Origin of the sequence: Streptomyces sp. NPDC056503 (genome assembly GCF_042794995.1) — a bacterium.
Lineage (GTDB): Bacteria > Actinomycetota > Actinomycetes > Streptomycetales > Streptomycetaceae > Streptomyces.
Genome location: NZ_JBHTST010000020.1, coordinates 1 through 55,030, shown reverse-complemented (window position 1 = coordinate 55,030; position 55,030 = coordinate 1). Strand labels below are relative to the sequence as shown.

General features: G+C 74.2%; 49 protein-coding genes and 1 pseudogene (1 of these 50 cut by a window edge). 19 read left to right on the top strand and 31 right to left on the bottom strand.

The annotated features are described in order from the left end of the window. The 6 genes in view from ACFQ8C_RS08760 to ACFQ8C_RS08735 are tightly spaced (each overlapping or abutting the next) and all read right to left on the bottom strand, a layout consistent with a single transcriptional unit that may run on beyond the window. Positions 1 to 1,698, bottom strand: partial view of an alpha/beta hydrolase family protein gene (locus ACFQ8C_RS08760; RefSeq protein WP_383453677.1) — the 5' portion only. It extends 195 nt beyond the left edge of the window; only the first 1,698 of its 1,893 coding nucleotides appear in the window; its start codon is at positions 1,696 to 1,698; its stop codon lies beyond the left edge, outside the window. After that, positions 1,695 to 2,933, bottom strand: a complete 1,239-nt coding sequence (locus tag ACFQ8C_RS08755) for a TfuA-like protein (protein ID WP_383453675.1) — start codon at positions 2,931 to 2,933, stop codon at positions 1,695 to 1,697. The genes ACFQ8C_RS08760 and ACFQ8C_RS08755 overlap by 4 nt, the downstream gene beginning before the upstream one ends. After that, complete coding sequence (locus ACFQ8C_RS08750) at positions 2,930 to 4,078, bottom strand: YcaO-like family protein (protein ID WP_383453673.1); 1,149 nt, start codon at positions 4,076 to 4,078, stop codon at positions 2,930 to 2,932. Before ACFQ8C_RS08750 ends, ACFQ8C_RS08755 begins: the two co-directional genes overlap by 4 nt. After that, on the bottom strand, positions 4,075 to 4,986 hold the full coding sequence (locus ACFQ8C_RS08745) for a JmjC domain-containing protein (RefSeq protein ID WP_383453671.1): 912 nt from the start codon (positions 4,984 to 4,986) through the stop codon (positions 4,075 to 4,077). Before ACFQ8C_RS08745 ends, ACFQ8C_RS08750 begins: the two co-directional genes overlap by 4 nt. After that, a complete protein-coding gene (locus ACFQ8C_RS08740; RefSeq protein ID WP_383453669.1) occupies positions 4,983 to 5,894 on the bottom strand; it encodes a JmjC domain-containing protein in 912 nt (303 codons plus the stop codon). Before ACFQ8C_RS08740 ends, ACFQ8C_RS08745 begins: the two co-directional genes overlap by 4 nt. Continuing rightward, positions 5,884 to 6,135 carry a hypothetical protein gene (locus ACFQ8C_RS08735; RefSeq protein WP_383453667.1) on the bottom strand — a complete coding sequence of 84 codons (252 nt, stop codon included), beginning with the start codon at positions 6,133 to 6,135 and terminating at the stop codon, positions 5,884 to 5,886. The genes ACFQ8C_RS08740 and ACFQ8C_RS08735 overlap by 11 nt, the downstream gene beginning before the upstream one ends. A gap of 371 nt (positions 6,136 to 6,506) precedes the next feature. On the opposite strand from ACFQ8C_RS08735, the gene ACFQ8C_RS08730 reads away from it, so the two are divergent. Next, positions 6,507 to 7,676, top strand: a complete 1,170-nt coding sequence (locus ACFQ8C_RS08730) for a polyprenyl synthetase family protein (RefSeq protein WP_383453665.1) — start codon at positions 6,507 to 6,509, stop codon at positions 7,674 to 7,676. Positions 7,677 to 7,945: 269 nt separating this feature from the next. Beyond that, positions 7,946 to 8,413, top strand: a complete 468-nt coding sequence (locus tag ACFQ8C_RS08725) for a MarR family winged helix-turn-helix transcriptional regulator (RefSeq protein WP_383453663.1) — start codon at positions 7,946 to 7,948, stop codon at positions 8,411 to 8,413. A 122-nt stretch (positions 8,414 to 8,535) separates the two neighbouring features. On the opposite strand, the gene ACFQ8C_RS08720 is transcribed toward ACFQ8C_RS08725, so the two are convergent. The 4 genes and pseudogenes from ACFQ8C_RS08720 to ACFQ8C_RS08705 all read right to left on the bottom strand — a co-directional run bounded on the left by ACFQ8C_RS08720 (position 8,536) and on the right by ACFQ8C_RS08705 (position 11,318). Next, a complete protein-coding gene (locus tag ACFQ8C_RS08720; protein ID WP_383453661.1) occupies positions 8,536 to 9,114 on the bottom strand; it encodes a fasciclin domain-containing protein in 579 nt (192 codons plus the stop codon). 97 nt (positions 9,115 to 9,211) lie between these two features. Further along, entirely contained in the window at positions 9,212 to 9,652 is a 441-nt protein-coding gene (locus tag ACFQ8C_RS08715; protein WP_383453659.1) for an SRPBCC family protein, read from the bottom strand. A gap of 346 nt (positions 9,653 to 9,998) precedes the next feature. After that, positions 9,999 to 10,304: pseudogene (locus ACFQ8C_RS08710) on the bottom strand (helix-turn-helix domain-containing protein); the annotation flags it as partial. Between the two features lie 105 nt (positions 10,305 to 10,409). Then, complete coding sequence (locus ACFQ8C_RS08705) at positions 10,410 to 11,318, bottom strand: aldo/keto reductase (protein ID WP_383453658.1); 909 nt, start codon at positions 11,316 to 11,318, stop codon at positions 10,410 to 10,412. A gap of 134 nt (positions 11,319 to 11,452) precedes the next feature. Here ACFQ8C_RS08705 and ACFQ8C_RS08700 point away from each other — a divergent pair, with 134 nt between their 5' ends. Next, complete coding sequence (locus ACFQ8C_RS08700; protein WP_383453740.1) at positions 11,453 to 12,382, top strand: DUF5937 family protein; 930 nt, start codon at positions 11,453 to 11,455, stop codon at positions 12,380 to 12,382. Positions 12,383 to 12,473: 91 nt separating this feature from the next. On the opposite strand, the gene ACFQ8C_RS08695 is transcribed toward ACFQ8C_RS08700, so the two are convergent. Next, complete coding sequence (locus ACFQ8C_RS08695; protein ID WP_383453656.1) at positions 12,474 to 13,748, bottom strand: NAD(P)/FAD-dependent oxidoreductase; 1,275 nt, start codon at positions 13,746 to 13,748, stop codon at positions 12,474 to 12,476. Positions 13,749 to 13,979: 231 nt separating this feature from the next. On the opposite strand from ACFQ8C_RS08695, the gene ACFQ8C_RS08690 reads away from it, so the two are divergent. Further along, positions 13,980 to 14,645 (top strand): SDR family NAD(P)-dependent oxidoreductase, encoded by a 666-nt coding sequence (locus ACFQ8C_RS08690; RefSeq protein WP_383453654.1) that lies wholly within the window; start codon positions 13,980 to 13,982, stop codon positions 14,643 to 14,645. A gap of 76 nt (positions 14,646 to 14,721) precedes the next feature. Here the strand turns inward: ACFQ8C_RS08690 and ACFQ8C_RS08685 are convergent, their stop codons facing one another. Continuing rightward, positions 14,722 to 15,960, bottom strand: coding sequence for an MFS transporter (locus ACFQ8C_RS08685; protein WP_383453652.1), 1,239 nt, complete (start codon positions 15,958 to 15,960; stop codon positions 14,722 to 14,724). After that, positions 15,957 to 17,357, bottom strand: coding sequence for an NAD(P)-binding domain-containing protein (locus tag ACFQ8C_RS08680; protein WP_383453650.1), 1,401 nt, complete (start codon positions 17,355 to 17,357; stop codon positions 15,957 to 15,959). Before ACFQ8C_RS08680 ends, ACFQ8C_RS08685 begins: the two co-directional genes overlap by 4 nt. Positions 17,358 to 17,921: 564 nt before the next feature. Between ACFQ8C_RS08680 and ACFQ8C_RS08675 the strand changes: the two genes are divergently transcribed. Further along, entirely contained in the window at positions 17,922 to 18,290 is a 369-nt protein-coding gene (locus tag ACFQ8C_RS08675) for an ArsR/SmtB family transcription factor (protein WP_383453648.1), read from the top strand. A 388-nt stretch (positions 18,291 to 18,678) separates the two neighbouring features. Here the strand turns inward: ACFQ8C_RS08675 and trxB are convergent, their stop codons facing one another. Both trxB and ACFQ8C_RS08665 read right to left on the bottom strand, forming a co-directional pair. Further along, the gene (gene trxB, locus ACFQ8C_RS08670; RefSeq protein WP_383453647.1) at positions 18,679 to 19,683 is read right to left on the bottom strand and encodes a thioredoxin-disulfide reductase; all 1,005 of its coding nucleotides are present in this window, start codon (positions 19,681 to 19,683) and stop codon (positions 18,679 to 18,681) included. 7 nt (positions 19,684 to 19,690) lie between these two features. Next, positions 19,691 to 20,122 (bottom strand): arsenate reductase ArsC, encoded by a 432-nt coding sequence (locus tag ACFQ8C_RS08665; protein WP_383453645.1) that lies wholly within the window; start codon positions 20,120 to 20,122, stop codon positions 19,691 to 19,693. Between the two features lie 74 nt (positions 20,123 to 20,196). On the opposite strand from ACFQ8C_RS08665, the gene ACFQ8C_RS08660 reads away from it, so the two are divergent. From ACFQ8C_RS08660 to ACFQ8C_RS08650, 3 genes are all read left to right on the top strand, one after another. After that, positions 20,197 to 20,505, top strand: coding sequence for an ArsR/SmtB family transcription factor (locus ACFQ8C_RS08660; RefSeq protein WP_383453643.1), 309 nt, complete (start codon positions 20,197 to 20,199; stop codon positions 20,503 to 20,505). Further along, a complete protein-coding gene (arsB, locus tag ACFQ8C_RS08655) occupies positions 20,502 to 21,587 on the top strand; it encodes an ACR3 family arsenite efflux transporter (RefSeq protein WP_383453641.1) in 1,086 nt (361 codons plus the stop codon). The genes ACFQ8C_RS08660 and arsB overlap by 4 nt, the downstream gene beginning before the upstream one ends. 75 nt (positions 21,588 to 21,662) lie before the next feature. After that, positions 21,663 to 22,739 carry an ArsO family NAD(P)H-dependent flavin-containing monooxygenase gene (locus ACFQ8C_RS08650; protein WP_383453738.1) on the top strand — a complete coding sequence of 359 codons (1,077 nt, stop codon included), beginning with the start codon at positions 21,663 to 21,665 and terminating at the stop codon, positions 22,737 to 22,739. A 217-nt stretch (positions 22,740 to 22,956) separates the two neighbouring features. On the opposite strand, the gene ACFQ8C_RS08645 is transcribed toward ACFQ8C_RS08650, so the two are convergent. Beyond that, positions 22,957 to 23,478 carry a GNAT family N-acetyltransferase gene (locus ACFQ8C_RS08645; protein WP_383453639.1) on the bottom strand — a complete coding sequence of 174 codons (522 nt, stop codon included), beginning with the start codon at positions 23,476 to 23,478 and terminating at the stop codon, positions 22,957 to 22,959. Continuing rightward, on the bottom strand, positions 23,468 to 23,791 hold the full coding sequence (locus tag ACFQ8C_RS08640; RefSeq protein WP_383453637.1) for an ArsR/SmtB family transcription factor: 324 nt from the start codon (positions 23,789 to 23,791) through the stop codon (positions 23,468 to 23,470). The genes ACFQ8C_RS08645 and ACFQ8C_RS08640 overlap by 11 nt, the downstream gene beginning before the upstream one ends. A 284-nt stretch (positions 23,792 to 24,075) precedes the next feature. Here ACFQ8C_RS08640 and ACFQ8C_RS08635 point away from each other — a divergent pair, with 284 nt between their 5' ends. From ACFQ8C_RS08635 to ACFQ8C_RS08625, 3 genes are read left to right on the top strand one after another with little or no spacing between them, the layout of a single operon-like run. Further along, entirely contained in the window at positions 24,076 to 25,278 is a 1,203-nt protein-coding gene (locus ACFQ8C_RS08635; RefSeq protein ID WP_383453635.1) for an MFS transporter, read from the top strand. Between the two features lie 19 nt (positions 25,279 to 25,297). Next, positions 25,298 to 25,678, top strand: coding sequence for a nuclear transport factor 2 family protein (locus ACFQ8C_RS08630; RefSeq protein WP_383453633.1), 381 nt, complete (start codon positions 25,298 to 25,300; stop codon positions 25,676 to 25,678). 17 nt (positions 25,679 to 25,695) lie between these two features. Continuing rightward, the gene (locus tag ACFQ8C_RS08625) at positions 25,696 to 26,547 is read left to right on the top strand and encodes an aldo/keto reductase (protein ID WP_383453631.1); all 852 of its coding nucleotides are present in this window, start codon (positions 25,696 to 25,698) and stop codon (positions 26,545 to 26,547) included. A gap of 140 nt (positions 26,548 to 26,687) precedes the next feature. Here ACFQ8C_RS08625 and fabG read toward each other — a convergent pair whose 3' ends face one another. Continuing rightward, positions 26,688 to 27,479, bottom strand: a complete 792-nt coding sequence (fabG, locus tag ACFQ8C_RS08620) for a 3-oxoacyl-ACP reductase FabG (RefSeq protein ID WP_383453629.1) — start codon at positions 27,477 to 27,479, stop codon at positions 26,688 to 26,690. Between the two features lie 394 nt (positions 27,480 to 27,873). Between fabG and ACFQ8C_RS08615 the strand changes: the two genes are divergently transcribed. Further along, positions 27,874 to 29,382: a DUF4246 domain-containing protein gene (locus ACFQ8C_RS08615; protein ID WP_383453627.1), complete on the top strand. Its 1,509-nt coding sequence runs from the start codon at positions 27,874 to 27,876 to the stop codon at positions 29,380 to 29,382. A gap of 76 nt (positions 29,383 to 29,458) precedes the next feature. Here the strand turns inward: ACFQ8C_RS08615 and ACFQ8C_RS08610 are convergent, their stop codons facing one another. After that, entirely contained in the window at positions 29,459 to 30,847 is a 1,389-nt protein-coding gene (locus tag ACFQ8C_RS08610; RefSeq protein ID WP_383453625.1) for a DUF5685 family protein, read from the bottom strand. A 175-nt stretch (positions 30,848 to 31,022) separates the two neighbouring features. On the opposite strand from ACFQ8C_RS08610, the gene ACFQ8C_RS08605 reads away from it, so the two are divergent. After that, on the top strand, positions 31,023 to 31,709 hold the full coding sequence (locus ACFQ8C_RS08605) for a maleylpyruvate isomerase family mycothiol-dependent enzyme (protein WP_383453623.1): 687 nt from the start codon (positions 31,023 to 31,025) through the stop codon (positions 31,707 to 31,709). A 110-nt stretch (positions 31,710 to 31,819) separates the two neighbouring features. Here the strand turns inward: ACFQ8C_RS08605 and ACFQ8C_RS08600 are convergent, their stop codons facing one another. Then, positions 31,820 to 33,034, bottom strand: a complete 1,215-nt coding sequence (locus tag ACFQ8C_RS08600; protein ID WP_383453621.1) for a glycoside hydrolase family 64 protein — start codon at positions 33,032 to 33,034, stop codon at positions 31,820 to 31,822. A 147-nt stretch (positions 33,035 to 33,181) separates the two neighbouring features. Beyond that, a complete protein-coding gene (locus ACFQ8C_RS08595) occupies positions 33,182 to 34,414 on the bottom strand; it encodes a glycosyltransferase (RefSeq protein ID WP_383453619.1) in 1,233 nt (410 codons plus the stop codon). Positions 34,415 to 34,557: 143 nt separating this feature from the next. On the opposite strand from ACFQ8C_RS08595, the gene ACFQ8C_RS08590 reads away from it, so the two are divergent. After that, on the top strand, positions 34,558 to 35,655 hold the full coding sequence (locus ACFQ8C_RS08590; RefSeq protein ID WP_383453617.1) for a MerR family transcriptional regulator: 1,098 nt from the start codon (positions 34,558 to 34,560) through the stop codon (positions 35,653 to 35,655). 12 nt (positions 35,656 to 35,667) lie between these two features. Here the strand turns inward: ACFQ8C_RS08590 and ACFQ8C_RS08585 are convergent, their stop codons facing one another. The 7 genes from ACFQ8C_RS08585 to ACFQ8C_RS08555 form a co-directional block, all read right to left on the bottom strand. Next, positions 35,668 to 36,492, bottom strand: coding sequence for a DUF1295 domain-containing protein (locus ACFQ8C_RS08585; protein WP_383453615.1), 825 nt, complete (start codon positions 36,490 to 36,492; stop codon positions 35,668 to 35,670). A 175-nt stretch (positions 36,493 to 36,667) separates the two neighbouring features. Next, complete coding sequence (locus ACFQ8C_RS08580; protein ID WP_383453613.1) at positions 36,668 to 37,978, bottom strand: class I SAM-dependent methyltransferase; 1,311 nt, start codon at positions 37,976 to 37,978, stop codon at positions 36,668 to 36,670. Continuing rightward, on the bottom strand, positions 37,975 to 38,733 hold the full coding sequence (locus tag ACFQ8C_RS08575; RefSeq protein WP_383453611.1) for a DUF1365 domain-containing protein: 759 nt from the start codon (positions 38,731 to 38,733) through the stop codon (positions 37,975 to 37,977). Before ACFQ8C_RS08575 ends, ACFQ8C_RS08580 begins: the two co-directional genes overlap by 4 nt. Then, entirely contained in the window at positions 38,733 to 39,986 is a 1,254-nt protein-coding gene (locus tag ACFQ8C_RS08570; protein WP_383453610.1) for an NAD(P)/FAD-dependent oxidoreductase, read from the bottom strand. Before ACFQ8C_RS08570 ends, ACFQ8C_RS08575 begins: the two co-directional genes overlap by 1 nt. A gap of 105 nt (positions 39,987 to 40,091) precedes the next feature. Then, entirely contained in the window at positions 40,092 to 40,754 is a 663-nt protein-coding gene (locus ACFQ8C_RS08565; RefSeq protein ID WP_383453608.1) for a sigma-70 family RNA polymerase sigma factor, read from the bottom strand. 274 nt (positions 40,755 to 41,028) lie between these two features. After that, positions 41,029 to 42,402, bottom strand: a complete 1,374-nt coding sequence (locus tag ACFQ8C_RS08560) for a cryptochrome/photolyase family protein (protein ID WP_383453607.1) — start codon at positions 42,400 to 42,402, stop codon at positions 41,029 to 41,031. Positions 42,403 to 42,589: 187 nt separating this feature from the next. Next, positions 42,590 to 44,176, bottom strand: a complete 1,587-nt coding sequence (locus tag ACFQ8C_RS08555) for an SDR family oxidoreductase (RefSeq protein WP_383453605.1) — start codon at positions 44,174 to 44,176, stop codon at positions 42,590 to 42,592. Positions 44,177 to 44,685: 509 nt separating this feature from the next. On the opposite strand from ACFQ8C_RS08555, the gene ACFQ8C_RS08550 reads away from it, so the two are divergent. After that, a complete protein-coding gene (locus ACFQ8C_RS08550; protein ID WP_383453603.1) occupies positions 44,686 to 46,179 on the top strand; it encodes a PP2C family protein-serine/threonine phosphatase in 1,494 nt (497 codons plus the stop codon). A gap of 44 nt (positions 46,180 to 46,223) precedes the next feature. Here ACFQ8C_RS08550 and ACFQ8C_RS08545 read toward each other — a convergent pair whose 3' ends face one another. Together ACFQ8C_RS08545 and ACFQ8C_RS08540 are read right to left on the bottom strand one after the other, a co-directional pair. Continuing rightward, positions 46,224 to 47,105 (bottom strand): diacylglycerol/lipid kinase family protein, encoded by an 882-nt coding sequence (locus tag ACFQ8C_RS08545; protein WP_383453601.1) that lies wholly within the window; start codon positions 47,103 to 47,105, stop codon positions 46,224 to 46,226. A gap of 62 nt (positions 47,106 to 47,167) precedes the next feature. Beyond that, on the bottom strand, positions 47,168 to 48,763 hold the full coding sequence (locus ACFQ8C_RS08540) for an FAD-binding oxidoreductase (protein ID WP_383453599.1): 1,596 nt from the start codon (positions 48,761 to 48,763) through the stop codon (positions 47,168 to 47,170). A 74-nt stretch (positions 48,764 to 48,837) separates the two neighbouring features. On the opposite strand from ACFQ8C_RS08540, the gene ACFQ8C_RS08535 reads away from it, so the two are divergent. Both ACFQ8C_RS08535 and ACFQ8C_RS08530 read left to right on the top strand, forming a co-directional pair. Beyond that, positions 48,838 to 49,437, top strand: coding sequence for a TetR/AcrR family transcriptional regulator (locus ACFQ8C_RS08535; protein WP_383453597.1), 600 nt, complete (start codon positions 48,838 to 48,840; stop codon positions 49,435 to 49,437). Then, positions 49,434 to 51,011, top strand: coding sequence for a glycerol-3-phosphate dehydrogenase/oxidase (locus ACFQ8C_RS08530; RefSeq protein WP_383453596.1), 1,578 nt, complete (start codon positions 49,434 to 49,436; stop codon positions 51,009 to 51,011). The genes ACFQ8C_RS08535 and ACFQ8C_RS08530 overlap by 4 nt, the downstream gene beginning before the upstream one ends. 143 nt (positions 51,012 to 51,154) lie before the next feature. On the opposite strand, the gene ACFQ8C_RS08525 is transcribed toward ACFQ8C_RS08530, so the two are convergent. Then, complete coding sequence (locus ACFQ8C_RS08525; RefSeq protein WP_383453594.1) at positions 51,155 to 52,276, bottom strand: PP2C family protein-serine/threonine phosphatase; 1,122 nt, start codon at positions 52,274 to 52,276, stop codon at positions 51,155 to 51,157. 323 nt (positions 52,277 to 52,599) lie between these two features. On the opposite strand from ACFQ8C_RS08525, the gene ACFQ8C_RS08520 reads away from it, so the two are divergent. Both ACFQ8C_RS08520 and ACFQ8C_RS08515 read left to right on the top strand, forming a co-directional pair. Beyond that, on the top strand, positions 52,600 to 53,736 hold the full coding sequence (locus ACFQ8C_RS08520) for a cellulose binding domain-containing protein (protein WP_383453592.1): 1,137 nt from the start codon (positions 52,600 to 52,602) through the stop codon (positions 53,734 to 53,736). A 139-nt stretch (positions 53,737 to 53,875) separates the two neighbouring features. Next, positions 53,876 to 54,991 (top strand): lytic polysaccharide monooxygenase, encoded by a 1,116-nt coding sequence (locus tag ACFQ8C_RS08515; RefSeq protein WP_383453591.1) that lies wholly within the window; start codon positions 53,876 to 53,878, stop codon positions 54,989 to 54,991. Positions 54,992 to 55,030 lie beyond the last annotated feature (39 nt).

The following is a 55,030-nucleotide window of genomic DNA, read 5'->3' as shown; positions in this document are numbered from 1 at the left end:
CTCGTCCTGGACGCCGTGCGAGAGCAGCACCCGCGTCCCCGGCGGAATGCCGGCGGCCGGCAGGCTCTGCTCGTCGTAGCGCTCCCGCTCGGTGTCCGGATCGCCGTACTCGCGGATCCACTGCCATCCGACGTCGCTCACGGACGCGACGTGGCGGAGGTCCGCCGGACTGCCGTGGGCGACGACCAGGTCGGGGCGGAGCCCCGCGGCCGTGACGAGCGCGAGGTAGCCGCCGAAGCTCCCGCCGAGCAGCACGAGGGGCGCGTCCCGGAGATCCGTCACGCGGCGGACCTCGCCCACCTGGCGCGCCGCGACCTCCGCGATGCCGGTGCGCCACCGGCGCCAACCGGCCGCCACGGCCGCGGAGCCGTAGCCCAGGGACATCGGAGGGTCGACGAGTGCCACCGTGAGTCCGGCGGCGACGAGCGGCCACGGGTTCCACCGCCAGGGCCAGTCCGTCCAGCTCTTGAGGGGCCCGCCGTGGAAGACCACCGCGAGCGCCCTCGGCGGCCCCGGTGGCTCGCACAGCCACGCGGAGAGGGACAGACCGGTCTCGGTGTCGGCGAGCGGGACGCGCCGCAGGCGTCCGGCGGCCTCGATCCCCGGCGTGCGCTGGACTTCCGCGAGCGCGCCGCCGGCATGACCGACGACGCCGAGCACGGGCGGTGCCCCCGGGGACGAGACGATGACGGCGGAGTCGGCGGCGGTGGGAACGGCGTCGACCACCGAGGCCGGCAGGTCCACCGCCGACCGGTCGCCGGTCGCGAGGTGGTGGACGACCAGGGTCCGCCGCGCTCCGTCCTCGGCGACGCAGCAGAGCCGTGCCGGGTCGGCCCAGCCGACGGGGCGGTGCCACCGGTCGTCCCCCGTGTCGAGGGGGGACACGGCACGGCCGTCGGTGAGGAGACAGGGCTTCTGCGCCATCGGCTCGTGCCCGGTGGGCACGGTCGTGCCGACACAGGCCAGTCGGCTGCCGTCCGGCGCGGCGACCGGCCCGGTCAGGTCGAGCGCGGGGTCGAAGACGAGCCGCGCTCCGTGGTCGGGTCCGGCCACGAGCAGCCCGAACCGTCGCCTCCCGTCGCGCAGATGGCGGGTGGCCCCGAGCACCAGTCCGCCGCCCGACCACGCGAGCTCGCCGGTCAGGGCGACGTCGTCGGAGACGGCGGCCGGGACGACCGACAGATCGGTCCGCACCACGCACGCGCGCCAGCCGCCGCCGTGCCGTGCCGTGCCGAGTGCCGCGCTCTGGTCGTCGAACCACGCCGCGTCCGAGCGCCTGAAGGCGGTCGGACGGCGCCCGCCGTTCCCGGCTCCCGCGGTCCGGACCGTGCAGGCCAGGCTCCCGGTGGCGGGGTCGAAGGCCATGGCTCCGAGCTGCCCGGGCAGCACCGCCCACGGGACGTCCTCGCCGGTGGCCTCCCGGCGGCGGATCTCGTGCCCGCCCGCGCGCACCGTGGCGTAGGCCACCGCGGAGTCCTCGGTGAGCGCCGCCGCGTACCCGCGGACCGACCACGCCACCGACCAGGTGCCGTCCTCCTCACGGCGGTAGCAGCGCAGCACGGGCAGGAGCCGGTCGCTGCGCCGGCTCGCCACGTCGGCGCGCATCACGATGGTCGCGCCGTCGTAGGCCTCGACGGTCGAGAACCTCGGCGCGCGGAGCAACCGCTCGACGACTCCCGACGCGGCGGGTGGCGTCACCGGGCGGCGCCCCGTGACAGATCGAGGGTCCGGCCGACGGCGACCGCCTCGCCGAGGTCCCGGAACCCCCGCTCCAGGGCGGACAGCAGGAGCTCTTCGTCGTTCGCCGCGCCCCAGAGCCCGGCCAGGGCCGCACCGGTGAGCCGCCGTCCGGCCGGGGGCGGGGGTCCGAGCTCCGCGGACCACGCCAGGACGTCGGCCAGTGGTCGTCCGCCGAGGGCCTCGGGAGGGAGGTCCTTGTAGACGCAGCGGCCCGGCGGGAGGCGGAACGTCCGGACCAGCGCCCGCTCCTCTCGCGGCCAGTGCCCGGTCGCCCGCGTCCTGCCCGCGTAGCGTCCGGCGGCCACGGCGGGCACGTCGAACCCCGCCGCGGCGAGGACGGGCGCGGCGCCGGGGCCCGTCGACGACGATGCCCGCGCCATCCGGTGGACGTAGGCCCGGTGGCGCTCGGGATAGTCGGGCGCGAACACCTGGAGACAGGCGAGCAGCCGCCGGCCCGTCACCCCGCCGGCCACGAGCGGCGTGTGCGCGAACGCCGTCTCGGCCCCGTAGGAGGAGTCCCAGCGGGTCGCCGGCGGGGGGTCGATGCCGCCGGTGTCCTCGCCGAGGCGTCGCAGCCCCTCCAGCGCGTCCTGTCGTTTGACGTCGCGCCCCGCCGCGAGCTCGGCCAGCACCAGGTCCGTCGCCGCGCCGACGCCGACGGCCGCGGCCCGGGCCCGTAGCGCCCCGGGCGCCCGCTCGGTGTAGTGGAGGGCGGCGCCGATCGCGATCACCTCGTCCGCCGCGGCGGGGTCGATCCGGCCGGCCTCCGCGAGGGCGCGGGCGGCCGTGCGGAGGGAGACCAGCGCGATCGTGACCGGGCGGCAGGCCTCGTCGTCGCTGTGGAGCACCGCGACATCCGCGTCCGAGGCGAGTTCGCCGCCGCGGTACGCGGCGGCGACACGGCCGACGCCCACCATGCCGTGGTCGGCGAGTTCCGCCGACCGCAGCGCCCCGTAGCTCGCCGCGCCGTAGACGCGGACGCCCTGGGCCAGGGCGGCGAGGATCTCCTTGTGCCGCAGGGGCGCGACGTGCTGGTAGAGACCGTCGACGACGAGCACGGAGTCGCCGCGCCGGAGGCCGAGGGCGTACAGGTCGCCATGGCGCGCCGGCGGCCGGTACGTCACGTCCGGCAGCGCGGGACGGTCGGCCGGCGCGAGCGAGGGGCCGATGAGGGCGAAACCGCGGCGTCTCATGGCCGGACCTTCTCGTCGGGGGGCGGGGAGGGCACCGAGGGCGAGCCGCGGAGGCCCGGCGCGAACGTCTGCACGACCACGGGGAAGGGCTCCTCGGGGGAGGTCAGGTCGACGCGCAGGACGGGGCGTTCCGTGTGCCGGGCGATCACGGCGGTCAACCGGTCGCACACGTCGCGGGCCGACGCCCCGGGGGCGCCCGTCCGCTGCGGACGCGTGTCGGTCACCGGCCGGGGCGAGCGCCGCGCGGTGGCGGAGAGGGAGGGGCGGTAGCCGGTCGCGTCGAGGTCGTCGCGGAGCCCGCTCACGTAGGACAGTCTGCTCTGCACCGCTTCGAGGATCGCGCGTTCGGCGGCGAGCGCCGCGTCGACGTGGCATCCCGTGCCGCCGAAGACCCGCGGCATCTCCTCCTGCGTGAGGTAGCAGACGAACGCGGTGGTGCCGTCGAGGCTGGTGAGGCGTTCGAGTTCGAGTACGCCGCCCGCCGCCGCGACCTGGCCGGCGAGTCGCGCGGCGCCCGGGCCGAGCGAGGCCGGCGCCACCGGCGTGCGGGGGGAACCGTCGGCGCGGGCGAGGGCGTCGCGCTCGATCAGCTCCAGCAGCGCGTGGGCGGTGGCCTCGTCGGCGTCGTTCCCGGCGGCGAGACCGTTGCTCGTCGTCACGAACCGCGGCGGGCACCACGCGTCCCCGGTCCAGCCGCGCAGGCCCACGGCGGCGGCCGGCACCAGGCCCGGCCGACCGCCGCGGAGGTCGAGGGCCGGGGTCCACTCCAGTGTCGTCGTCTCCTCGACGAGCGACAGCGGATGGAGGGCGAGGTCCCGGACGCCGTAACCGGCGCCGACGCGCCTCGCGGTGCCGCGCGCCGCGACCGGCGCCCGGTACCGCTCGGCCGCGCGGACCTCCAGGGACTCCATGACCGCGGAGACCCACGCCGCGTCCGGGTCGTGTCCCTTTCCGGCGCTGGCGACGAGCGTCGCCGCCGCGGGGCGGATCGCGGAGAAGACCGGGACTCCCAGCACGTCGAGCCCGGTGAGCTCGGCGACTCTCGTGATGCCGCGCGCCGCGATCAGCGGTTCGAGTCGGCGTCGCGTCTCGGCGACGGGGCGGGCCCGCAGGGCGGGGCGCGCCGCCGCCGCGACGGCGCTCACCTGTGGGCCCGGCGCAGGTCGACCGCCTTGCCGAGGACGTCGGCGCTGTCGCTCTCGGCGAGGAACGACCCCAGGGCGGAGCGGAGTCGCTCGATGGTCGCGAGGCTTCCCTCGGTGTGGTGGTCGGCGGAGAGGGCAGCGTAGCGCCGGTCGCCGAGCAGCCCGGCGAGGTAGACGCTCGCCAGGTCCGTCGCGGTCGGCTCCTCGACGGTGATCGCGACGTGGATCGAGTTGCCGTCGCGCGCGGTGGCGTAGTGCGGGCAACCGTGCGGCATGTACAGCACGTCGCCCGGGTGGAGCGTCCGCTCGACGCGGAGCTCCGGGGGGATCTCGCCCTCGTGGAGGGTCGAGTCGCTGTGTGACGTGCCGTCGAGACGCCCCAGTACCCAGTCCTTCACTCCGGCGACCTGGAGGATCAGCACGTGCGCGCCGTCGGTGTGCGCCGACATCGCGGTCCGGTCCGGGGGGCTGAGGAAGACGAAGGCCTCCAGGCCGCCCTGGAAGTGCGACTCGATCCCCTTGAGGAGCGCGCGGATGCGCGGATGCCAGTGTTCCGCCTGGCTGAACTTGAGCGTGCCGCCGGCGGCGAAGCGCTCGCGGATCCGGACCGGGTCCGCGAAGCCCGCGAGTTCGCGGCCCACGACCGTGCGCGTCGTGGTGATGTCGGCGATGGCCGCGCGGTTGCCGTGGTCGAAGACGGTGAAGTACGGACGGCTCAGCAGCCCGCACTCCACCTCGTCCCACATCTCCTGCTCGCTGATCAGTCGCGTCAGGTCCCCCCGCGCGCGGAGGAACACGGGTTGGCGTCCCCAGTGCTCGGCGAAGAAGCGGTCCACGTCGCCGACGAGGTCCTCGAGGGGAAGGGCCGTGGTGGGCCGTGTGGTGCCGTCGACGGTTCCGTCGCTCATCCGACCGCCTTCCGGATCTCGGAGAGGGCCGAGCCGAGCCAGGCGTCGGCCTCGTAGCCGTCGACCACCGCGGCCAGCGCCGCCCGTACCTCCTCGGACTTCTGCCGGAGCGTCCGCGCGTGGTGACGGTGGACGAGGTCGTGGTGGCGGTCCTCGAAGCGCCGGAGTACCGCTTCGACCAGGTCGTCCGGCGTGGGCTCGGTCAGCGTGAACGTCAGGTGCAGCGAGGAGCCGTCGACGGCGTTCGCGTCGTGCGGCCAGCCGTGGGGCAGGTAGAGCGCGTCACCCGGTTCGAGCACGAGGGTGTGGCTGGGGTGACGGGCGTCGACGTCCAGACCCGCGGTGCTCGCGATCTGGCCCGGCTGGGCGTACAGGCGCCACTCCTTGCGGCCCTCCAGCTGCAGCACGAGGACGTGTGCGGCGTCGCGGTGCGGCAGCATGCCGCGCCGCTCGGAAGGCGTCCAGAAGACGTACGTCGCCACGGCGGCGGGGACGACCTTCTCGATCGCCCGCACCGCCTCGCGGGTCGGGCGGTGCCAGTCCGACAACTGGCTCAGTTTGAGGGTGGCGCCCTGCCGCATCAGGCGGCGGATCCTCGCCGGGTCCGCGAACCCGCCGCGGCTCTGCCCGATGACGTCGCGGGTGACGGTGTAGCCGGCCGGGTCCGCCCGGCGCCCGTCCTGGAGGACCGTGAAGTACGGCCAGCGAATCAGGCTCGCGGTGAGCAGCCGCTCGATCTCTTCGGCGTCGATGAAGTCGGCGGGGGCCACGGCCCCCTGCCAGAGCTTGTACGCGTCGTCCCACGCGCCGGCGGAGTGCACGTCGCCGAGCAGGGACACGAGATCCATCGACACGGACGGCGCGATCGCGCGGTCCGTGTCGATGTGGCTCAGGACCTCAGGCCTCATTGATCTGGCTGATGACCGCGACCTCGGAGAGGCTGGCCTCGGCGTCGCCGTCGTCGATGGCGAACGACGTCGCGGCGCCGTCGGCGTCCTCGACGCGGGCCGCGTTCACGATCAACTGACCGTCGCGCGCCGCGATGTGCACCTTCGCGCGCCCGGCGGTGACGGTGATCTCGACTCCTCGCTCGTCGCGGTACGTGGGGTCGTTCTCGTCGAGCGCGTCTCGGGTGTCCCTGATTCCCATGCTGGCCTCCTCGGCTGTCGACAACAGGACGGGCAGGAAACGGCCTCGGCTCCGCAAGCGAGCCGCGGCGGTGGTGGGTGCCCGGCCTCAGATTCGCATGACCCAATTGCGAAACTTGTCCTATTTGGCGCTTCGTTTTCGATCGGGAGGCGAATTCACCGCAATGCAGTCGTCTCCGCCGAGCGCGCTCCGACCTCCTCCGCCGAAGGTGTCACCGCCGCCGGTGCGCGTCGAGGACGGAGGGGCCCGGGCGGGCGGCGTGACGGCGTCCTCGCCCGGTTCGTTCACCGCGGGGAAGCCCGTGCCGTACGGGCCCCGGCACCCCCGAGCCCCCACCCACCCGCCAGGCCCGACCGAAAGCGACCCCCGCCATGACCGGCGCCCTCCTCCACCCGGGCAGCACCCTCCCCGCCCCCCGTACGGACCCCGCCGCGCTCCGCGAGCGCGTCGACCGGATCGCCGCCCGCGTCGACCACCACCTCGACCTCCTGTGCCCCGGCACCGCGCAGGCCGCGTGTGCCGCCTGGCTGCCCGCCGGCGAGCTGCCCGGGGCCGGGCGGCCGAGCGCCCCGGTGCTCGGCCGCCGGCTGCAACGCGCGCTGAGCGCCCCGATCCGCCACCTCGTCGAGGCATCGGGGCGGCGATGGCGGCCCGTGCTGTCCTGGGAGACCGTCCGCCTGCTCGGCGGCGACGGCGAGCGGTGCGGGCCGCTGATGGCGGCGATGGAACTCCTGCACACCGGGTCCCTCATCGTCGACGACGTCCAGGACGGCTCCCCGCTGCGCCGCGGCCGACCGACCGTCCACCAGGTCTTCGGCGCGCCGACAGCCCTGAACGCCGGCACCGCCGCGTACTTCCTGTGGGAGCGGGCCGTGCAGCTCACCTTCCCCGAAGACGCCGCGCGCGCCGGGGAGTTGCGCGCGCTCCTGCTGGCAGCGCTGCGGGCCGGCCACGCCGGGCAGGCACTGGACCTGCAGGGGCACCGGGAGGAGATGGACCAGGCGGTGGCCGGGGGCGACCCGGGCGTCGTGCTCGATCTCGTACGGCTGACCCACCGGCTGAAGTCCGGAGTCCCGGCCGCCTCGGGCATGGAGATGGCCGCGGTCGTCACCGGCGCCGCGCCGGAACTGCGCACGGCGCTCGCGGCCTTCGGTTCCGCGGTGGGCACCGCCTACCAGATCGCCGACGACGTCGCCGACCTGCGGGGCGTCACCCAGGCCGGGGCGCCGACCAAGCTGACCGCCGAGGACCTGCGCAACGGCAAGGTGTCCATGCCGCTGGCGCACGCCGTCGGCCGACTGCCGCGCCCGCGCCTCGACCCGCTGTGGCGGCGGGTCAGGGACGGCTCGCTGGAGGGCACGGCGCTGGTCCGCGCCGCCGGGGAACTGGAGGACTGCGGGGCCGTGGCGGCCTGCCGCGAGGAGGCGGATCGCCTGCTCCACGACGCCTGGCTCCGCCTCTCCCCCCTCCTGCCCGAGGCCGGCCGTCGGCCGCTGTACGACCTGGCCGTGCTCATCGTCCGCGGCAGACAGGCCACGTGAGGCACCGCCCCCGGACCGCGACGGCGCCGGGCACCTCCGTACAGGCCTCCGTACAGGCTTCGGCACAGGCATCGGCGCGGGCCGAAGGGCGGTCTCGGGTGGCGGGGCCGGTCCGGACGCGGGTCGCGAGCGCGGCACCCACCTCATCGCGGCGGCCCGCGCCGCCCGCCCCTTCCATATGCTTGCAGTCGCGCTATAAGCGCTCTAGCCGATTTTTGCATCCATGGCGTATCCTGGGTGTGCACACCACGGGAAGGAGACCGGGACCCATGACCGCCACGGACCCCGCGCTCACCGCTCTCGCCAGTGGCTGGGGCGCGCTCTCCCTGCTGCACGGCCGGATCGAGTCGCACGTCGAGCGCGCCCTGCAGTCGGGGCACGACCTGAGCGCGCGGGAGTACTCGCTGCTCGACGTGCTCAGCCGGCAGCACGACGGCGAAGGCGGCCATCTGCAGATGAAGCAGGTGGCCGACGCGGTCGTCCTGAGCCAGAGCGCCACGACACGCCTCGTCACGCGCATGGAGGACCGGGGGCTCCTGTCGAGGTACCTGTGCCCCACCGACCGGCGCGGCATCTACACCGACGTGACCCCGGCCGGCCGGGAGCTCCTCGACGAGGCCCGGCCGACCAATGACACCGCCCTCCGCCAGGCGCTGGACGAGGCCGCCGGGAACCCCGAACTGGCCTCGCTGGTCGCGGCGGTCGAGGCCGTCGACGTACCGGCACCGCGCGCGTGACCCCGCGTCACGGACGCCCCACCGCACCCCCGTCCGGGCCCCGCGCCCGGACGGGGGTTCCCCGTCACGCCCACCACGCCCACGCCCGTTCCCGGGACGCGATCACAGCCCGTCCGGCCCTGTCACTTCGGCATCAGGACCGTGTCGATGAGGTGCACGGTGGCGTTGGAGGTCGGCACGTCCCCGCAGACGATCTTGGCGGTGTCGTTGACCTCGAAGGACTCGCCGGATCCGTCGGTCGTCACCGTGCCGCCCTGGAGCGTCTCGAACGAGCCGTCGGGGAGCGCGGCCTTGTCGACCTTCCCGTCCACCACGTGGTACGTGAGGATCTTCGTGAGGGTGGCCTTGTCGGCGAGGACCTTGTCCAGGTCCGCCTTCGGGATCTTCGCGAAGGCGTCGTTCGTCGGCGCGAACACGGTGATGCCCTGTGCGTTGTTCAGCGTGTCGACCAGGCCGGCCTGCTTGACCGCCGTGACGAGCGTGGACAGTTCCGGGTTGTGGGACGCCGCGGTCGCCACCGGGTCGTCGGCCATGCCGTCGAGACTGCCCTCCCCCTCGGCCGGCACCGCGGCACAGCCCGGGCCGAAGGGCCCGTCCGCGTCCTCGGCGAAGGCCGGCGGGGCGAGTACCCCCAGCGACACCGGGAGTACGACAGCGGCGGCGAGGGCCGCCACGCGGCGCATGAGGTGCGAGGTGTTCATGATGTTTCCTCCTCCTGGGTCCGGCCCGGTCAGGGCCGGCCATGGGCGGGAACGACGCCTTCCCGCACTCCTTGGGGCGGCGTGCCGGTTCGGGGCGTCAGGGACGGCGTTCGGCGACAGCGGACGGCAGCCGCTCCGCGACCTCGTCCGCCATTCGCTCGAACTCCGCTTTCAGAAAGGGAGTGGCCAGTCTCGCCAGACCCTTGAACCGCAGAGACGCCCGGTACGTCAGCGAGGTCTCGCCCGGTGACACGGCTTCGAAGAGCATGTCGTCGGTCGAGGTCACCGTCTTGTTCGTTCCCACGAACACCAGGTGGGCGGGGTCTCGCACCTCCAGCCGGTAGACGAGTTCACTGGTACGCCCCCGGAAGCGCGAGGTGTTGAGCCAGGTGGAGCCCGGTCGTACGGGACCTTCGTCGACCCGGACACAGCGCACCGTGCCGGGATCCCACTCCTCGGTGCGCTCGAAGTCCTCCAGGTAGGCGACCAGGTCGTCCAGGGGGACGGCGATGCGGAACCTCCGTCGAACGGTGATCACTGGGTACCTCGCTCCGGCGCGAATCGTCGTTGTCGTGAACGGTGTCTCTGCCCCCTCTTCCCCGGAAGCGCCATCGGCGGATGCACGCGTCCGGCGGAGGCGCGCACCCGGCGGAGGCGCGCGTCCGGCGGACCGAGGCTCCGGCGATCCGGCGACCGCCGCGCGGACAGCCTCCGCGGGCGGGACGCCCGACCCCGTCGGCCTGCCCGTCTCCTCGGGAGAGCCCGGAGGCCCCGGCGACGAACCCCCGGTCAGGCGAGCTTCGGCGGCTCTCCGTCGCCCGGAGGCTTAGTGGTCGGCTCCGGAGGTCCTTCGGGGGTTGATCATGCGCGGTCAGTTCGGCGGCCGGATCCGGGCACGACCAGCGCGCCCGTGGCACCCCGGTCTCGGCCGGGAGCTGGCAGGCCAGGGCCTTGGTCTCGGCGACCTGCACGGGAGCGAAGCGGGCCGGGCGTCCGCTGCGCCTGCGGTCGGTCAGGGCCGGCAGGCCGCCGTCGGCGAACCGCCCCCTCCAGGTGCGCACGGTGTCCACGTGCACTTCCATCTCGACGGCGATCCGCGCGTTGGACCTGCCCTGGGCCGCGAGGAGCACGATCTGTGACCGAATCCTGGCCTGGTGCGGAGTCTTGTGACCGTAGGCCGCCTTCTTCAACCGTTGCCGCTCGGCGGCCGTCAGGGTTACGGGGCGGGCGGCAGGAACCGGCAAGGCAGGCAGGCCGATCAGCAGAAGTGGATCACAGTGTGATGGGGGTCTTGCTCATGCCGTCCCGTGGTGGAGGGGGTCCAGGACGGCGAGTTCCTCCTCCGACAGGTGCAGGGAGCCGACGGCCACGTTCTGGGTGAGGTGGTCGAGGTCGCCGGTGCCTGGGATGGCCAGGACGTGAGGGCCCTGGTGGAGTGTCCATGCCAGCCGGATCTGGGCCGCGCTCACGCCGTGGGCGCGGGCGATGGCGTGCACCTCTGGGCTGTGGTCGGTGGTCGCGCCGGCGGTGCGTCCGGTGCCGGCGATCGAGTAGAACGGCACGAACGCGATGTGTTGTTCACCGCAGATGCGCAGGAACTCCTTCTGCTCGGGCGATGCGCCGATGCCGTACATGTTCTGGACACAGACCACCGGTGCGATGGTCTGGGCCTCGGCGAGGTGGTGGGGGCGGACGTTGGACAGGCCCAGGTGGCGTACGAGTCCGGCCTCGCGCAGTTCGGCGAGTGCGCCGAAGCGTTCGGCGATGGAGTCGGTGCCGACGATGCGCAGGTTCACCACGTCGAGGTGGTCTCGGCCGAGCTGGCGCAGGTTCTCCTCGACCTGGCCGCGCAGTTGCTCGGGGGTGGCGTGCGGCAGCCACTGGCCTGAGGGGTCGCGGCCTGGTCCGACCTTGGTGGTGATGACGAGGTCGTCCGGGTAGGGGGCCAGGGCCTGGTTGATCAGCTCATTGGCGGAGCGCAGCGGTGAGAAGTAGAACGCGGCGGTATCGATGTGGTTCACGCCGAGCTCGACCGCGCGGCGCAGCACACCAATCGCCTGGTCGCGGTCGCGTGGGACGGCATCGGTTGCGAACGCCTCGCCGTGCTGCGGCAGGCGCATCGCGCCGAAACCGACCCGGTTGACTGTCAGGTCGCCGAGCTTCCAGGTGCCCGATGCCGCTGCGGTGGTCGTCTGTGAGGTCATGGCGGGATGATCTCCGCACAGTAGGCTGGCCCGCCATTGATTCATACATTCCTGAATCCATCGAGGTGGTTGTCCTGGCAGAGCTGGCGTTCTCGACGAGCGATCTGGCGCAGGTGCGGTTCGCCGTCTCACCGATGTGGGAAGTCGCACCCAGCTTCCGGCTGCTGAGGTCCGGCACTACGCATACGGTCCACCGGCCCTGGGCCGACCAGGTACGCTCGCGCATGGTGGCCGCCGGGCTCGACCGGGGCTGGCTGTGCGAGCTGATCCCGCCCACCGGCGGCTACGTCCCCGACTTCCTCAACCCGGCCCCCGCCGGACCGGCCCCCACCCCGGCGACAGAGTGGGAAGCGATCCGAGCCTCGCCCGCCGACCGGGTACGCCAGGACCTTGACCACCTGGCCCGCCACCAGGGGACCCTCGGCCCCCGGCTGCGGACCCTGCACAACGACCCACAGGGCCTCCTGGCCAAGGTCACAGAAGAGCTCGAAATGTACTGGGAGCTGGCACTCGCCCCCTACTGGGCACGCATCCGGGCAGTCCTGGACGCAGACGTCCTCTACCGGGCCCGCATGGCCGCCGAGCACGGCGCCGGCCACCTCCTCAACGACCTGCACGCCTCCGTGAGCTGGGACGGCAACGCGCTACGGATAGCCCGCAGAAAGCAGCCGCTGACCCGTACGACGGCAGGAAAAGGACTGCTGCTGGTCCCCTCGGTCTTCACCGGACCGGGACTGCGCACCCGAACAACGCTGCCGGACCCACCTCAAATCGCCTATCCGGCGCGCGGTATCGGCACGCTGTGGAAGTCCCGCCCCGTAACCCGGGCCGACTCCCTCTCCGCCGTACTGGGCCGCTCACGGACCCTGCTGCTGACCGAGTTGGAGATGCCGGCCTCCACCACACAGCTGGCCCACCGCACCGGACTCTCCCCCGCAGGGGTATCCCAATACCTCACCGCGCTACGCAACGCGGGCCTGGTCAGCGCCCACCGCGCCGGCCGGTCCGTCCTTTACGCCCGCACCACAGCAGCCGAAACCCTCCTCCAAGCCGCCTCCGCCTGACCTCACGTCAATCCCCGAAGGATTTACGGAGCCGACCGCTTAGGGCTCGCGACCGTTCCCTGTTCGGCCCCCCGCCGGCACGCCTCGGTGGTCAGCGCGGGTCCCCGTGCCGAGACGTCGCCTCCTGACGCAGGTCGGCCAGGACCTCCCGGGCCGCTCGCGCGCCTGAAGCCAGGGCGCCCTGGAGCGAGCCTGTCGCCCGGTGGTCACCGCAGACGTACCGCCCCGCCGCGAAGCGCGTGGTCCGCGAGAGCTCCAGCGGGGGGAGCATCGCGGGAAGAGCGTCGGGCACGGTGACGCGGTGGACGACCTCCCACGCGCCGGTGTCCGTCCCGTACGCCTCGCCGAGGGCGACGCGGACGGCGGCCTCGTCCCCGGGCCCCGGGGTACCGAGAACGGAGGTCGACACCAGCGCGCGACCGTCATCCGCGTGACCGGGGTGGACCTCCGTGAGAACGCACGTGTTCAGGAACCGGCGCCGCGCGTCGACCACCAGGGTGGGCTCGGCCAGGGGTGACCGCTCGGTCGCGTGGTAGAGGGTCGTCACGGTCCGGCCGGGTGGTACGGCAAGGCCGGGAAGCAGACCACCGGCCGCGCTCTGCCCGGTGGCGACCACGACCGCCCGGGCCGAAAGCTCGCCGCCGTCGGCCAGGACCACACCACCGGAGGTCAGGGACGCCACCGGCGCGCCGGTGCTCAGGACGCCACCGGGCAGGCGGGAGGCGAGCTGCGCGGGGACCGCGCCGATTCCGCCGGCCGGCAGGCACAGAGTCCCCCGCAGCATGCTCCGCCAGACGAGGTGGAAGAAGCGCGCCGAGGTCTCCAGCCCGTCTTCGAGGAACACCCCGGACAGGAAGGGCCGCAGGAAGGTCTCCACGAGCTCGGGTGAGAGGCCGGCGGCGGACAGCGCGTCCCCGGTGGCGGCGTCCGGTCGGCCGCGGAGCCACGCGGGGGGCATCAGCATGTCGCGCGCGGACAGCAGGCCCAGGGCGGCGAGGTCGCGGGCCGAAACCTCCCCGTCGGCCAGGAGGCCGCCGATCGCGCGGGGACGACGGGTCGGATCGGCGAACCGGCGAGCCCCCTGGTCGGTGTGCACCAGCACACCTGGCGTGAACGGCCTCAGTCTCAGCGCACGCAGGGACAGACGCCGCTTGACCTGCGGATAGGCGGTGTTGAACACCTGGAAGCCCCGGTCGAGGGTGAAGCCCGCGATCCGGTCGGTCCGCATGCGCCCGCCCACGACGTCGTCGGCCTCCAGCAGACGGACACCGAGGCCGGCGGCGACCAGGTCGGCCGCACAGGCCAGGCCGGACACGCCCGCCCCGACGACCACCACGTCGGTGGCTCCACCCACGGTCTTCCGCATAGCCGTCATCGCTCCTCGTTCGACCGGACCGAAGCTGCACGACCCACGGTACGCCGCGGAGTCGCCCCGCCGATCGCTCCGACCTCCGAAGCGCTCCGGCGTGCCGTCCTCGGAAGCCGGACGTGGGCCCGGTACGCCGGACGGCGTTCACCCTCACCCGACGAGGCGCATCCGCGAGGCCCCGGCGTCGCGAATCGGTGGAGGGAGCCACCGGGACGAAGGAGCATCACCATGAACGCCGTCGACATGAGGGTCCTCCTGGTCGGCGCGACGGGCGAGATCGGCGGGCTCGCCACCCGGCAGCTCGCCGGACACGGCGCGGCGACCGCCCTCGCCGGCCGTGACCGGGAACGACTCCGGGCGAGGGCCTCGGCGCTCGGGGGGCGTCCATGGCGCGCCTTCGACGCCTACGACCTGGACGGTTGCGGACAGCTGGCGCCCTGGGCGAAGGAAGCCCTCGGCGGGCTGGACGCCCTGGTCGTCGCGGTGGGCGTCGCCGCCTTCGGAGCCGCCACCCAGGTGTCCGACGCTTCGGCCGAGCACCTGTTCACCGTGAACGCCCTGGGCCCCATGGCCGTCGTGCGGGGCGCCCTGCCCGTCGTCTCCCGGGGTGGCGTCGTGGTCGTGGTGACAGGCGAGATCGTGGACCGTCCCCCTCTGGGGATGGCCGATTACGCGGCGGCCAAAGCGGCGCTCGCCATGTGGCTACGCGTGACCGGCCGCGAGGCCCGCCGCGACGGCATCACGGTCGTGGACGCCCGGATGCCGCATCTGGACACGGGCTTCGCGACACGGGCCGCGGTGGGTTCCCCTCCCGCGCTGGGCCCCGGAGCGGATCCGGAGGAGGCCGTGCGCCACCAGGTGGTCATGCCGCTGCTCCGGGCGCTGGAAGGCTGACACCGGCCCACCTCACCCGTCACCGCGGTTCGGCGGCGCTTCTCTGCGAACCCGCGGGAGAGGCGGCGGACGTCGGTCAGGCGTCCTTCCGGGTCGCCTCCCGGACCGATGTGCCGGTGGCGACGAGGGCCGCGGCGGCGCCCATGAGGGCAAGGCCCACGAACAGGGCGGGGTGACCGCCGAGCGGGGCCGCGAAGAAGGCCGCGGCGAAGGGGGCGAGGGCGGAGGCGGTCATCGCCGGGGCGCCGAGGATTCCGGAGAGGCGGCCGTAGTGGCGGGCGCCCCAGCGGTCGGTGACGGCGGTGGCCTGGAGGAGGGTGAGGTTGCCGCGGACCATGCCGGCGATGACGGAGACGGCGACCAGCAGGCCGTACGGGCCGGGGGTGAGAGCGAGGGCGGCGGTGGTCAGGCTGCCGAGGGCGACGAGGACCACCGTGCGCGCGGTGACGCCGGTGCGGCGGGCCAGCGGGGCGTAGAGGAGGCGGCCGAGGGTCTGCCCGGCACCGCCGAGGCCGAGGGCCCACGCGGCCTGGGTGGTGGTGTAGCCGCGTTCGACGAGGAGCGGGACGAGCGTGACGACGACCGCGTACATCGCGAACGCGGAGAGCGTGAAGGCCACTCCGAGGAGGACGAAGGGACGGCTGCGGACGACCGCGCCGGGCGAGTCGTCCGGCGCCGTGGAGGGTGCCGGTGGCGCCGGCGGCCACGGGGCCCGGAGCGCGAGGGCGTGGGCGGGGACCGTGAGGACGGCGAGGATCACGGCGAGCACGAGGTAGGTGTCGCGCCAGGTCAGGTGGGACGCGAGGGCGGCGGTGAGCGGGGCGAAGACCGTGGACGCCAGGCCGCCGGCGAGGGTGACGATCGTGAGGGCGCGGACGTGGTCGGGCGCCCACCACCGGGTGAGGGCGGCGAAGGCGGGCTGGTAGAAGGTGGCCGCCATGCTGAGTCCGGCCAGCAGCCAGCCCGCGAAGAACGTGGCCGGGTTCGGGGCGAGGGCGATGACCACCAGGCCGGCCGTCCCGGCCGCCGAACCCGCCGTCATGATCACGCGGGGGCCGTGCCGGTCGATGATCCGGCCCACGCGGATGCCGGAGATTCCCGAGACGACCAGGGCGAGCGAGAAGGCGGCGGTGGTGAGGCTCGCGGACCAGCCGGTGGCGGCGGTGATCTGTGGGTTCAGCACGGGGAAGGCGTAGTAGACGATCCCCCAGCCGGCGATCTGGGTGAGGCAGAGAGCGGGCAGCACGGCGCGGGGCCGCGACCGGCTGCCCGAGCCGGTCGCGGCCTCGCGGGCGCGGTCGTCGAGGGAGGTCACGAGCCGCAGCAGCCGCCCGCCGCCTGCGCGTCGGCGACGGGGAGGGACGTCGGGGCGCCCAGCCGGACGAGTTGCGGAGCGGGGGCGCAGCAGCCGCCGGCGTCGCCGGACTGGGCCTCGGGGTCGCCGTAGAGGCCGGAGCCGCCACAGACTCCGGTCTCGGGGAGGGTGAGTTCGACGCGGTCGGCGGAGTCGAGGTCACCCGCGAGGGCGGCGGCGACGGAACGGACCTGCTCGTAGCCGGTGAGGGCGAGGAAGGTCGGGGCGCGGCCGTAGGACTTCATGCCGACGAGGTGGACGCCCTGCTCGGGGTGGGCGAGTTCGCGGTGGCCGTGGGGGTAGACGGTGCCGCAGGAGTGCTGGTTGGGGTCGATCAGCGGCGCGAGCCCGACGGGGGCCTGGAGGCGCTCGTCGAGGTCGAGGCGGAGCTCGTCGAGGAAGGACAGGTCGGGGCGGAAGCCGGTGAGGACGATGACCTCGTCGACCGGGTCGAGGCGCCGACCGTCCTCGGCGACCAGGACGAGACGCCCGTCGGCGTCCCGTTCGACCGCCTGCGTGCGGAAGCCGGTGACGGCGTCGGCGTGGCCCTCGTCGACGGCGGCCTTGGCGGCGAGGCCGAGGGCGCCGCGGGCGGGGAGCTGGTCGGCGGTGCCGCCGCCGAAGGTGGAGCCGGAGATGCCCCGGCGCAGGATCCACGTGGCGCGCGTGTCGGCGCCGCCGTCGGCCTTCGCCAGGTCGGCCAGCAGGGCGAGGGCGGTGAAGGCGGAGGCGCCGGAGCCGATGACGGCGGTGCGCTTGCCGGCGTAACGGGCCCGGGCGGCGGGTTCGGTGAGGTCGGGGACGCGGTAGGAGATCCGGTCGGCGGCGGCGCGCTCGCCGAGGGCGGGCAGGCCGTCCCCGCCGGCGGGGCCGGGAGTGGACCAGGTGCCGGAGGCGTCGACGACGGCGCGGGCGAGGATCCGCTCCTCGCGGCCGTCGGTGTGGGTGACGTGGACGGTGAAGGGCTGGGTGGCGCGGTCGGCGTCGACGATCCGGTCGCGACCCGCCCGGGAGACGCCGGTGACCCGGGCGCCCACCCGCACCTTGTCCCCGAGGACGTCGGCGAGCGGCTGCAGGTACCGCTCGGCCCACTCCCCGCCGGTGGGGTAGGCCGTCGCGTCGGGCTTCGTCCAGCCGGTGGGGGCGAGGAGCTTCTCGGCGGCCGGGTCGGTGACCTCGCCCCAGGGCGAGAACAGACGGACGTGCGCCCACTCGCGCACCGCCGCACCCGCCGTGGCGCCGGCCTCCAGGACGAGGGGCTCGATGCCCCGGTCGGTGAGGTGGGCGGCGGCGGCCAGGCCGGCGGGGCCGGCTCCGATGACCACGACGGGCAGCCGGCCGGTGGTGGTGGCGTTCATGACGAGTCCCCTTGTGTTTCGACGTCCGTCGATCCCTTGCGCTCTCAGCATGCACCGGATATCGATGGACGTCAACATAGACATTCATCAAAACAGAGGGGGTGCTCGTGGAGCGCGTCGATGTCGACGCAGACGGCGTCGGAGCGGGCAGTCCGGTCCCGCCTCGGCGCACGGCCTTCTGCGCGCGGGGCTCACCCCAGCACCCCTGGAGGCTTCGGACCTGGGGGCGGTTCGCGCTCGCGGCACTACGGCAACCTCACCCCGCTCCCCGCCCGCCCGTTACGGCGCGCCTCGGGGGCCACCGTTCGGCGGGGACCCTGACCGCCGGGACACCGCGACGCGTCCGGCCGGGGAGGGGTTCGAGCTCGACCCCGCCACCGGAACGGCATCGCGCTCGCGCACCCGCGCCTGGCGCACGTGGGGCCGGAGTGGCGGCGCAGCCCGTCGTCCGCACCCCCGCGCGGCGTCGGCCGCGACGCCCGGCGTGCCGCCGGGCGCCTTGCGCGCGAGTTCCGTCGCCCATGACCTCGGGAACTTTGCTTCGACGTGTGTCAACATAGACGTATGTCGAACGCGAAGGTGTTGCTGCCCCTCCTTGAGCCCACCGTCGAACCGTGCTGCCCGCCCCTCACCGAGCGCCCCCTGACCGCCGAGGAGGCCGAGCGGACCGCCCTGATGTTCAAGGCGCTCGGCGATCCGGTCCGCCTGCGGCTCTTCTCCTCCGTCGCGTCCCACGAGGGCGGCGAGGCGTGCGTGTGCGACATCTCCGACGTCGGAGTCTCCCAGCCCACCGTCTCCCACCACCTGAAGAAACTGAAGGAAGCCGGCCTGCTCACCTCCGAGCGGCGCGGGACCTGGGTGTACTACCGGGTGGAGCCGGGAGTCCTCGCGGCGATGGGGCAGCTCCTGAGCCCCTCGGGCGCTTCCACCTGAGCTGAGGCGGACGGCCGGATGACGACGTCCCCACCCTGGCGCTTCAGGCGTACGGCGGTGGCATCGCCTTCCACGACGAGAACCACCTGCCCGGCCTCCGGCACGACGGTCATGACGGCCACGACGGCCATGACGGCCATGACGCCTGCCTGGCCTCGCTCCCGTCCCGGATGCGGCGCCGCGCGAAGGGGGACCGAGGGCGCGCGGACGACTCCGGCACCCTCGTCGGGCGCAAGGAGCACGACGTCGGACAGGCAGCGGCTCCGCGAACGCACGGTCCGCCTGGACCTGCCGGAGACGGCCGCTCTGGTCTCCTGACCCACCGACAGGCATGAACCGGGCCCGTTCCGTCGCGCGGAAAGCACGACGGAACGGGCCCGGCGCCTTTTCAGCCCGCCGAGACGAGCTCGACCCCGACGGCCGGCTCGGCGTCCCGGAGGGCCGCGAGGTAACGCTCCGCGTCCAGGGCGGCGGCGCAGCCGGAGCCCGCCGCCGTGATGGCCTGGCGGTAGGTGTGATCGACGACGTCACCGGCGCCGAAGACGCCCGGCAGGCTCGTACGGGTCGAGGGAGCCTCGGTCTTCAGGTAGCCCTCGGCGTCGAGGTCGAGCTGGTCGGCGAAGAGCCCCGTGCGCGGGTCGTGCCCGATGGCGATGAAGAGGCCGGTCGCGTCCAGCTCACGGGTCTCGCCCGTGAGGACGTCACGCAGGACGACGCCGGACAGCATGCCGTTCGCCTCCTTGATCTCGGCGACCTCGCTGTCGAAGGCGAAGGAGATCTTGTCGTCGGCGAAGGCGCGGTTCTGCATGGTCTTGGAGGCCCGCAGGGTGGAACGCCGGTGGACGACGGTGACGGAGCGGGCGAAGCGGGTGAGGAAGGTGGCCTCCTCCATGGCGGTGTCGCCGCCGCCGACCACGACGATGTCGCGGTCGCGGAAGAAGAAGCCGTCGCAGGTGGCGCACCAGGACACGCCCCTCCCGGACAGCTCGTCCTCCTGGGGCAGGCCGAGCTTGCGGTAGCCGGAGCCGGTCGCGATGATCACAGCCTTGGCGCGGTGGACGGTGCCGGCGGAGTCGGTGAGGAGCTTGATGTCACCGGCCAGGTCGACGGAGACGATGTCGTCGTCGATCATCTCGGCACCGAACCGCTCGGCCTGGGCCCGCATGTCGTCCATGAGGTCGGGGCCGTTGATACCGGTGGGGAAGCCGGGAAAGTTCTCGACCTCGGTGGTCGTGGTGAGCGAGCCGCCGACGAATATGGAGCTGCCGAACAGCAGCGGCTTCAGCTGGGCGCGTGCGGTGTAGAGCGCGGCGGTGTACCCGGCGGGGCCGGAGCCGATGATGATGACCTCGCGGACGTCGTCCTGGGCGCCGGTCGTGGTGGTCGTCGTCATGGTGAGGTCAGTTCTCCTGCTTCTCGGCGTTCGTGGAGTCGATCTCGGCGATGAGGCCCTCGATGAGCCCCTTGACCTCGTCCCGGATGGGACGGACGGCCTCGACCCCTTGGCCGGCCGGGTCCTCCAGGACCCAGTCGAGGTAGGTCTTGCCGGGGAAGTAGGGGCAGGCGTCGCCGCAGCCCATGGTGATGATGTAGTCCGACGCCTGGGCGGCCTCGACGGTGAGGACCTTCGGCTTCTGGTCGGAGATGTCGATGCCGAGCTCGGCCATGGCGGCCACCGCGGCCGGGTTGACCTGGTCGCCCGGGAGGGAGCCGGCGGACCGGACCTCGACACGGTCGCCCGCGAGGTGCCGGAGGAAGCCGGCGGCCATCTGGGAGCGCCCCGCGTTGTGGACGCAGACGAACAGCACGGAGGCGAGCGGGGACTCGGACATCGATTCTTCCTTCGTGACAGACGGGCATCAGCCCGGACTGGCATCACCCTTCACTGATGTGACAGTATCAGTCCATGCTGACGTCAGTCGACACTGAGCTGTTGAAGGTCCTCGCCGACCCGCTGCGGCTCCGGATCGTGACCCTGCTCGCCCGCGAGACCCTGTGCACCACGCACCTGGTCGAGGAGACCGGAGCCAGACAGACCAACCTCTCCAACCACCTCAGGGTCCTGCGCGAGGCGGGCGTGGTGGAGACGGAGCCGTGCGGCCGGTTCACGTACTACCGGCTGCGGCCCGACGTCATCGAGCAGCTCGCCGGCCAGTTCGCCGGCCTCGCCGCCACCGCCCGCGCCCACGCCGACTCCAAGAGGTCCTGCCCGTGACCCCCGCCGCCCCCGCGACCGCCGCCGAGGAATCCTCGGTCGTCGCGAAGCTGTCGACGCTCGACCGCTTCCTCGCCGTCTGGATCCTCCTGGCCATGGGCCTGGGCCTCGGTCTGGGGCGGCTCATCCCCGGCCTGAACGACGCGCTCGCGAAGGTCGAGGTCGGCGGGATCTCCCTGCCGATCGCCGTCGGCCTGCTGATCATGATGTACCCGGTCCTCGCCAAGGTCCGCTACGACAGGCTCGACGCCGTCACCGGCGACAAGAAGCTCATGGTGTCGTCGCTGGTCATCAACTGGATCCTCGGCCCGGCCGTCATGTTCGCCCTGGCCTGGATCTTCCTGCCGGACCTGCCCGAGTACCGCACCGGCCTGATCATCGTCGGCCTCGCCCGCTGCATCGCCATGGTCATCATCTGGAACGACCTCGCCTGCGGCGACCGTGAAGCCGCCGCCGTCCTGGTCGCCCTGAACAGCGTGTTCCAGGTCATCGCCTTCGGCCTGCTGGGCTGGTTCTACCTCGACATCCTGCCTGGTTGGCTGGGCCTCGGAGACGGCGAGACCCTCGACATCTCGATGTGGAAGATCGCGCTGAACGTCGTCGTCTTCCTCGGTGTCCCCCTGCTGGCCGGCTTCCTGACCCGCCGGATCGGCGAGGAGAAGCTGGGCCGGGAGTCGTACGAGCGGAAGTTCCTGCCGAAGATCGGCCCCTGGGCCCTCTACGGCCTGCTCTTCACGATCGTGATCCTCTTCGCCCTCCAGGGGAAGACGATCACCTCGCAGCCCCTCGACGTGGCCCGCATCGCGCTCCCCCTCCTCGTCTACTTCGCGATCATGTGGTTCGGCACCTTCGCGCTGGGCAAGGCCATCGGCCTGCGCTACGACCGCACCGCCACCCTGGCCTTCACGGCCGCGGGCAACAACTTCGAACTCGCCATCGCCGTCGCCATCGCCACCTTCGGCGTCACCAGCGGCCAGGCCCTGTCCGGCGTCGTCGGCCCACTCATCGAGGTCCCCGTCCTCGTCGCCCTGGTCTACGTGTCGCTGGCCTGGCGCAGGAAGTTCTCCCCCGCCCAGCGGTAGGCACCGCCCCGCCCTCACCACCGAGGTGCCCCGCCCCGCCGACGTGCGGGCCGGGGCACCGCCGTCGAGAAGGGAATCCCGGACATGACCCAGCACCAGGCCGTCGACGTGGTCGTCGTCGGCGGAGGACAGGCGGGCCTCGCCGCCGGCTACCACCTGCGCCGGGCCGGCCTGGACTTCGTCGTCCTGGACGCGGGGGACGCCCCGGGCGGGGCCTGGCAGCACACCTGGGACTCCCTCCACCTCTTCTCCCCCGCCGCCTACTCCTCCCTCCCCGGCCGGCTCATGCCCCCGCAGCCGGGCGAGACGTACCCGGACGCGGCCCATGTCGTCGCGTACCTCACGGAGTACGAGCAACGCTACGACCTCCCCGTCCACCGCCCCGTCCGCGTCGCCGGAGTCCACCACGACGGCGAACGCCTCCGCGTCGAGACCGACTCCGGCACCTGGCTCGCCCGCGCGGTCATCAGCGCCACGGGCACCTGGTCCCGTCCGTTCCTCCCCGCCGTCCCCGGCCGCGCGGAGTACCGGGGCACCCAGCTCCACACGGTCGGATACCGGCGGGCGTCCGACTTCGCCGGACAGAAGGTGATCGTGGTCGGCGGCGGCAACTCAGGGGCCCAGGTCGCCGCCGACCTCGCGTACGGCTCCGACCCGACCTGGGTCACCCTCCGCGAACCCCGCTACCTCGCCGACGACATCGACGGCCGCGCCCTCTTCGACCACGCCACCGCCCGCCGCAAGGCCCTCGACGAAGGCCGCACCGACACCGGCGGCGTCGCCTCCCTCGGCGACATCGTCGCCGTCCCGCCCGTACGCGAAGCCCGCGACGCCGGACTCCTCAAGGCGCAGCCGATGTTCACCCGCCTCACCGCCACGGGCGCCGAATGGCCCGACAGCACCCGCGCGGACGCCGACGCGATCATCTGGTGCACCGGCTTCCGTCCCGCCCTCGCGCACCTCGCCCCGCTCGGCCTGCGCGGCCCCCGCGGCCGCATCCCCACGGCCGGCACCCAGGCCCTGGCCGAACCCCGGCTCCACCTCCTCGGCTACGGCGACTGGACCGGCCCCGCCTCCGCCACCCTCATCGGCGTCGGCCGCCCGGCCCGCGACGCGGCCCGGGCCATCGCCGAGCTCCTTGAGGAGGAGTGAGGGGCCCCACCCCGAGGGGAGCGGGCCGCCTCCCCCACCCAGGACGTCGTGCCCCTGTCAGTCGTGGCGGGCGAGCTTCACCGCGGAGACCGGAAGGACGACGGCCAGAAGCGGGATGAGCACCAGGTCGGGGAAGACGCCGCAGGCCAGCCGGGCGTTCGTCCGGAGCTCCCACCGCGCCCCGGGGCTCCAGGCGCGGCCCGCCGCCGGGCGAGGATCACGTCACGACGGAGCTGCGGCGCTCGACGAGGACCACGTCCCGCCACACCCCGTGATGCCGCCCGATCCGCTGCCGTGTGCCGATCACCCGGAACCCGGCGCGGGCGTGCACGGCGAGGCTCGCGGCGTTCTCGGGGAAGATCCCGGACTGGATCGTCCAGATGCCGGCCCGTTCGGTGGAGTCGGCCAGTGCCCGCAGCAGCGCGGTCGCGACACCACGGCCCCGGGCGGCGGGATGGACGTAGACGGAATGCTCGACGACGCCGGCGTACGCGCGGCGGTCGGACACCCGGGTGGCGGCGACCCAGCCGAGGACGTGGCCGGGTCCGTCGAACGCGTGGCCGGGTCCGTCGAGCGCGACGAAGCGGTGCTCGGGCAGCCTGGCCGCGGCGAAGGCCTCCCATGCCGGGGCGGCGGTCTCGAAGGTGGCGTCGCCCTCGTCGATCCCGGCCTGGTAGACCGCCAGGACCTGCTCGGCGTGGTCGGCGGTCATCGGGGTCACGACGAACTCAGCACCCATCGGGCACCTCCTCTCCCATGATCGACCGGACCGCGCGCGGGAACACCGACAGGCAGGTGCGGTTCACCGCGTACAGGGTCGAGGTGCCCTGCTTCTCGGGAAGCGCGAAGCGGACCTCGGCCAGGATCTTCAGATGGTGGGAGACGGTCGACTGACCGACCTCCACCTGGGCGACCAGCTCCCCCACGGTCATCGGCCGGCCCGCCCGGGCGAGCAGGTGCAGGAGCCGCACTCGGGTGGGGTCGCCGAGGGCGCGGAACCATGCGGCGTACGTATGGGCTTGTTCGTCGGTGATCGACTCGGTTTTGTTCATCGATGATCGACGATATTCGATGAAGGAGGTCTTGGCCAGGGCCACGGCCTCCCGCGAAGCCCGCCCGGCGGGGCCGACCCCTCGCCGCCGCTTCTCCGCGCCCGGATCACCGCCGCCCGACTTCGCGCGGGGCGGGACGGGGCGGGACGGCTTTGCCGGGCGACAGCCGGAGAGGGCCTGTAATCGATATGGGCGCGCTATCCGCGTTTGCACTTATAGCGTGTCTGCAACTATTGTTGCAGCACGTAAACGGCCTACTCAAGCAAACACGGAAGGGCGGAGCCATGCCGCTCGCGCTACTCGCTCTCGCAGTCGGGGCCTTCGGGATCGGGACGACCGAGTTCGTCATCATGGGGCTGCTGCCCCAGATCGCCGCCGACTACGGCGTCTCCATCCCCACCGCCGGACTCCTGGTCACCGGCTACGCCCTCGGCGTCGTCATCGGCGCCCCGCTGCTGACCGTGCTCGGCCGCCGAGCGAGCCGCAAGCGGATGCTCATGCTGCTGATGGGCCTCTTCGTGGCCGGGAACATACTCTCCGCGCTCGCCCCCACCTTCGGCGTGATGCTGACCGGCCGCGTGGTCGCCTCGCTCGCCCACGGCTCCTTCTTCGGCATCGGGTCCGTCGTCGCCGCCGGCCTGGTCGCCCCGGACAGGAAGGCCGGCGCCATCGCCACGATGTTCACCGGCCTCACCGTCGCCAACATCGTCGGCGTCCCCCTCGGCACCTTCATCGGACAGGCCGTCGGCTGGCGCACCACCTTCGCGATCGTCGCCGTGCTCGGCGTGATCGGGCTGCTCGGCATCGCCCGGCTCGTCCCCGCCATGCCCCGCCCCGAAGGCACCCGCCTCGCCGGCGAGCTGAAGGCCTTCCGCAACCCCCAGGTACTGCTCGCGATGGCCATGACCGTCCTCGGCTTCGGCGGCGTCTTCGCCGCGATCACCTACATCGCGCCGATGATGACCGAGACCGCCGGATACTCCGAAGGCGCCGTCACCTGGCTGCTCGTCCTCTTCGGCGTCGGCATGTTCCTCGGCAACCTCCTCGGCGGCCGCTACGCCGACCGGGCGCTGATGCCCCTGCTGTACGCCACCCTCGGCGGCCTCGCCGTCGTCCTCGCGCTGCTCACCGTCGCCGCGCACGACAAGGTCCTCGCCGCGATCGCCATCCTCCTCGTCGGAGCGCTCGGCTTCGCCACCGTCCCGCCGCTGCAGAAGCGCGTCCTCGACCAGGCGCACGGCGCGCCGACCCTGGCCTCCGCCGTCAACATCGGCGCCTTCAACCTCGGCAACGCCCTCGCCGCCTGGCTCGGCGGCCTCGTCATCGCCGCCGGCCTCGGCTACACCGCGCCCAACTGGGTCGGCGCCGCCCTCGCCACCGCCGCCCTCGCCCTCGCCCTGTGGTCCGCCGCGCTGGAGCGCCGCGCCCCGGCCCCGGTCCCGGCCCCGGCCGCCGTCACCCCCGCCCCCACCCCCGTACACCACTGACCCACCGGAGCACCCCTCCATGAACGCCCCCCGCACCCGCACTCCCCGGGAGGTCTTCGCCGACCACGGCCGGCGCCTCGGCACCGGCGACCCGGACCTCGTCAGCGAGAACTACACGGCCGACGCCGTCTTCCTCACTCCCGACGGCGTCCTGACCGGACGAGCGGGCGTCCGCGAGGGCATCGGCCGGCTGCTCGCCGACCTGCCCGACGCCGCATGGCACCTGACCCCGCAGTTCGCCGGGGACGTGCTGTTCCTCCGGTGGACCGCCGTCGGCAGCACCCACGAGGTCACCGACGGCGTGGACACCTTCGTCTTCCGCGACGGGCTCATCAGCGCCCAGACCGTCCGCTACACCCTCTCCCCCCGCACCACCGAGCGCACCGCGCTCACCAAGTGAAGGAGCATCCGCACACCATGGCACCGTCCGCCACCACCCCCACCACCCCCGCCGTCCCCACCGTCACGCTGAACAACGGCGTCGAGATCCCCCAGCTCGGCTTCGGCGTCTTCCAGGTCGCCGACGACGCGACCACCGCGGCCGTCACGGCCGCTCTCGAGGCCGGCTACCGCAGCATCGACACCGCCGCCGTCTACGGCAACGAGGCCGGCGTCGGTCGCGCCCTCGCCGCCTCCGGGCTCGCCCGCGAGGAGCTGTTCGTCACCACCAAGCTGTGGAACGCCGACCAGGGCTACGACTCCACCCTGCGGGCCTTCGACGCCGGCCTGGCCAAGCTCGGCCTGGACTACGTCGACCTGTACCTGATCCACTGGCCGACCCCGGCCCGCGACCTGTACCGCGACTCCTGGCGCGCCCTGGAGCGGCTCGCCGAGGAGGGCCGGATCCGCGCCGCCGGCGTCTCCAACTTCCAGCCCGAGCACCTGCGCCGGCTGATGGACGGCGCCGAGCTGACCCCGGCCGTCAACCAGATCGAGCTGCACCCCGCGCTGCAGCAGTCCGCACTGCGCGCCTTCCACGGCGAGCACCGGATCGCCACCGAGGCCTGGAGCCCGCTGGCGCAGGGCGCGGTCCTCGACGACCCGGCGATCGTCGCGATCGCCGCCGCCCACGGCAAGTCGCCCGCCCAGGTCGTCATCCGCTGGCACCTCCAGCTCGGCAACGTGGTCATCCCCAAGTCGGTCACCCCGGCCCGGATCCGCGCCAACTTCGACGTGTTCGACTTCGTGCTGACGGACGAGGAGACGGCGGCGATCGCCGGTCTCGACCGCGGCCTGCGCACCGGCCCGCACCCCGACGAGCTCAACTGACCCACGCGCCCACCGGGCGCCCCCTCTCCTCGTCGGCCCGCGCTCGGCCTCGACGCGGACCGGCGCCTGGAGGTGCTGCCCCGGCCCGTCGCGTGTGGCGGCGACGGACCGGTCGACGGGGGACGCCGGGCGCCCGGGCTTCAGCCGGTGGGGGTGGCGAGGGCGTCCAGGGATTCGGGGACGGTCTGGCCCCCGTCGACCGTGAGGGTCTGTCCGGTGACGAACGCCGCTTCGTCCGAGGCGAGGAAGCCGACCGCGTGCGCGACGTCCGCGGGCTCCCCGAGTCTGCCCAGCGGGATCGACGCGGCCATCCGGCGCAGGTACTCCTCGCCGAGGGCGTCCAGGCCCTCGGTACGGACGTTCCCGGGGAGCACGGCGTTGACGGTGATGCCCAGCGGGGCCAGTTCCAGGGCCGCCCCGCGCAGGAAACCCAGCTGGCCGGCCTTGCTCGCGCCGTAGTGGGACCAGCCCGTGTATCCGGTGGTCGGTCCGGTGATGGAGGAGGTGAGGACGACACGTCCGTGCCCGGCGCGTTCCATCGCGGGCAGGCAGGCCCGCACGGCGAGGATGGAGCCCCGCAGATTGACCGCGAGGACCTCGTCGACGTCGGCGGCGGTCATCTCGCGCAGCGGCTTCTCGGGGAAGACGCCCGCGTTCGCGCAGAGGACGTCGACGTGCCCGTGCAGGCGCTCCGCCTCGGCCGCCATCGTCTCGACCGCCTCCGGGTCGCGCAGGTCCATCCCCGTTCCGGCGACTCGCCCGCCCGTGGCGAGGGAGAGGCTCCTGGCGACCTCGCGGGCGACGGCCCCGTCCCGGCCGGTCAGGAGCACCGCCGCGCCCCGGCGGGCGAAGAGTTCGGCGATGCCTCGTCCGATGCCGCGGGTCCCGCCGGTCACCACGACGGACCGCTCTCGCCAAGGGGTGCTGGTCATGCCCCGTCCCGTCCTCTCCTCGTCCCATGCCGACAAGCGGCCCCCGGCCCGGCTCGGCCCGGGGTCGCTCACCGTAGGCGACGTACCGACGGCCCGTCGCCCGCCACCGCGCGGCGTCGGCTCGGGGACGGGCGAACGGACCCCGGCGCCCTCCGGCGGAATCGGGCCCCGGGCCGCGCGACCGGGCGGTGGGCGGCTCACCCGGACGGAGGAGCCCGCGAAGGGCGCGGGGGCGCGGCGTTCCCGCGCGTTCGCCCGGTCGCGGGTCCGTCGGCGGACCGCCCGGCCGGGGCCGGTCTTCCCCTCCCCCCGGCCGTCACACCGCGCCATCCGGCTGTCAGTCCGCTGACGTATTCTTCCCGCCACCGTACGCCGACTCGGAGGACCAAGAGAATTGACCGGCCTGCCCGCTTTCCCCCTGCCGTTTCACTCTTCCCGCACCCTGCCGTTCACGCCGCCCCGGACGCTGCGGGAAGTCGAGATGACGGAGTGCAGCGCCCATATCCGGGCGAAGCCGGGGTGGTTCGAGAAGATGAACGACGCCGACATCGTCGCCAGGTGGACGCGTGAGGCGGTCGACCAGGGCCTGACCGAGGCGCAGGTTCGCTACGTGCTCGCCGAACTCGCGCACTACGCCGCTCTGCGGGACGGACGGACCGGCGTCGAGGTGTCCGCCGTCGACGGGGTGTGGCAGTCGGACGCGCTCGTGGACGACGGGCTCAGGTCCCGGCTGCGCGAGGCGGTCCGGGTGCTGGAGCAGGTCCCGGAGGCGGAGAGGGACTGGCATCCCGGTTCCGACGGCCAGGTGCTGGATCTCGTTCATCCCTCGCTGTTCTGCCTGGTGAGGGGGGTGAGCGGCGCACCCGATCAGGCCTGGCGGAACCCGACGAACCATTACTCGAAGTACGAGTTCTCCGAGAAGTTCCAGTGGCTGCCCACGGACGTCGAGGTCGGTGCCGACGGCGACGTCGCCTTCCTCTCGTACGTCAACAACGTCCACCCCGAGGCCCATCGCGAACTGAACGCCGTGCTGCCGGAGTTGTTCGATCGGATGCGCCCGCTGCTGGAGAACGTGCTCACCGACCTGCGGCATCCGCGGCCCCTGCGGATCGAGGCCGATCCCTACGGGTGGTACGACTCGGAGCCCCGGCGTCCGGACAGGTCCTCCTTCGGCGACGAGGCGGCCTACGCGGAGGCCTGCCGCGCGTGGGAACGGGCCCAGGACGACTGGTGGGAGAACCGCCGCCCGGTGGTCCCCGACGCCCCGGCCTTCACCCCGCCCGAGTCGCCCGACGCCTCCGCCCGGGTCGACCTGCGCGGCCGCCGCCTCCAGGTGATCGTCAAGCTCGCCACCCTCCACCTCACCCCGGAGAAGCCCGAGTACGCCGGCGGTTCCTGGCACGTCGAGGGGATGCTGAACGAGCGCATCGTCTCGACCGGCCTCTACTACTGGGACAGCGAGAACATCACCGAGAGCCGGCTGGGCTTCCGGACGGCACTCGACGACCCGGACTACGAGCAGAGCGACGACAACGGCGTGCGCGAGGTCTACGGCCTGGAGAACGAGGACGCGCTGAACCAGGTGCTGGGATCGGTGTCGACCCCCGCGGGCCGCTGCCTCGCCTTCCCCAACGTCCTGCAGCACCGCGTCGGCTCGTTCCGCCTCACGGACCCCGCCCGCCCGGGACACCGCAAGATCCTCGCGTTCTTCCTGGTCGACCCGGAGCACCGGATCGTCTCGACGGCCGACGTGCCGCCGCAGCAGCCGTGGTCCGACACCTCGACCATGACGCTGGAGCAGGCCAAGGGCCACCGCGAGGAACTGATGAAGGAACGCAAGTTCTTCGTCGACGAGCACAACGAGCAGCTCTACGAGCGGGAGTTCTCCCTCTGCGAGCACTGAGCTCCGCGGACCGACGGCACGCGTCGGCCCGGGTGCCCCTCGGAGGGGGCGCTCCGGGCCGGCGCGTCCGTGCGGTTCAGTCGCAGCAGTCGCAGCAGCACTTGCACGGGTTGCAGCAGCCCCCGCCATCGCCGCAGCCGCCGCCGGAACCACCCGAGCCACCCGAGCCGCCGGAGCCTCCCGAGCCGTGCCCGCCGCCCGAACCGCCGGACGAGCCGCCCGAGTTGCCGCCGCCCCGCCCGCCGAACCAGCCATCGCCGCCGGAGCCGTCCCGGCTCGAACCGCCGTCGCGGTTGCCGTCGCCGAACTGCACGGGCTCCACGTCGTCCTCGCCGCCGTCGTCGCAGCGGCAGCAGTCGTAGCACAGCCTGCAGTCGGGGCAGAGGCGGCGCCATTCGGCACACCGCCGGCACTGCCCGTCCGGCGGCCGGTTCGACGCCGTCGCGCCGCCCTCCGGGGCGACGCCCGTAAGCGCCCCCACGCCGCAGGCGGACCCCGCGCCGGTCTCCTCGCCGGTCCACGCCGGTGTCCGCGTCGCCGTACGGCGTCCCGGCCACGGCAGCACGCGCGGGCCGCCCCCGGCCTGGCGACGGTGCCGGTGGTGGCGGTGCCGGGGATCGAAGACGCGGTCGACGGCGCGCTCCAACTCGCCGCCCAGCAGGGTGCGTACCAGCCGTCCGTCGACGAAGTCGGCCTCGGACAGGGCGAGTCGGATGCCGTGGACGGCGTCGTCGCACAGGCGTCGTACCTCGGCGCGGTCCGCGCCCGTCACGGCGATCGGGTTCCACGCGCCGGACGCCGCGTCCGCGTCCAGGTCCTCCACCGCGTCCAGCAGATGCGCCAGCCGGCCGAACAGACGGCCGGCCTCCGCGAGCGGCTCGGCGTTGCCCGGGCGGCCGGTGAGCACCGCGGTGTACGCGAAGGCGGCCGCGGTCGCCGTCTCCGTGGGCTCGGTGACCGTCAGCAGCGAGCCGCCGAGGCCGGTCGCCCGCTCGATCTCCGGCTGGCGCTCGACCGCCCCGAGCAGCACGCCGGTGTCGAAGCCGAGCCGTTCGCCGCCGGCGGCGCCCGCCCGGTCCCAGCCCTGGACAATCCGGCGTGCGGCCAGCGCCACCGGGCGGCGTCCCACCAGGCCGTCGCCGTCGGCCACGTGGTCGCGTATCTTCGCCGCGGCCAGCACGAGCGACACCGTCGCCGCCAGCCGCGCGCCCTCGCCCTGCGCCACGTCCGCGGAGCGCATCCCGCGCAGCGGACACGGACCGGCGGACCGGCGCCACTCCCCGGTGCGCTCCGACTGCGCCTCGGTCAGCACCGAGACGATCAGGCCGTCGTAGTTGGTGGCCACCCTCGCGAACTGCCCGTACTCACCGCGCAGAGCCAGGCACAGTCCGCACAGATGCGCCATCCACTCGGTACGCAGTCCCTCGCCCAGCCGATGACGGCACGGCCTGATGATTCCGAACACCGAAGTTCTCCCCCGTAGAAGCGACCGCCCGGACGTGTCCCGCCGGACGGCTCACGGATACAGGATCCTAAAGGGTCCCCTTCCGGGGAACGCCCGCGGAAACCCCCGGTCCGGGGCCCGGCCCGGTGTCGTCCACGGGCGGATCCCCCGGAGTCGGGGCCTGTATTTTGGCGCCGTGGACTACTTGGCTGCACTTCGACGTGAACTTGATGTCTTCGGCGCCGCGTTGGGCGGCGATCTCTCGGCTCCGGTCGAGCACTGCGGCGACTGGAGACTGGCGGACCTGGCCGTACACATGGGGGCGGGGAACCTCTGGGTCGTCACCGCGGTGAAGGAGGGGCACGGCGACGGCTACGACGAGGGCTCCGCGCCCCGCGACCAGGCCGCTCTCCGGGCCTGGTACGCCGAGACGGCGGACGCGCTCGTGCGGACGCTGTCGGTCGACCCCTCGACCGAGGCGTGGGCGTTCTTCCCGCCGCACACGGTCGGGTTCTGGCTGCGGCGCCGCAGCCAGGAGACGCTGATGCACCGCTGGGACGCCGAACACGCCCTCGGCCCGACGACGCCGATGGATCCGGCGCTCGCCGCCGACGGCGTCGCCGAGGTCTTCGACACCATGGCGCTCCGCATGGTCTCCAGGGGGGCCGCCCGCCATCCCGAGCAGGCCGTGCGGATCACCGCCACCGATACCGGCCACGGCTGGACCTACGGCACCGGCGAGCCGGTCGCGGAGCTCTCGGGCACCGCCGAGGACCTGCTGCTGACGCTGTGGGGGCGCAAGCCCCGGGACACCGCGTCGGTGACCTGGTCCGGGGACCGCGCGGCGGGTCTGGACGTGCTGGCCGGTCCGCTGGTCCCCTGACACGGCGCCGGGCGACGCCGCCGGTCCTCACCGGTGAACGCGGACGGCGGGTGCGGGGCGCCGGGAGGGCCGCGCCCCGCACCACGCCGAAGGCGGCGCCGGCGAGGGCTCTAGTCGAACGGGTCGAGCGTGATGTAGGCCTGCCGCGGGTCGCCGTCGTGCACCAGTGACTCGTGCGCGCCGACGTCGTCGAAGGCGAATCCGTAGGCCTTGCCGTCGGCCATCCGCTCGTGGACGGCGCGGGAGTAGTGGTTGGTCACCGCGTCCTGGTAGAAGCCGGCCGACGAGGTGTCCGGCTGGTTCGGGTTGGTGAGCAGGGTGGAGCGGTTGTAACCCGCGCAGAGGGTGCGGGAGATGGGGCCGCGCACCTGGTCGTTGGGGGCGTCGAGGAGCTTGTAGCAGCCGAAGACGCTGTCGGAGTCGGGCTTCTGGAAGGAGGTGACGACGGCTCCCGCGCCGTTGGTGAAGTTCATGACGTTGCCGGAGACCCTGCCGTAGTACTTCACCGAGGGCTGGTTCGCGAAGGGGGTCACGGTGAGGGTCGAGGTCGCGTACTTGGTCCAGACGCGGTTGACGTAGTCGTTCATCACCCCCGCGGGCAGGGCGCCGGCCTCGATGCCGTGGCCGGGTGCCAGCGCGCGCAGCACCGTGCCGTCGGAGCGGGTCTGGATGAGGTTGGCCCACCCGCCCGGCCGGGCGCGCAGCGCGTCGTAGAAGCCGCGGTAGCCGCCGGGCTTGAGCCGCCCGGTGTTCGCGACGGTGCCGTCGGGGCGCTTCACGCCGACGGCGTACGGCGCCGAGACCATGTCGACCTGGGTGCTGTTGAGCCACAGGCCCGCGTCGTTGAGGGTGTACTCGGACCAGTTGAAGAGGATGTTCCGGTTGGGGTCGGTGGGGTTCTGCACCGCGGGCTGCACGAGGCCGCCCGTCGCGAGCTTGAAGACCAGCTTCTGGCCGTAGCTGAAGTAGACCCGTCCCGAGAACTTCGGCAGCCGGATGGTCATCGACCGGCCGGCGGCCGGGCCCGTGATGGCGGCGTCGGGCGCGGGCACGGGGGTGGAGCCCCCGGCCGGCCAGGGGTGGAAGGTGCCGTTCGCGTCCGCCCAGCCCTGCCGGCCGGTCGAGAGCTCGGTGCCGAGGTTGTACACGTAGATCTGCTCGCCGCGACCCGAGTTGTTCGTGAAGGTGAGCGGGATCGTCGCGGGGACGGCCGCGGAGGCCGGGTCGGGATCGGTCGCTCCGACGACGGCGACGGTGGTTCCGATCAGCGCGGCGGCGGCCAGAGGGACGAGCCGGACGCGGGTGCGCCGGTGCCGTGGGGACATGGGGGCTCCTCGGAGGTGGGGGCTCCGGACAGGGACGAGTGCTCGTGAGAGCGCTCTCAAGAATGGTGACGATGAGATGAACCTGTCAACCGATCGGGCGGAGACGGGTCGGTCGAGGCCGGTCGACGGAGACCGGTCGACGGGTGGTCAGCCTGCCGGGCGCGCGAGCGCGGCGAGCACCGGCGCGACGCCGTCCTCCCCGGCCAGGCGGTCGGCCAGCGCCCGGGCGCGCGCACGGTACGAGCCGTCCTCCGTCGCGCGGCGCAGGGCCCCGGCCAGGGTCTCGGAGGTGAGGCGGCGCAGCGGCACCACGCCGGGAGCGGTGCCCAGCGCGGTCTGCCGGGACGCCCAGAACGCCGCGTCGAACTGGACCGGGACCGGCACGGCGGGCACCCCGGCCCGCAGCACGGCGCCCGTCGTCCCCGCTCCCGCGTGGTGGACGACGGCGGCCGTCCGGGGGAACAGCAGGGAGTGCGGTACCTCGTCGACCGTCAGGATGTCGTCGCCACCGGCCGCCAGCCCCGCCCAGCCCCGCTGGACGATCCCGCGCACGTTCGCCGCGCGCAGGGCACCGACGACCTCGCGGCTCACCCGCTCGGGATCGGGGACGGTGGCGCTGCCCAGGCCGACGAAGACCGGCGGGGGGCCGGCGCCGAGGAAGTCCTCCAGCTCCCGGGACAGCCGGGCGCCCGTCGTCTCGTGCGGCCACCAGTACCCGGACACCTCCAGTCCGGCGGGCCAGTCCCGGGGCCGGGGGACGACGAGTTCGCTGTAGCCGTGCAGCACGGGCCGCGGCGGCCGTCCGCGGGAGCGGCCCGCCGCCTTGAGCCCGTACCGCCGCGGCAGCGACCGTACGGCGTCGTGGAACATCAGCTCCACCGACGTCATGACGGCGCGTCCGCTCAGCCGGTTTCCCCACGTGCCCAGAGACCGCGTCCCCAGGACGGGGGCGGGGAACTCCGCGGTCGGGTGCAGCGGCTGGAGGTGCAGCCCCAGGGCGGGCACGGACAGGCCCTCGGCGAGGGCGTACCCGAGCGGCCCGAGCGCGCCTCCGACCAGCAGGACCTCGCCCTCCCGCGCGACCTCCACCAGGGCCGCCGTCATCTCGTCGACCGCTCCCCGGGCCATCGACGCCAGCCGTACGAGCTTCCCCGCGCCGGTCCTCGCGTCGTGCAGCCGCCGTCCCCGCGCGGAGTGCAGTTCGGCGCGGGGGTCCACCGGCAGCGGACGGAACCGCACCCCGGACCCCGCCACCAGCGGCTCGAACACCGCGTGCGCGGCCAGCGTCACCTCGTGCCCGGCCCGTACGAGACCGGCCCCCAGACCCGTGTACGGCGCGACGTCGCCCCGCGATCCCGCCGTCATCATCACGATGCGCACGCCGCCAGTGTGCCCCACAGGGACGCGACCGCGCGGCAGACCGGCCGGACCGGGCCCGACCGGCCGGGCCGTCCCGGCGTCCGTCGCGCGGTTCCGCGCCGGCCGGGGAAGCTCGCATCGTTTCCGCATCGTACGGTGGAGGCATGGACGACATGGACGACACCGAGCACGGGACGACCACGGGCACCGTGGCCCGGCGTCTGGGGGTCTCCCCCACCACCGTGCGTTCCTGGGACCGGCGGTACGGGATCGGTCCCGCCGTCCGCGCGGACGGGCGGCACCGGCGGTGGAGCCCCGCGGACGTCGCGATGCTGGAGGAGATGTGCCGTCTCACCGCGTCGGGCGTCCCGCCCGCCGAGGCGGCGCGGGCCGCCCGGCAGGTGCGGGCCGCCCGGGAGGCGGGGCCCTCGGAGGCCCGGCCCTCGGCGGTGCGGGAGGGACGGCGCGCCACCGCGGTCGACGCCCCGGCAGCCGACGGCACCGAGCCGGTCACGTCCCTCCCGGAACCTCCTGCGGCGCCCGCGGCCGGGCGCACGGCGGGCGGCGGTCTGCCGCTGGGCGCCGTGCGGCAGGAGAGCCGCGGGCTCGCCCGTGCCGCCGTGCGCCTCGACGGGCCCGCCATGGAGGAACTGCTCCGGGCGGCGCTGGCGGAGTACGGGCTGGTCGCCACCTGGGAGGAGATCATGGCCCCGACGCTGCACGCGGTGGGCCGGAAGTGGGAGTCGTCCGGCGACCGCTACGTCGAGGTGGAGCACCTGCTCTCCTGGCACATCTCCACGGCGCTGCGGCGGGCCGCCGTGACGGGACCGGCGCCCGCCTCCCCCGCCCCGCCGGTCGTGCTGGCCTGCGTCCCGTCGGAGCAGCACACGCTGCCGCTGGAGGCGCTCACCGCCGGCCTCGCCGAACGGGGACTGCCGACCCGGATGTTCGGCGCGGCCGTGCCCGCCGAGGCCCTCGACGCGGCGGTCCGGCGGATGGGGCCGCGCGCCGTCGTCCTCTGGTCCCAGGCACGCTCCACCGCGAACCACGCGCTGGCCCGGCACGTCGCGGGGACGGCGTTCGGGGTACCGGGCGCGCGCACCGCTCCCCTGGTCCTCCTCGCGGGCCCCGGCTGGCTCGGCCGGGCGCCCGCTCCGGGCACGGCACGCCCCACCGGCCTGCGCGAGGCGCTCGGCGTCGTCTCCCGGCTGTACGGGGAGCCGGAGGAACGGGAGGAGCGGGCCGGAGGCGCCGGGACCTGAGCCCCGCCGCCCTCACGGACGGGGCCGGGCCGCCGGCCGCTGCCGGGGCGGCAGGGGGACGAAGCCGCTGGTGCGCCTCCGGTAGGCCGCGTACCCCGGACGTTCGGCCATGTGGGCCTCCAGGAGCCGTTTGCCGCTGCCCCAGATGAGCAGGCCGCTCATCACCAGGGGGGAGACGAGGGTCGGCAGGGCTGTCTGCCAGGTGGCGCAGGCCGTGAGGTACAGGCCCCACCAGACCAGGAAGTCGCCGAAGTAGTTGGGGTGGCGGGTCCAGCCCCACAGTCCCCGGTCCATGACGCGTCCCCGGTTGGCCGGGTCCGCCTTGAAGCGGGCGAGCTGGTGGTCCCCGACCGCCTCGAAGGCGAGGCCGGCCGCCCACACGGCCAGGCCGAGGTACGCCGTCGCCTCCAGTGGCCGGGGCAGCAGGACCGCGAACTGCACGGGGAGGGAGACGAGCCAGACCAGGGCGCCCTGGAGGAGGTAGACCTTCCCCAGGGCGTGGAGGGTGGGGTTGCCGCGGGAGCGGGCGAGCATCCGCGCGTACCGGGGATCCTCGCCGTGGCCGCGGGCGCGCCAGGCGATGTGGAGCGCGAGCCGCAGTCCCCAGACGACGGTGGCGAGGGCGACGGCGGTCCGGCGGACGTCGTCGCCGTGCCCGGCCGCCAGGAACCAGGCCACGACGGCGACGGCCGCGAAGGCGACCCCCCAGGCGACGTCGACGACCCGGTGCGTCCGCCTGACGGTGCCGACCGCGAAGGCGATCAGCATGACGGTGAGCGCGGCGGCCGCCGAGGCGGCGAGGACGGTGCCGAGGACCGCGGTGTCGACGGCGCTCATGACGCCTCCCTTGAGCCGCCCGCCGGGGCGGGGGGCGGTGCTGCCGCGAGGCGTGCGCCTGCGCCGGGGTCTTCGCCGGGTACGGCCGCGAGGCGTGCGCCTGCGCCGGGGCCCTCACCGGATGCGGGCGCGGGGCCGGCGAGGGGGCGTTCGGTCCGGGCGGGGCGGGCCGGGTTCACCGGTCCGGCTCCGTGTCGGCGGCGGTGAGCCGGAGCTGGCGGACGTCGAGGTAGCCGGAGCGGAATCCGGCCTCGGAGTAGGCGAGGTAGAACTCCCACATGCGCCGGAAGACGGCGTCGAAGCCGAGGGCCGTCACGGCGGCCTCCTGGTGGAGGAAACGCGCGCGCCACTGGTGGAGGGTCTCGGCGTAGTGGTCGCCGTATCCCGTGTCGTGGGTGATGCGCAGACCGGAGGCGGCGCTCTCGCGGGCGAGGGCCTCCGGGGAGGGGATCAGGCCTCCGGGGAAGACGTACTTGCTGATCCAGGTGTGGGTGCGGGCGGTGGCGAGCATCCGTTCGTGCGGCATGGTGATGGCCTGGAGCGCGACGCGACCGCCCGGGGCGAGGAGGCGGCGGAGCGCGGTGAAGTAGTCGGGCCAGAACTCGGCGCCGACGGCCTCGATCATCTCCACGCTCACGACGGCGTCGTAACGACCCCGGACGTGCCGGTAGTCGAGCAGTTCGACGCTGACCCGGTCGGCGACACCGGCCAGGGCGACACGACGGCGGGCGAGCGCGAGCTGTTCCTCGGAGAGGGTGACGGTACGGACGCGGGCGCCGCGGGCGGCGGCGCGGATCGCGAGTTCGCCCCACCCGGTGCCGATCTCCAGCAGTTCGGTTCCCGGGCCGGTGTCCGCGAGGTCGAGGAGCAGGTCGATCTTGCGGTGCTGGGCAGCGGCGAAGGCCGCGTCGGGGAGGACTTCCGAGGCGTGTGGCAGGGGGTCGAAGACCGCCGAGGAGTAGCCGAGACCGGGGTCGAGGAAGAGGGCGAAGAGCTCGTTGGAGAGGTCGTAGTGGCGGTGGATGTTCTCGCGGGCCCCGTCGGGGGTGTTGAGGTCGGCCTCGGGCCTGCGCCGGACCCAGGCGCCCCGGAGCCGGCGCAGCGCGGCGGGGACGAGGTCGTCGACGTGGCGGGCGAGGACGGTGAGGACGCCGACGAGGTCGTCGGCGTCCCACTCCCCGGCCATGTACGACTCGCCGAAGCCGATCAGCCCGTCGGCGCCGACGCGGCGGTGGAAGGCGTCCGGGTCGTGGAGCGTGAGCGTCGGCGCGGAGGTGTCGTCGCCGGTCCGCGGGGCCGCGAGGGGGATGCCCCGGCCCGTCCGTATCCGCAGGGGCAGCCGGCCGAGGGCGCGCTCCACGAGCAGCCGGGCGACGGCGGTCCGCGCGGCGGAGGCGCGCGGCAGCCGGGCGACCTCGGGCCAGCGGTGCGGGTCGACCGGAACGCGGCCGGCGCGCACGGCGGGCGGAGGAGGCGAGAGGGTCACGGGGTGCCTTCCTGCTGGAGGGGGACTGTCGGAGGGGTCCCGGCGGGGCGGGGCCGGACGGGAAGACCCTTGAGGTAGAGGCGGACGCCGTGGCGGCGGATGCCGAGGGAGACGGCGGCGGTCGACCAGGGGTGGCGGAGCGCGGCCGCGAGCAGGGCGCCCGGACCGGCCGGCCTGCGGGTGCCGCGGACGGTGGCCGTCAGGGGGCGGGAACCGTCCGTGTGGCGGAGCTGGACGGTCAGGTCGAGGCGGTCCCCGGGAAGCGGCAGGCGCATGCGGTAGGCGCCCTCGACGTCGAGGAACGGGGAGACGTAGAACTCCTTGGCCGTCTCGGCGCGGCCCTGTGCGTCGGGGTGCAGCAGGTACGCGTGGCGTCCGCCGTACGTGTTGTGCACCTCGGCGACGACACAGACGGGGCGGTCGGCGCGGTCGTGGCACCAGTACAGGGTGAGCGGGTTGAAGACATGGCCGAGCACGCGCGCGTGGGCCAGCATCAGGACCCGCCCGTCCGCCGCCCGCTCGCCGTGGGCGGCGAGGCACGCGTCGAGGCCGGCCCGCAGGGTGGGGGCGTCGCCGTCGAAGTGGTCGGCCGGGTCGAAGCGGGCGAGGGGGCGCAGCGGACGGGGCAGGACGGGCAGGTCGTCGAGGTCGACCAGCCACATGTAGGTGCGGTGGCGGAGCGCGTGACGGATCGGGGTGACACGGGTGTGGGCGATCTCGGTCTCGTACAGGGCCGGTACGGCGGCGGGGTTCATCACGGCGCTCCCAGGTGGCGGGCGGCCTCGACGCCCGAGCGGCAGCCGTCCTCGTGGAAGCCCCAGCCGTGGTAGGCGCCCGCGTACGCGGTGACGCCGGTGCGGAGGGTGGGCAGGAGGCGCTGGGCGGCCACGGACTCCGGCGTGTAGACGGGGTGTTCGTACGTCATGCGGGCCAGGACGGTCGACTCGTCGACGCGGTCGTCGGGGTTGAGGGTGACGATGTGCGGTCGGTCGGTGCGGAGCCGCTGGAGCCGGTTCATGTCGTAGCTGACCTGTACGGCGCCGGGGCGGGCCGTGCAGGAGGGCAGCAGGTAGTTCCAGGACGCGCGGGCGTGCGGCGAGCGCGGCAGGACGCTCGCGTCGCGGTGCAGCACGGTGGGGTTGCGGGAGTAGGTGAACGCGCCGAGGACGCTCCGCTCCTGCTCGGTGGGGTCGGCGAGGAGCCGCAGGGCCTGGTCGGGGTGGACCGCGATCACGACGGCGGCGTGCTCCGTCGACTCGCCGTCGGCGGTGACGACCGTGGCGCGGTCGCCGCCGCGGCTCACGGCCCGTACCGGGGTCGCGGTCCGTACGGAGGCGACCGACTTGGCGACGCGCTCGACGTACGCCGCGGATCCGCCGGTGACGGTCTTCCACTGCGGGGACCCCTTCACCGAGAGGAGCCCGTGGTGGTCGAGGAAGCGGAAGAGGTAGACGGCGGGGTAGCGCAGGGCCGTGTCGGGGGCGCAGGACCACACGGCGGCGACGAGGGGGATCGCGAAGTGGCTGACGAAGTGGGCGGAAAAGCGGTGGGCGCGGAGGAAGTCGCCGAGGGTGAGCGTCATGTCGTCGGCGGCCAGCAGGCCGCGTGCGGCGCGGTGGAAGCGGGGGACGTCGGCGAGCGTCAGCAGGTACCGGCCCCGGCGGGCGTTGCCGCCGCCGAGCAGGCCGCGCGGGCCCCGCGCCCCCGCGTACTCCAGGCCGCATCCGTCGCAGCGGACGGACATGCTCATCTCCGCGTCCTGCGTCGTGACCCCCAACTCGCGGAAGAGGCGCAGGAGGTGGGGGTAGGTGCGCTCGTTGTGGACGATGAAGCCGGTGTCGACGTGGAGCGTTCCGCCTTCGGGCGCGGGCAGTTCGTGGGTGTGCGCGTGGCCGCCGAGCCGGTCCTCCGACTCGTACAGCACGACGTCGTGCGTACGGGACAGGAGATGGGCCGCGGTGAGGCCCGCCACGCCCGCCCCCACCACGGCGACGCTTCGTCCGTTCATCGTTCCCCATTCCTCGTGTGGCCTGTGTCGGGTCGGGTTGGTCGGGTTGGTCGGGTCGGTGTGCTGTGCGCCGTGGTGTGCCGGGCGGCGGCCGGACCGGGGCCGTCAGCGGCCCACGGCGGGACCGGCACCGGCGAGTTCGAGGCTGTGCCGCATGCGCTGGAGGCCGCGGCGGGCGTGGCTCTTGACCGTGCCCAGCGGCAGGCCGGTGCGGTCGGCGATCTGGGTCTGGGTCAGGTCGGCGAAGTAGGCGAGTGCGAGCACGTCGCGCTGGACCCGGGGCAGCCTGGCCAGTTCCTCGGTGACGACCATGCGGTCGAGGATCCGCTGGGGCTCCTCGTCCGTCCGGTCCTGGTGCTCCAGGGACGCGCCGAGGGTCGCCGCGAGTTCGGTGCGGCGGGTGCGGGCGGTCAGCGTGTCGGCGATCTTGCGTCGGGTGATGCCGATGAGCCAGGCCGGGAGAGTGCCCCGTTCGGGGCGGAAGTTGGCCCGGCCCCGCCAGGCGGCCACGAACACCTGCTGGGTGACGTCCTCCGCCTCGCGGGGGTCGCCGAGGGCACGGGCCGCCAGGGTGTGGACCAGGCGGCCCCAGCGCTGGTAGGCGGCGGCCAGGCAGTGCTCGTCTCCGCCGACGAGGCCGCGGGCGATCCGGTCGTCGGCGGCGGAGGCGTGGACGGCGGAGGCGTGGACGGCGGCGCCGGCGGCGGAGGCGGCCGGGTCGGCGGAGGCGGCGGCAGCAGGGGCTCCGGTCGGCCGGTGTGCGGTCATGGCGCTTCCTCCTCCGGGTGGTGGAGCGAGCGTCCACCGGGATTGCCGCCCCGCTCCGGGAGCGGCGCTTCCGGGGCCTCGGTGACCCCGTGCCCCCTCACGGTCCTTCCGGCGCCCCCTCCTCCACAAGTCGCATCGGTTTCGCATCGAAAGGTCCCCCCGCCCACGCGAGCGCGCCCCGGGCCAGGGGATACGCCGTACGACGCACGAGGCCCGACGCACGAGGCCCGACGCACCCGGGGGCCGACGCACCCGGGCCGAGGGGTGGACCGGATCAGGCGGGGCCGCGGAGCCGGAGGAAGCGCTCCCGCCCCTCGGAGAGTTCGATCAGCGGGTCCGGGTAGTCGAAGGCCGCCCGGTCGAGTCCGGTCAGTCGCCAGGGCTCGTGGAGGGCCGGCCCTTCGAGGCCCGCGAGCTCCGGGACCCAGCGGCGGACGTAGCCGCCCTCGGGGTCGTACCGCTTGGCCTGCGCGACGGGGTTGAGGACGCGGTTGGGGCGGGTGTCCGTGCCGGTGCCGGCCACCCACTGCCAGTTGAGCTGGTTGTTCGCGACGTCGCCGTCCACCAGCAGGCCGAGGAAGTGGCGCGCGCCTTCGCGCCAGTCGACGCAGAGCGTCTTCGACAGGAAGGAGGCGGTGATCAGCCTGCCTCGGTTGTGCATCCACCCCTCGTGGGCGAGCTGCCGCATGGCGGCGTCGACGACGGGATAGCCGGTGCGCCCCTCCCGCCAGGCGGCGAGGTCCGCCTCGGCGTCCGCGCCCACCCGCCAGCGCCCGGGCCGGGACCGGTAGTCGGCCCCGGCCGCCCCGGGGCGCGCGGCCAGCACCTGGTGGTGGAAGTCCCGCCAGCAGAGCTGCCGTACGAACGCGTCGGCGCCCGCGCCGCCCCGCCTGGCCGCCCGGTGCACCGCCTCGGTGGCGGAGAGGGCGCCGAAGTGCAGGTAGGGCGAGAGCCGGGAGGTGGCGTCGCCCGCCAGGTCGTCGTGGCGCTCCTCGTACGCGTCGAGGCCACCGGACAGCCACGAGGCGAGTCGTTCGCGGCCCGCGCTCTCCCCTCCCGCGAGGAGGGCCGGCGACACGTCCGAGACGGCGGAGCGCCGGGGGACGGGCTCCGAGCGCACGCCCGAGGGGACGCGCAGCTTCCTCGGCGCGGCGAAGGGGGCCCGCAGCGGCTGGGCGGCCCAGCGGCGGTGATAGGGCGTGAAGACGGCGAAGTGGTCCGACCCCTGCGGGACGACCTCGCCGGGCGGGACGACGGTGACGACGCCGTCGTGCACGTACAGGCGGCGGCCGTCCTCCTCCAGCACCTTGCGCAGCCGGGCCTCCCGCCTGCGGGCGAAGTCCGTCACTCCGGCGGCCATGTGGACCTCGTCGGCGTCGGTCCGCCGCACCAGGTCCCGCACCTCGGCGACCGTGTCGCCCTCCCGCACCACGAGCCGGCCGCCCCGCTCCTTCAGGGCCCGGTCGAGGTCCTCCAGGCAGTCGGCGAGGAACGCCAGCCGGTTGGGCGCCGCGAACCCCGCGCGGTCCACGGCCGGGTCGCGGACGAACACCGGCACCACCTCGTCCGACCCCTGGGCCGCGGCCCTGAGCGGCGGATGGTCGTGGACCCTGAGGTCGGAGGTGTACAGAACGACGGAGACGGTCATCGCGCTCTCCCTGCTCGGCCGCCGGTCGCGGACGCGCGGCGCCGCGCCGGGGTACTGGTGTGGCACTCCTGCGTCTTCGGTTCCACGTTTTCCGGGCTGCCGGATGCGCGCGGACCCGTCGCTTCGTCTCGCCCGCGCCGCCGCCCGTGGTCGCGCGGGCCATGGCGGTCCCGGCCCGGGCGGGGGATCACCCGCGGCCCGGCGCCGGGCCCGTCCCCGCGCTCTCCGCCCCGGCGCCTTCCGTCCCCACGCCCTCCGTCCCGGTGCTTCCGGTCCCCGCGCTCTCCGTCTCGGCGGTCCGGGCGATGTTCCTGGCCATGCCGCCGAAGACGACGGCGTGGAACGGCGTCACGCCCCACCAGTAGACCTGCCCGGCGAGGCCGCGCGGGTGGAAGAGCGCCCGTTGCCGGTACGACGTCCGGCCCCGCTCGTCCACGTCGACGGCCATCTCCAGCCAGGCGAGCCCCGGCAGGCGCATCTCCGCCCGGAGGCGGAGCAGGCGCCCGCGGTCGATCGCCTCCACGCGCCAGAAGTCCAGCGCGTCGCCGACCCGGAGACGCTCCGCGTCCCTGCGTCCCCGGCGCAGCCCCACTCCTCCGGCGAACCGGTCGGCCCACCCCCGGACGGCCCAGGCCAGCGGGAAGGAGTACCAGCCGTTCTCCCCGCCGACCCCCTCGATGACCCGCCACAGCGCTTCGGGGCTCGCGTCGACGGTGCGGGAGCGTTCGTCCTCGTAGAGGCTGCCGCCCGCCCAGTCCGGGTCGGTCGGCAGCGGGTCGCTCGGCGCTCCGGGGGGCGAGGCCGTGGACCAGCGGGTGGTGACCCGCGCCTCCCGCACGCGGCGCAGGGCCAGCCGGAGCGCCTCGTCGAAGGAGAGGGGGCGGCCGGGCCCGTCGGGGACGTAGCGGGTGATGTCGTTCTCGGTGCGGACCACCTCGTGCCGGAGCGACTCGGTGAGGGGCCGGGCCAGGGAGGCCGGCACCGGCGTGACGAGGCCGATCCACTGGCTGGACAGCCGGGGGGTGAGGACCGGAACGGGCACGATGACGCGCCTGCGGAGCCCCGCGACCCGCGCGTACCGCACCATCATCTCCCGGTACGTGAGCACGTCGGGCCCCCCGACGTCGAAGGTCCGGTTCACGTCGGCCGGCAGTTCGGCGCTCCCCGCCAGGTACCTGAGCACGTCACGGACCGCGATGGGCTGGACGCGGGTGCCGACCCAGCTGGGGGTGACCATGACGGGCAGCCGCTCGGTGAGGTACCGGAGCATCTCGAAGGAGGCCGATCCCGAGCCGATGACGACGGCGGCCCGCAGGACGGCGGTGGGGACGCCCGAGTCGAGGAGGATGCGGCCCACCTCGGTGCGGGAGCGCAGGTGCGGCGAGAGCTCGTCCTCCGGCACTCCGCGCGGGGTCAGACCGCCCAGGTAGACGATGCGCCGCACGCCGGCGGAACGGGCCTCGGCGGCGAAGGTGCGGGCGGCGAGCCGGTCGGCGTCCTCGAAGCGCGCCGTCGAACTCATGGAGTGGACGAGGTAGTAGGCGACGTCGACCCCGGCGAACGCCTCGCGGAGGCTCTCGGCGACCGTCACGTCACCGCGCACCGTCTCCACCCGGTCGGCCCAGGGGAAGTCGCGCAGCTTGTCCGGATGCCTGGCGAGGCAGCGCACGCGGTACTTCCTGTCGAGCAGCTCCGGTACGAGCCGGCCCCCGATGTAGCCGCTCGCGCCGGTGACCAGGCAGAGGGCGCCTTCGGTCGGAGTGGGAGTGTCCATGCGCTGATCCGTTTCACCGAGTGCCGTGGCGTACACGTGCCATGGGTTTCTTCGTCATCACGGGGGCCGACGGATGCGGCCCGCTCCGGCGTCCACCCGGAGGCCTCACCTCGCGCGCGGCCCGCCCGCGGCGCGCACGGTCTCGGGCGGGGCCTCCGAGTGGACGCCGGCGGCGGCGCCACGGTGCCCGCCGGGTCGTGCCGTGACCGCGTCGGTGGCGGAGACGGCGCCCGCGTACGTCTTCCTCGCCTCCGCTTCCTCGCCTCCGCGCAGGCCTCCTCCCTCACCGGTGAGGGCGTCGACGCCACCGGCGGGACCCCTGCCGTGAACCCGGGCGGTACGCGGGGCGTCGAACCGGGTGCCGGGGTGTCCCACGGCGACAGGCCGGGCTCGGAGTGCTGGATTCCCCCGGTGCGGACAGGCATGCTGACGGCAGACCGGGCATATGGGTGTCGACCGGCTCGACCGCTGCCGCACCCGGCGCGGCAGCGGTCGGAACGGGAAGGTCCGTGGCCTGGGGAAGCCGTATCGTCCGTCCGTTCCGATCGGCCACGGGGGCCCTGCTCGCGGCGCTGGCCGTCGCCGTCGCGCTCACGGTCATCGACGTCCTGATCGCGGTGCAGGTGCGTACCGGACCCTCGATGGACTCCGGCCGGGCCGAGAACGCCACCCGCGGCATCGCCGGGCTCTTCTCCGTCGTCCACGAGAGCGAGGAGAGCCGGCACACGCTCGCCGCTTCGTCGGGGACCGCGCCCGTACCGGAGGAGTACGCGGACCGGGCCCTCGCCGTCGCGGCCGACCTCACCCACGACACCGACGCCCTCGGGCTGGACTCCGAGGGCACCGCCCTGCACTCCGCCCTCGCCACCTGGGTCGTCAACCCCGCCGCCGGCATCCAGCCCCTCCTCACCACGGCGGACCGGCTGACCTCCGCGCTCGACGCCCGCAAGGACCAGGCCCGCCAGGAGGCCGAGACCGCGCGGAACACGCTCTTCGCGCTCCACTGCGTCTTCATCACCGTTCTGCTGCTGTCGCTCGGCGGCCTGGTGTGGACGGTGTGGCGCAGGATCATCCGTCCGCTCGCCGACCTGGAGGCCCACCTCGGCAGCACCGCGGCCGAGCCCCCGGCCCCGCCCTCGGGGCGCGGCGGCCACGGCTGGCTGGGCGGGGTATGGGGCGAGGCGGAGCGCACCCTGCTCCTGCTGAGGCAGTCCCGGCACCATGCCACCCAGGCCGACCGGGCGCTGCGTACCGACGCCGCGACCTCCCTCGGCCTGCGCCGGATCCTCACCGCCCAGCACGCCCCGGGCCCGGACGTGGACGCCCACGGCGAGCTCATGGCGGCGGAGGGGGTGATCGCGGGCGACTTCTTCGACACCCTCACCCTGTCCGACGGCACCACGGCCCTCGTCCAGGGCGACGTCGCGGGCCACGGCGTCGAGGCGGGACTGCTGGCCGTCCAGACCAAGAGCGCCGTCCTCTCCGCACTGCGCCTCAGCCGCGATCCCCAAAGCGCCGCCGCGGCCGCCTGGTCGATGCTCGCCACGGAGGACGAACGGTTCACCACCCTGGTCATCGCCGTGCTCGACCCCTGTCGCGGCACCCTGCGCTGGCTCAACGCCGGCCACGAGATCGCGCGGCTGCGGCGGGCGGACGGCACCGTCGAGGACCTGGCACCGACCGGTCCGGTGATCGGCCCGTTCATCGCCGTCCCCGACGGCACCTGGTCCGTCGCGACGACCACGCTGTCCCCGGGTGACCTCGTCGTGCTCGCCACGGACGGTCTGACCGAGGCCCGGGGCGCCGACGGCGTCATGCTCGGCGAGCAGACCGTCACCGGTCTCATCCGCGCCCTCGGCCCGGACCCGCGCGAGGCGGTCCGCCGGCTCCACCTCGCCGTCCAGCGGCACGGCGCCGACTGGGAGCGCGACGACACCACCGTCCTCGCCGCCACCCTCGTCGTCCCGGCCGCCCCCCGGCCCGAGGACGGCCCGGCCCCCTGACGCGACGACGCGTCAGGGGGCCGGTGCGGCACGTCCGGTCGCGGTCAGGCCAGCACGCGGAGAGCCGCGGGCCTCGCCCTGAGGGTCACCGGGAGGGTCGCGTCGACCTCGCCGTCCGCGCCGTACGGCAGGGGGCGGTCGGCTTCGATGCGGGCCTCCTTGCCCCGCAGGATCTCGATCTGGGGGCGGTTCACGTGCGCGCCCGTCTTCAGTTCGTTCATCATGGCGAAGAAGAGACGCTTGGGCGCCTCCTTGATCACCACGATGTCGAGGAGGCCGTCGTCGAGCCGCGCGCCCGGGGCGATGTTCCTCCCGAATCCGTAGAAGCCGGAGTTGGCCGCGACGACGGTGTAGCCGGTGCGCTCGTGGCGGACCCCGTCGAGGGTGATGCGGTACGCGGCGGGCTTCCAGGCGAGGACCGCCCGGAGACCGCCCGCGTAGTAGGAGGCCGCGCCGCGGAGCAGACGGGAGGTGTTGGCGTGGCGGTTGGCCACCGCGTCGACACCCGCGTACACGCTGCCGAGGACGCAGGTCCCCTGGTGCCGGGCGGACTCCACCTCGATGGTGTCCACGGCCCGCGGTTCGCCGTCGAGCAGCACCTTGGCGAGGCCCGGGGCGTCGGTGGGCAGTCCCAGGGCGCGCGCGAAGTCGTTGCCGCGGCCCGCGGGGACCAGGCCGAAGACCGTGTCCGTGCCGCTGAGCGCGCCGCCGACGGTGCCGGCCATGCCGTCACCGCCGACGGCCAGCACGACGTGCCCCTTCGCTCCGGCGTCCCGGGCGAGTTCCCGCGCGTGTTCCAGGCTGCGGCTGTAGACGGTGTCGAGCCGTGCGCCCGCCTCCCTCAGCAACCGGGCCAGAGGGAGCAGGCTCGCCGTGCCGCTGGATCCCCCTGCGGTGGGGTTGACGACGGCGGTGAACTGTCGCATGGATCTGGCCTCCGGGCGGCAGAAGAAGGGTTCGGGAGGGATAGGAGTTCGGGTGGCGGTGCTCAGTGGACGGGGATCAGGACCCCGGGGCTGAGCACGCCGGACGGGTCGACCTCGGCCTTGACGGCCTGCAGCATGCGGATGCCGAGGGGGCCGATCTCCTGGGCGTACCAGTCGCGGTGGTCGGTGCCGACGCCGTGGTGGTGGCTGATGGTGCCGCCCGCCGCCAGGATCGCGTCGTTCGCGGCCCGCTTCACCGGCGCCCAGTGCGCGACGGCGTCCTCCCCCTGCGCGGAGACGACCGTGAAGTACAGCGAGGCGCCGTTCTCGTACGTGTGCGAGATGTGGCACATGACGAGCGGCGGGGTGCCGGCCTCGGTCAGGGTGCGGGTCAGCGCGTCGCGTACCGCCGCGTACAGGCCGGGGATCGCGGACCAGAAGGCCGCCGTCTCCAGCGTCTCGGCGAACGCGCCGGCGTCGAGCAGCGCGTCGCGCAGGTAGGGCGCGTTGTAGCGGCCGTGCTCCCACTTGTCGCCGGCCTCCTCGCCGACGAACTCGCCGTCGCAGGCGAGGAGGACCTCCCGCGCGGCGGCGCGGCGGGCGGCCGTGTCGGCGTCCGTGCCCTCGAAGCCGACGATGGCCATGCAGCCGGGGTTCTCAGGGAGTTCGGCGCTGCCGATGGCGTCCGGCTGGGCGAGTCCGACGAAGGTCTCGGACTCGTCCGAGAGTCGCAGCACCGTGGGCCGCGGGCCGTCCTGGGCGAGGCGGCGCAGTGCGTCCGTGCCCGCCTCGAAGGAGGCGAAGCGCCAGGCCTCGTAGATCCGCTTCCGCGGCAGCGGGCGGATGCGCACGGTCACCGAGGTGATCACTCCGAGGGCGCCCTCGGAGCCGAGGATCAGCTGGCGCAGGTCGGGGCCGGCGGCGGAGCGCGGGGCGCGACCGCTGCGCAGGGTGCCCTCGGGGGTGGCGACCTCCAGGCCGACGACCATCTCGTCGAAGCGGCCGTAGCCGGCCGAGGCCTGGCCGCTGGAGCGGGCCGCGGCGAACCCGCCGATGGTGGCCCATTCGAAGGACTGCGGGAAGTGGCCGAGCGTCCAGCCCCGCTCGTTGAGCAGCGCCTCGCACTGCGGGCCGCGCAGGCCGGGCTGGAGGGTCGCGGTGCGCGACACCTCGTCGACGGCGACGAGCCGGTCGAGCCGGCGGAGGTCCAGGGCGACGAAGGGCCGTTTCGTGGTGGGCGCGAGGCCGCCGACGACGGAGGTGCCGCCGCCGAACGGGACGGCGGAGAGGCCGTGGTCCGCGCAGGCCCGCAGGACGGCGAGGACCTCGTCGTGGGTGTCGGGGAGCACGACGGCGGCCGGGATGTCGTCGACCTCGCCGGCGCGGATGCGCAGCAGGTCGGGGGTCGACTTGCCCCGGGTGTGCCGGATGCGGGTCTCCGCGTCGTCCCGCAGGCCGTCGGGCGCGGCGACGGCGGCGCGGAGCGCGCTCGCCGCTTCTCCGGTCAGTGCCGGGACGGGTACGTCGATGTCGGCGAGGACGGACGGGCCGGTCTCTCGCGGGGTGACGCCGAGCAGGTCCCGCAGCAGGCCGGTGACCGATTCGGGCAGGGGTGCCGCCTTGGCCGGGTCGCCCCAGCCACTCCACAACATGTCCACTTCGAGAGGTTCCTCACGGTCTGTTTCGCGAACGGCGCTGCCACTCGGCCCGCGCTGGCATTACACTGTGACAGATGACGCCCATTCGTCACAACCATGCGGACGCAGATCCCGTACTCGACGCCGCACGCGACTGCGTGCTCGCCGTCGGCGTGCGGCGAACCACCCTCACCGACGTCGCCCGGCGGGCCGGCGTGTCCCGGATGACGCTGTACCGGCGCTGGCCCGACGTGCGCACCCTCGTCGGCGACCTGATGACCCGTGAGTGGATCGCCGCCGCCGCCGGCGCCATGCCGCCCCCCGACGACGACCGGCCCGAACGGGTACGGATCGTCGAGGGGCTGGTCGCCGGAGTCGCGGCGTTCCGGGCCCATCCGCTGTTCCGGAAGATCCTCGACGTCGACCCCGAGCTGCTGCTGCCGTACGTCCTCGACCGGCGCGGCGCCAGCCAGGACGCCCTCCTCGGGCTCCTCGTCACGGCGCTGGACGAGGGCCACGACGACGGTTCGGTCCGCCGCGCGCACGCCGACCTGCAGGCCCGGTCCCTCCTGCTCGTCGTCCAGTCCTTCACGCTCTCGCTGGGCACCATGGCCGACGAGACCGATCCCGAACTGAGCGAAGCCGCCTTCCTCGAAGAGCTGCGCACCCTGCTGGAGAGGACCCTCACCCCATGAACCCCACGAGCAGCACCGCCCTGCCCGGGTCCTCGCTCGACGCCGAGCGGCGCCGGCGCGAACTGGACCGGCTCGCCGACGGCGACAGCGGCGCCGTCGTCGACGTCCTGGTCGTCGGGCTCGGCGCCACCGGAGCCGGAGCCGCGCTCGACGCGGCCACCCGCGGGCTCACGGTCGCCGCGATCGACGCCCACGACCTCGCGTTCGGCACCTCCCGCTGGAGCTCCAAGCTGATCCACGGCGGACTGCGCTACCTCGCCTCCGGACAGCTCGACGTCGCCCACGAGAGCGCCGTCGAACGCGGCATCCTGATGGAGCGCACCGCCCCCCACCTGGTGCGCGCCCAGCCGTTCGTCCTGCCGCTCACCCCGCTCGTCAGCCGCGGCCAGGCCGCCCTCGCCCGCGCCGGGTTCCTCGCGGGCGACCTGCTGCGCGTCGGCGCCCGCACCTCCCGCCGCACCCTGCCGCAGCCGCGCGCGCTGTCCGCCGTCGAGACCCGCCACCTCGCCCCGGCCCTGCGCCGGGTCGGGCTGCGCGGCGGACTCCTCTCCTGGGACGGACGGCTCACCGACGACGCGCGTCTGGTCACGGCGATCGCCCGCACCGCCGCCCTCCACGGCGCCCGCGTCCTCACCCGGGCGCGCGCCCTGGAACTCGACGGCGGCGGCGCGCTGGTCCGCGACGAGACCACCGGACAGGAGCTCCGCATCCGCGCCCGCGCGGTCGTCAACGCGGCCGGCGTCTGGGCGGGCGGTCTCGTCGACGACGTACGCCTGCGCCCCTCGCGCGGCACCCACCTCGTCCTGCGCTCCGAGACCCTCGGCCGTCTCTCCGCCGGCCTGCACATCCCCATCCCCGGCGAGACGAACCGCTTCGTCCTGGTCCTGCCGCAGGGCGACGGGCGGGTGTACGTCGGCCTGACCGACGAGCCCGTGGACGGCGACGTCCCCGATGTGCCGGAGGTCCCCGAGACCGACATCGGCTTCCTCCTCGACGTCCTCGGCTCGGCGCTCGACGTCACCGTCCACCGCTCCGACGTGGTCGGGGCGTTCGCGGGTCTGCGGCCCCTGCTCGACACGCGGGACGCGACGGGCCGCACGGCCGACATCTCACGCAGGCACGCGGTGCTCACCTCCCCCGACGGCGTCGTCACCGTCGTCGGCGGGAAGCTGACCACGTACCGCCGCATGGCCCAGGACGCCGTCGACGCCGTCGTGGCCGCCCGCGACCTGGACGCGGGCCCGTGCCGCACCGCGACCCTCCCCCTCGTCGGCGCCGCGCGGCCGGAGGCCCTCGCGGGCCTGGGCGTGCCGACCCGCCTCGTCCAGCGCTACGGCTCCGAGGCGCCGGCCGTCCACGCCCTCGGCCTCGCGGATCCCTCGCTCGCCGAACCCGTCGTGCCGGGCCACACCGTCACCGGCGCCGAACTCGTCTGGGCGGTCCGCCACGAAGGCGCCCTCGACACCTCGGACCTCCTCGACCGCCGCACCCGCATCGGCCTGGTCCCGGAGGACCGCGCCAAGGCCGAGGAGGCGGCCCGGGCCGCCCTGGCCCGAACGGCCCCGGTGGGGTGAGCGAACGGTGCCCCCGCCCGGCCTTCGGGCGGGGGCACCGGCCCGTACTCCCGGGCACCCGGTGACACGGCCCGGCGCCAGGACTCCCCGCCGTCGGCCGCGGTCCCGGCCGCACCGCCCCCTCACCCCTCACCCCTCACCCCTCACCCCTCACCCGGAGCGTCCAGGGTGAGGATCAGCAGGGTGACGTCGTCCTGGATCCTGGGAGCGAAGCGGCTCAGGTCGTCCCAGATCTCGCCGGGCAGCCCGTCCAGGCCGACACCGGTCATACCGGCCAGACGCTCGACGAAGGGGTAGAAGGCGCCGGAGGCGTCCCGCGCCTCCAGGACACCGTCCGACGCCAGGAGCAGCCGGGCCCCGGGCGGCAGCTCCACCGTGGCGGCGGTCCCGGGCATGACGCCGGCGAGGCCCAGCCCCAGGGGCGGTCCGGGGTCGAGCTCCAGGGTGTTCACGGCTCCGCCGCGCAGCAGGACCGGCGGCGGGTGGCCGCAGGCCAGGACACGGACCTCGCGGCCGTGCGGGGCGAAGTCCAGGAGGACGGCCGTGGCGAAGAGCTCCGCGTGCTCCGTCGACGCCGAGTCGACCACGAGCCTGCGGTCCAGCCGCGCCGCGATCGACTCCGCGTCCACGTCGTCCAGTACGGCCTCGCGGAACGCCCCCAGGACGGAGGCGACCGTCGCGACGGCCGCCAGACCGTGCCCCTGTACGTCGCCGAGGACCGCCCGCACCCCGTGGGGGCCGGGCCGGACGTCGAAGAAGTCGCCCCCCACCAGCGTGCCGCGCTCGGCGGCGCGGTACAGGCTCGCGCAGCGCACCGGCCCCACCCGTCTCCGCACGTCCGGGACGACGGCCCGCTGGGCCGTCTCGGCGACGGCGCGTTCCAGATCGAGCTGCTCGTCCCGGCGCCCGCGGACGAAGGACACGAAGACGCTCAGGGTCGCGACGAAACCGAGGGTGAAGAGGTCGGTGTTCCCGGGCCGGTTCAGATGGAAGACGGGAACGGTCAGGAGCACGATCGTCGCCGCCCCGAGGAAGGCCGTGGCCAGCGGTCCGTAGGCCAGGACGGCCAGCGGGGACACCGCGCCGAGCAGGAAGCCGATGTCCAGCGGGAACGAGTCGGTGAGGGACGCCGCCCCGACCCCGACGAGCAGCAGCACGGGCAGGACCCGCACCCAGCGGGGCGGCGGCGCCCCGCGCAGCCAGCTCCGCCGGTACGCGCCGGTCGCCGCCTCCCCCTGCCGCACCGCCTTCCCCTGCTTCACCACACCACCAGGCTCCTACGCCGGAGTGCGCCGCGCATTCCACGGCCCCGCCGCCGGGAGCGGGAGCGCCGCGGCCCTTCCCCGGCCGGGGCGACCGCTCCGGCCCGGTCGGCGGCCTCCGCCCCGCGGTCCGGGAGGGTCGGCGCCGCCGCACCCGCCCCATCGCACCGCCCCGACGGGTTGTCAGGTACGCCTCCAACTCCTACAGTGCGTCCAGAACCCCCGCGTGGGAGCGCTCCCACGCATCTGTACTCCCCGCCGTCACGGCAGACACGCCCCCTCCCTTCCGCGCCCCTCACAGGCCGCCCCTCCCCAGGAGGTCCCACGTGCGAGCGACCCCCCACCGTCCCAGGACCGCGCTCGGCGCGCTGCTCCTCGCCTTCGCCACCGTGGTGGCGATCCTCGTGGGCACCGCGCCGGCGGCCCACGCCGACACCCTGATCTGCGAGCAGTACGGCACGACCACGATCCAGGGCCGGTACGTCGTCCAGAACAACCGCTGGGGCACCGGCGCGACCCAGTGCGTCACCGCCACCGCCACGGGCTTCCGGGTGACCCAGGCCGACGGGTCCGTGCCGACCGACGGTCCCCCGAAGTCCTACCCGTCGCTCTTCAACGGCTGCCACTACACCCGCTGCTCGCCGGGCACCGCCCTCCCCGCGCGGATCGACGGCATCGCCGGAGCCCCGAGCGGCATCTCGTACGGCTTCGTCGGCGACGCGGTCTACAACGCCTCGTACGACATCTGGCTGGACCCGACGCCCCGGACCGACGGCGTGAACCGGACCGAGATCATGATCTGGTTCCACAAGACGGGCCCGGTCCAGCCGATCGGCTCACCGGTCGGCACCGCCACCGTGGGCGGTCGCTCCTGGCAGGTGTGGACGGGCGGCAACGGTTCCAACGACGTCATCTCCTTCGTCGCGCCGTCCGCGCTCGCGGACTGGAGCTTCGACGTCATGGACTTCGTCCGGGAGACCGTCTCCCGGGGCATGGCCCGGAACGACTGGTACCTGACGAGCGTCCAGGCCGGCTTCGAGCCGTGGCAGAACGGCGCCGGGCTCACGGTGAACTCCTTCTCCTCCGCGGTGAACCTCGGCACCCCGCCCACCGGACCCGAGGAGCCCGGGCCCGGCGAGCCGAACCCGTCGGCATCCTGCCGGGTGACGGTCGCGCCCACCGTGTGGACCGGCGGCTTCACCGCGAACGTCACCGTCGCCAACACCGGTTCGGCGGCCGTCGAGCCCTGGAAGCTGGCCTTCACCCTGCCCGCGGGGCACCAGGTCACCCAGGCGTGGAACGCCGTCGTCTCCCCGTCCTCCGGCGCGGTGACGGCGACCGCCCTCACCCACAACGCGCGGATCCCGGCCGGAGGCAGCCAGAGCTTCGGCTTCCAGGGAACGTACAGCGGCACCTTCGCCCCACCGTCCGCCTTCAGCCTCGGCGGCGTGGCCTGCGCGTGACCCGAGGCACGCCCCCACCCCACTCTCCCGTCCCTCCGCCTTCCGCCCGCCTCCACCCCCTCCCCCGACCCTCGACGGACAGCGCCAGAAGGAGAGCACCGAACGGACGCACCTCCCCCACACACCCACAGGAGACACGATGGCTGGACGCAAGAAGCGGCTCGCCCCACTGGCGGCCCTGCTCGCGACCCTGCTCGCCGGAATCGGCCTGACCTTGCTGGGCCAGAGCAGCGCGCAGGCACACGGCGTCACGATGACGCCCGGATCACGCACGTACCTGTGCTGGGTGGACGCCAAGACCAGCACCGGCAGCCTGGACCCGACCAACCCCGCCTGCAAGGCGGCGCTCGCCGAGAGCGGGCCGAACTCGCTGTACAACTGGTTCGCCGTACTGGACTCGAACGCGGGCGGGCGCGGCGCCGGTTACGTACCGGACGGCACGCTGTGCAGTGCCGGCGACCGGTCCCCGTACGACTTCACCGGCTACAACGCGGCCCGTTCCGACTGGCCTCGCACGCATCTCACCTCCGGGCGGACGATCCAGGTCAAGCACAGCAACTGGGCCGCCCACCCGGGTTCCTTCCGGGTGTACCTCTCCAAGCCCGGATACTCCCCGGCGACCGAACTGGGCTGGGACGACCTGGAGTTGATCCAGACGGTCACCGACCCTCCGCAGACGGGCTCCCCGGGCACGGACGGCGGGCACTACTACTGGGACCTGAACCTCCCGTCGGGACGTTCGGGTGACGCGGTGCTCTTCGTCCAGTGGGTCCGCTCGGACAGCCAGGAGAACTTCTTCTCCTGCTCCGACATCGTCTTCGACGGCGGCAACGGCGAGGTGACCGGCATCCGCGGCTCGGGCGGCACGCCCACACCTACGCCTACTCCGACTCCCACGCCCACCCCCTCGGAGCCGACCCCGACTCCGACCCCGACCGACCCGCACACCGGGTGCATGGCCGTCTACACCGTCGTCAACGCCTGGAGCGGCGGCTTCCAGGGCTCCGTCGAGGTGATGAACCACGCCACGACGGCGCGCGACGGCTGGGCGGTGCGCTGGACCCCGGGCGCCGGCACCCGGGTCGGCAACCTGTGGAACGGCGCTCTGACCTCCGGCACCGACGGCACGCTCACCGTCAGGAACGTCGACTACAACCGGACCATCCCTCCGGACGGCAGCGTCACCTTCGGGTTCACCGCGACCTCGACCGGAAACGACCACCCGGTCGGATCCGTCGTCTGCGTCACCCCGTGACCTCCCTCCACCACCCCTGAGGAGCGAGGGGCCGTTTCC

What these genes read in the sequence shown, in the direction of transcription:
- ACFQ8C_RS08755 (WP_383453675.1), bottom strand. Translation starts at nt 2,933, where the DNA reads ATGAGACGCCGCGGTTTCGCCCTCATCGGCCCCTCGCTCGCGCCGGCC.
- ACFQ8C_RS08745 (WP_383453671.1), bottom strand. Translation starts at nt 4,986, where the DNA reads ATGAGCGACGGAACCGTCGACGGCACCACACGGCCCACCACGGCCCTT.
- ACFQ8C_RS08740 (WP_383453669.1), bottom strand. Translation starts at nt 5,894, where the DNA reads ATGAGGCCTGAGGTCCTGAGCCACATCGACACGGACCGCGCGATCGCG.
- ACFQ8C_RS08735 (WP_383453667.1), bottom strand. Translation starts at nt 6,135, where the DNA reads ATGGGAATCAGGGACACCCGAGACGCGCTCGACGAGAACGACCCCACG.
- ACFQ8C_RS08730 (WP_383453665.1), top strand. Translation starts at nt 6,507, where the DNA reads ATGACCGGCGCCCTCCTCCACCCGGGCAGCACCCTCCCCGCCCCCCGT.
- ACFQ8C_RS08725 (WP_383453663.1), top strand. Translation starts at nt 7,946, where the DNA reads ATGACCGCCACGGACCCCGCGCTCACCGCTCTCGCCAGTGGCTGGGGC.
- ACFQ8C_RS08720 (WP_383453661.1), bottom strand. Translation starts at nt 9,114, where the DNA reads ATGAACACCTCGCACCTCATGCGCCGCGTGGCGGCCCTCGCCGCCGCT.
- ACFQ8C_RS08705 (WP_383453658.1), bottom strand. Translation starts at nt 11,318, where the DNA reads ATGACCTCACAGACGACCACCGCAGCGGCATCGGGCACCTGGAAGCTC.
- ACFQ8C_RS08700 (WP_383453740.1), top strand. Translation starts at nt 11,453, where the DNA reads ATGTGGGAAGTCGCACCCAGCTTCCGGCTGCTGAGGTCCGGCACTACG.
- ACFQ8C_RS08695 (WP_383453656.1), bottom strand. Translation starts at nt 13,748, where the DNA reads ATGCGGAAGACCGTGGGTGGAGCCACCGACGTGGTGGTCGTCGGGGCG.
- ACFQ8C_RS08690 (WP_383453654.1), top strand. Translation starts at nt 13,980, where the DNA reads ATGAACGCCGTCGACATGAGGGTCCTCCTGGTCGGCGCGACGGGCGAG.
- ACFQ8C_RS08680 (WP_383453650.1), bottom strand. Translation starts at nt 17,357, where the DNA reads ATGAACGCCACCACCACCGGCCGGCTGCCCGTCGTGGTCATCGGAGCC.
- ACFQ8C_RS08675 (WP_383453648.1), top strand. Translation starts at nt 17,922, where the DNA reads ATGTCGAACGCGAAGGTGTTGCTGCCCCTCCTTGAGCCCACCGTCGAA.
- trxB (WP_383453647.1), bottom strand. Translation starts at nt 19,683, where the DNA reads ATGACGACGACCACCACGACCGGCGCCCAGGACGACGTCCGCGAGGTC.
- ACFQ8C_RS08665 (WP_383453645.1), bottom strand. Translation starts at nt 20,122, where the DNA reads ATGTCCGAGTCCCCGCTCGCCTCCGTGCTGTTCGTCTGCGTCCACAAC.
- ACFQ8C_RS08660 (WP_383453643.1), top strand. Translation starts at nt 20,197, where the DNA reads ATGCTGACGTCAGTCGACACTGAGCTGTTGAAGGTCCTCGCCGACCCG.
- ACFQ8C_RS08645 (WP_383453639.1), bottom strand. Translation starts at nt 23,478, where the DNA reads ATGGGTGCTGAGTTCGTCGTGACCCCGATGACCGCCGACCACGCCGAG.
- ACFQ8C_RS08640 (WP_383453637.1), bottom strand. Translation starts at nt 23,791, where the DNA reads ATGAACAAAACCGAGTCGATCACCGACGAACAAGCCCATACGTACGCC.
- ACFQ8C_RS08635 (WP_383453635.1), top strand. Translation starts at nt 24,076, where the DNA reads ATGCCGCTCGCGCTACTCGCTCTCGCAGTCGGGGCCTTCGGGATCGGG.
- ACFQ8C_RS08630 (WP_383453633.1), top strand. Translation starts at nt 25,298, where the DNA reads ATGAACGCCCCCCGCACCCGCACTCCCCGGGAGGTCTTCGCCGACCAC.
- ACFQ8C_RS08625 (WP_383453631.1), top strand. Translation starts at nt 25,696, where the DNA reads ATGGCACCGTCCGCCACCACCCCCACCACCCCCGCCGTCCCCACCGTC.
- fabG (WP_383453629.1), bottom strand. Translation starts at nt 27,479, where the DNA reads ATGACCAGCACCCCTTGGCGAGAGCGGTCCGTCGTGGTGACCGGCGGG.
- ACFQ8C_RS08600 (WP_383453621.1), bottom strand. Translation starts at nt 33,034, where the DNA reads ATGTCCCCACGGCACCGGCGCACCCGCGTCCGGCTCGTCCCTCTGGCC.
- ACFQ8C_RS08590 (WP_383453617.1), top strand. Translation starts at nt 34,558, where the DNA reads ATGGACGACATGGACGACACCGAGCACGGGACGACCACGGGCACCGTG.
- ACFQ8C_RS08585 (WP_383453615.1), bottom strand. Translation starts at nt 36,492, where the DNA reads ATGAGCGCCGTCGACACCGCGGTCCTCGGCACCGTCCTCGCCGCCTCG.
- ACFQ8C_RS08575 (WP_383453611.1), bottom strand. Translation starts at nt 38,733, where the DNA reads ATGAACCCCGCCGCCGTACCGGCCCTGTACGAGACCGAGATCGCCCAC.
- ACFQ8C_RS08570 (WP_383453610.1), bottom strand. Translation starts at nt 39,986, where the DNA reads ATGAACGGACGAAGCGTCGCCGTGGTGGGGGCGGGCGTGGCGGGCCTC.
- ACFQ8C_RS08565 (WP_383453608.1), bottom strand. Translation starts at nt 40,754, where the DNA reads ATGACCGCACACCGGCCGACCGGAGCCCCTGCTGCCGCCGCCTCCGCC.
- ACFQ8C_RS08560 (WP_383453607.1), bottom strand. Translation starts at nt 42,402, where the DNA reads ATGACCGTCTCCGTCGTTCTGTACACCTCCGACCTCAGGGTCCACGAC.
- ACFQ8C_RS08555 (WP_383453605.1), bottom strand. Translation starts at nt 44,176, where the DNA reads ATGGACACTCCCACTCCGACCGAAGGCGCCCTCTGCCTGGTCACCGGC.
- ACFQ8C_RS08545 (WP_383453601.1), bottom strand. Translation starts at nt 47,105, where the DNA reads ATGCGACAGTTCACCGCCGTCGTCAACCCCACCGCAGGGGGATCCAGC.
- ACFQ8C_RS08535 (WP_383453597.1), top strand. Translation starts at nt 48,838, where the DNA reads ATGACGCCCATTCGTCACAACCATGCGGACGCAGATCCCGTACTCGAC.
- ACFQ8C_RS08530 (WP_383453596.1), top strand. Translation starts at nt 49,434, where the DNA reads ATGAACCCCACGAGCAGCACCGCCCTGCCCGGGTCCTCGCTCGACGCC.
- ACFQ8C_RS08515 (WP_383453591.1), top strand. Translation starts at nt 53,876, where the DNA reads ATGGCTGGACGCAAGAAGCGGCTCGCCCCACTGGCGGCCCTGCTCGCG.